Annotated in this window: 54 protein-coding genes, 1 tRNA gene and 1 pseudogene (2 of these 56 only partly in view); 30 read left to right on the forward strand and 26 right to left on the reverse strand. The window is 63.2% G+C overall.

Features of this window, described 5'->3' with window-relative positions; genetic code table 11:
- The 9 genes from flgL to flgF form a co-directional block, all read right to left on the reverse strand.
- Nucleotides 1–1,031, reverse strand: the 5' portion of a protein-coding gene (flgL, locus tag DAES_RS10755) for a flagellar hook-associated protein FlgL (RefSeq protein ID WP_013515051.1). The gene continues 634 nt to the left of window position 1, outside the view; the window shows 1,031 of its 1,665 coding nt (coding positions 1–1,031); its start codon is at nt 1,029–1,031; its stop codon lies beyond the left edge, outside the window.
- Between the two features lie 14 nt (nt 1,032–1,045).
- Complete coding sequence (flgK, locus tag DAES_RS10760; RefSeq protein ID WP_013515052.1) at nt 1,046–3,181, reverse strand: flagellar hook-associated protein FlgK; 2,136 nt, start codon at nt 3,179–3,181, stop codon at nt 1,046–1,048.
- Entirely contained in the window at nt 3,182–3,661 is a 480-nt protein-coding gene (gene flgN, locus DAES_RS10765) for a flagellar export chaperone FlgN (protein WP_013515053.1), read from the reverse strand.
- 76 nt (nt 3,662–3,737) lie between these two features.
- Nucleotides 3,738–4,475 (reverse strand): rod-binding protein, encoded by a 738-nt coding sequence (locus DAES_RS10770; protein ID WP_013515054.1) that lies wholly within the window; start codon nt 4,473–4,475, stop codon nt 3,738–3,740.
- 1 nt (nt 4,476) lies between these two features.
- Complete coding sequence (locus DAES_RS10775) at nt 4,477–5,628, reverse strand: flagellar basal body P-ring protein FlgI (RefSeq protein WP_013515055.1); 1,152 nt, start codon at nt 5,626–5,628, stop codon at nt 4,477–4,479.
- 52 nt (nt 5,629–5,680) lie between these two features.
- A complete protein-coding gene (locus tag DAES_RS10780) occupies nt 5,681–6,391 on the reverse strand; it encodes a flagellar basal body L-ring protein FlgH (protein ID WP_013515056.1) in 711 nt (236 codons plus the stop codon).
- 14 nt (nt 6,392–6,405) lie between these two features.
- The gene (gene flgA, locus DAES_RS10785) at nt 6,406–7,422 is read right to left on the reverse strand and encodes a flagellar basal body P-ring formation chaperone FlgA (protein WP_013515057.1); all 1,017 of its coding nucleotides are present in this window, start codon (nt 7,420–7,422) and stop codon (nt 6,406–6,408) included.
- A 35-nt stretch (nt 7,423–7,457) separates the two neighbouring features.
- Nucleotides 7,458–8,240: a flagellar basal-body rod protein FlgG gene (gene flgG, locus DAES_RS10790; RefSeq protein ID WP_013515058.1), complete on the reverse strand. Its 783-nt coding sequence runs from the start codon at nt 8,238–8,240 to the stop codon at nt 7,458–7,460.
- Nucleotides 8,241–8,260: 20 nt separating this feature from the next.
- Nucleotides 8,261–9,034, reverse strand: a complete 774-nt coding sequence (gene flgF, locus DAES_RS10795; protein WP_013515059.1) for a flagellar basal-body rod protein FlgF — start codon at nt 9,032–9,034, stop codon at nt 8,261–8,263.
- Between the two features lie 136 nt (nt 9,035–9,170).
- On the opposite strand from flgF, the gene DAES_RS10800 reads away from it, so the two are divergent.
- The 11 genes from DAES_RS10800 (at nt 9,171) to pnp (ending at nt 19,974) form a co-directional block, all read left to right on the forward strand.
- A tRNA-Gly gene (locus tag DAES_RS10800) sits at nt 9,171–9,246 on the forward strand.
- A 92-nt stretch (nt 9,247–9,338) separates the two neighbouring features.
- A complete protein-coding gene (locus DAES_RS10805) occupies nt 9,339–9,809 on the forward strand; it encodes a ribosome maturation factor RimP (protein WP_013515060.1) in 471 nt (156 codons plus the stop codon).
- 88 nt (nt 9,810–9,897) lie between these two features.
- A complete protein-coding gene (gene nusA, locus DAES_RS10810; protein ID WP_013515061.1) occupies nt 9,898–11,298 on the forward strand; it encodes a transcription termination factor NusA in 1,401 nt (466 codons plus the stop codon).
- Between the two features lie 26 nt (nt 11,299–11,324).
- A complete protein-coding gene (locus DAES_RS10815; RefSeq protein ID WP_013515062.1) occupies nt 11,325–11,573 on the forward strand; it encodes a YlxR family protein in 249 nt (82 codons plus the stop codon).
- Nucleotides 11,570–14,524 (forward strand): translation initiation factor IF-2, encoded by a 2,955-nt coding sequence (gene infB, locus DAES_RS10820; protein ID WP_013515063.1) that lies wholly within the window; start codon nt 11,570–11,572, stop codon nt 14,522–14,524. Before DAES_RS10815 ends, infB begins: the two co-directional genes overlap by 4 nt.
- 71 nt (nt 14,525–14,595) lie before the next feature.
- Complete coding sequence (locus tag DAES_RS10825; RefSeq protein ID WP_041271416.1) at nt 14,596–14,889, forward strand: DUF503 domain-containing protein; 294 nt, start codon at nt 14,596–14,598, stop codon at nt 14,887–14,889.
- Between the two features lie 10 nt (nt 14,890–14,899).
- Nucleotides 14,900–15,241, forward strand: a complete 342-nt coding sequence (gene rbfA / locus DAES_RS10830) for a 30S ribosome-binding factor RbfA (RefSeq protein ID WP_013515065.1) — start codon at nt 14,900–14,902, stop codon at nt 15,239–15,241.
- The gene (locus tag DAES_RS10835) at nt 15,216–16,184 is read left to right on the forward strand and encodes a DHH family phosphoesterase (RefSeq protein WP_013515066.1); all 969 of its coding nucleotides are present in this window, start codon (nt 15,216–15,218) and stop codon (nt 16,182–16,184) included. The genes rbfA and DAES_RS10835 overlap by 26 nt, the downstream gene beginning before the upstream one ends.
- Nucleotides 16,184–17,125 carry a tRNA pseudouridine(55) synthase TruB gene (gene truB / locus DAES_RS10840; RefSeq protein WP_013515067.1) on the forward strand — a complete coding sequence of 314 codons (942 nt, stop codon included), beginning with the start codon at nt 16,184–16,186 and terminating at the stop codon, nt 17,123–17,125. The genes DAES_RS10835 and truB overlap by 1 nt, the downstream gene beginning before the upstream one ends.
- Before the next feature lie 61 nt (nt 17,126–17,186).
- Entirely contained in the window at nt 17,187–17,456 is a 270-nt protein-coding gene (gene rpsO, locus DAES_RS10845) for a 30S ribosomal protein S15 (protein ID WP_013515068.1), read from the forward strand.
- 253 nt (nt 17,457–17,709) lie between these two features.
- On the forward strand, nt 17,710–19,974 hold the full coding sequence (gene pnp / locus DAES_RS10850; protein WP_013515069.1) for a polyribonucleotide nucleotidyltransferase: 2,265 nt from the start codon (nt 17,710–17,712) through the stop codon (nt 19,972–19,974).
- A 104-nt stretch (nt 19,975–20,078) separates the two neighbouring features.
- On the opposite strand, the gene amrB is transcribed toward pnp, so the two are convergent.
- The 10 genes from amrB to DAES_RS10900 form a co-directional block, all read right to left on the reverse strand.
- Nucleotides 20,079–20,885 (reverse strand): AmmeMemoRadiSam system protein B, encoded by an 807-nt coding sequence (gene amrB, locus DAES_RS10855; RefSeq protein WP_013515070.1) that lies wholly within the window; start codon nt 20,883–20,885, stop codon nt 20,079–20,081.
- Nucleotides 20,886–20,904: 19 nt separating this feature from the next.
- Nucleotides 20,905–23,961 (reverse strand): tetratricopeptide repeat protein, encoded by a 3,057-nt coding sequence (locus DAES_RS10860; RefSeq protein WP_236608403.1) that lies wholly within the window; start codon nt 23,959–23,961, stop codon nt 20,905–20,907.
- A gap of 233 nt (nt 23,962–24,194) precedes the next feature.
- Nucleotides 24,195–25,211 (reverse strand): sigma-54 interaction domain-containing protein, encoded by a 1,017-nt coding sequence (locus DAES_RS10865; RefSeq protein WP_013515072.1) that lies wholly within the window; start codon nt 25,209–25,211, stop codon nt 24,195–24,197.
- A 207-nt stretch (nt 25,212–25,418) separates the two neighbouring features.
- Nucleotides 25,419–26,189 carry a substrate-binding periplasmic protein gene (locus DAES_RS10870; protein WP_041271418.1) on the reverse strand — a complete coding sequence of 257 codons (771 nt, stop codon included), beginning with the start codon at nt 26,187–26,189 and terminating at the stop codon, nt 25,419–25,421.
- 119 nt (nt 26,190–26,308) lie between these two features.
- Nucleotides 26,309–27,703 (reverse strand): NAD(P)/FAD-dependent oxidoreductase, encoded by a 1,395-nt coding sequence (locus tag DAES_RS10875; RefSeq protein WP_013515074.1) that lies wholly within the window; start codon nt 27,701–27,703, stop codon nt 26,309–26,311.
- A gap of 122 nt (nt 27,704–27,825) precedes the next feature.
- On the reverse strand, nt 27,826–28,152 hold the full coding sequence (locus DAES_RS10880) for a flagellar basal body rod C-terminal domain-containing protein (RefSeq protein ID WP_013515075.1): 327 nt from the start codon (nt 28,150–28,152) through the stop codon (nt 27,826–27,828).
- 74 nt (nt 28,153–28,226) lie between these two features.
- Complete coding sequence (locus tag DAES_RS16970) at nt 28,227–28,607, reverse strand: hypothetical protein (RefSeq protein WP_013515076.1); 381 nt, start codon at nt 28,605–28,607, stop codon at nt 28,227–28,229.
- Nucleotides 28,608–28,654: 47 nt separating this feature from the next.
- Nucleotides 28,655–29,425, reverse strand: coding sequence for a GTP cyclohydrolase FolE2 (gene folE2, locus DAES_RS10890; RefSeq protein ID WP_013515077.1), 771 nt, complete (start codon nt 29,423–29,425; stop codon nt 28,655–28,657).
- Nucleotides 29,426–29,537: 112 nt separating this feature from the next.
- Complete coding sequence (gene nikR, locus DAES_RS10895; RefSeq protein WP_013515078.1) at nt 29,538–29,957, reverse strand: nickel-responsive transcriptional regulator NikR; 420 nt, start codon at nt 29,955–29,957, stop codon at nt 29,538–29,540.
- Nucleotides 29,958–29,980: 23 nt separating this feature from the next.
- Nucleotides 29,981–30,667, reverse strand: a complete 687-nt coding sequence (locus DAES_RS10900; protein WP_013515079.1) for a class I SAM-dependent methyltransferase — start codon at nt 30,665–30,667, stop codon at nt 29,981–29,983.
- A 284-nt stretch (nt 30,668–30,951) separates the two neighbouring features.
- Here DAES_RS10900 and gcvH point away from each other — a divergent pair, with 284 nt between their 5' ends.
- From gcvH to DAES_RS10920, 4 genes are all read left to right on the forward strand, one after another.
- Nucleotides 30,952–31,332: a glycine cleavage system protein GcvH gene (gcvH, locus tag DAES_RS10905; RefSeq protein ID WP_013515080.1), complete on the forward strand. Its 381-nt coding sequence runs from the start codon at nt 30,952–30,954 to the stop codon at nt 31,330–31,332.
- Between the two features lie 76 nt (nt 31,333–31,408).
- Nucleotides 31,409–32,743, forward strand: a complete 1,335-nt coding sequence (gene gcvPA, locus DAES_RS10910) for an aminomethyl-transferring glycine dehydrogenase subunit GcvPA (protein WP_013515081.1) — start codon at nt 31,409–31,411, stop codon at nt 32,741–32,743.
- Nucleotides 32,740–34,182, forward strand: coding sequence for an aminomethyl-transferring glycine dehydrogenase subunit GcvPB (gene gcvPB, locus DAES_RS10915; protein WP_013515082.1), 1,443 nt, complete (start codon nt 32,740–32,742; stop codon nt 34,180–34,182). The genes gcvPA and gcvPB overlap by 4 nt, the downstream gene beginning before the upstream one ends.
- Entirely contained in the window at nt 34,172–35,533 is a 1,362-nt protein-coding gene (locus DAES_RS10920; protein WP_013515083.1) for a dihydrolipoyl dehydrogenase family protein, read from the forward strand. Before gcvPB ends, DAES_RS10920 begins: the two co-directional genes overlap by 11 nt.
- A gap of 78 nt (nt 35,534–35,611) precedes the next feature.
- Here DAES_RS10920 and DAES_RS10925 read toward each other — a convergent pair whose 3' ends face one another.
- Nucleotides 35,612–36,313 (reverse strand): SDR family NAD(P)-dependent oxidoreductase, encoded by a 702-nt coding sequence (locus DAES_RS10925; RefSeq protein WP_013515084.1) that lies wholly within the window; start codon nt 36,311–36,313, stop codon nt 35,612–35,614.
- Between the two features lie 192 nt (nt 36,314–36,505).
- Here DAES_RS10925 and DAES_RS10930 point away from each other — a divergent pair, with 192 nt between their 5' ends.
- Nucleotides 36,506–36,952, forward strand: coding sequence for a YhcH/YjgK/YiaL family protein (locus tag DAES_RS10930; RefSeq protein ID WP_013515085.1), 447 nt, complete (start codon nt 36,506–36,508; stop codon nt 36,950–36,952).
- Between the two features lie 119 nt (nt 36,953–37,071).
- Here the strand turns inward: DAES_RS10930 and DAES_RS10935 are convergent, their stop codons facing one another.
- On the reverse strand, nt 37,072–37,590 hold the full coding sequence (locus tag DAES_RS10935) for a hypothetical protein (RefSeq protein WP_013515086.1): 519 nt from the start codon (nt 37,588–37,590) through the stop codon (nt 37,072–37,074).
- Between the two features lie 215 nt (nt 37,591–37,805).
- On the opposite strand from DAES_RS10935, the gene DAES_RS10940 reads away from it, so the two are divergent.
- Together DAES_RS10940 and DAES_RS10945 are read left to right on the forward strand one after the other, a co-directional pair.
- Complete coding sequence (locus DAES_RS10940; protein ID WP_013515087.1) at nt 37,806–38,330, forward strand: hypothetical protein; 525 nt, start codon at nt 37,806–37,808, stop codon at nt 38,328–38,330.
- Between the two features lies 1 nt (nt 38,331).
- On the forward strand, nt 38,332–39,648 hold the full coding sequence (locus DAES_RS10945) for an L-cysteine desulfidase family protein (protein ID WP_013515088.1): 1,317 nt from the start codon (nt 38,332–38,334) through the stop codon (nt 39,646–39,648).
- 70 nt (nt 39,649–39,718) lie between these two features.
- Here DAES_RS10945 and DAES_RS10950 read toward each other — a convergent pair whose 3' ends face one another.
- The 5 genes from DAES_RS10950 to DAES_RS10970 form a co-directional block, all read right to left on the reverse strand.
- Nucleotides 39,719–40,186 carry a hypothetical protein gene (locus DAES_RS10950; RefSeq protein WP_013515089.1) on the reverse strand — a complete coding sequence of 156 codons (468 nt, stop codon included), beginning with the start codon at nt 40,184–40,186 and terminating at the stop codon, nt 39,719–39,721.
- A 91-nt stretch (nt 40,187–40,277) separates the two neighbouring features.
- Nucleotides 40,278–40,754, reverse strand: a complete 477-nt coding sequence (locus tag DAES_RS10955; RefSeq protein WP_236608404.1) for an outer membrane protein assembly factor BamD — start codon at nt 40,752–40,754, stop codon at nt 40,278–40,280.
- Between the two features lie 126 nt (nt 40,755–40,880).
- Nucleotides 40,881–42,539 carry a ribonuclease J gene (locus DAES_RS10960; RefSeq protein ID WP_013515091.1) on the reverse strand — a complete coding sequence of 553 codons (1,659 nt, stop codon included), beginning with the start codon at nt 42,537–42,539 and terminating at the stop codon, nt 40,881–40,883.
- Nucleotides 42,540–43,265: a lysophospholipid acyltransferase family protein gene (locus DAES_RS10965; RefSeq protein ID WP_013515092.1), complete on the reverse strand. Its 726-nt coding sequence runs from the start codon at nt 43,263–43,265 to the stop codon at nt 42,540–42,542.
- A gap of 164 nt (nt 43,266–43,429) precedes the next feature.
- Nucleotides 43,430–45,493, reverse strand: coding sequence for an elongation factor G (locus DAES_RS10970; RefSeq protein WP_013515093.1), 2,064 nt, complete (start codon nt 45,491–45,493; stop codon nt 43,430–43,432).
- Nucleotides 45,494–45,748: 255 nt separating this feature from the next.
- Here DAES_RS10970 and DAES_RS10975 point away from each other — a divergent pair, with 255 nt between their 5' ends.
- The 12 genes and pseudogenes from DAES_RS10975 to dxr form a co-directional block, all read left to right on the forward strand.
- On the forward strand, nt 45,749–46,711 hold the full coding sequence (locus tag DAES_RS10975; RefSeq protein ID WP_013515094.1) for a ParB N-terminal domain-containing protein: 963 nt from the start codon (nt 45,749–45,751) through the stop codon (nt 46,709–46,711).
- Nucleotides 46,704–47,822, forward strand: coding sequence for an SPL family radical SAM protein (locus DAES_RS10980; protein WP_013515095.1), 1,119 nt, complete (start codon nt 46,704–46,706; stop codon nt 47,820–47,822). Before DAES_RS10975 ends, DAES_RS10980 begins: the two co-directional genes overlap by 8 nt.
- A 212-nt stretch (nt 47,823–48,034) precedes the next feature.
- A pseudogene (locus tag DAES_RS17975) lies at nt 48,035–48,469 on the forward strand (IS110 family transposase); the annotation flags it as partial.
- A gap of 311 nt (nt 48,470–48,780) precedes the next feature.
- Nucleotides 48,781–49,101 (forward strand): IS110 family transposase, encoded by a 321-nt coding sequence (locus DAES_RS17980; RefSeq protein ID WP_236608499.1) that lies wholly within the window; start codon nt 48,781–48,783, stop codon nt 49,099–49,101.
- A gap of 748 nt (nt 49,102–49,849) precedes the next feature.
- Nucleotides 49,850–51,520, forward strand: a complete 1,671-nt coding sequence (locus DAES_RS10995) for a glycosyltransferase family 2 protein (RefSeq protein WP_013515097.1) — start codon at nt 49,850–49,852, stop codon at nt 51,518–51,520.
- Nucleotides 51,521–51,671: 151 nt separating this feature from the next.
- Nucleotides 51,672–52,463, forward strand: coding sequence for a 30S ribosomal protein S2 (gene rpsB / locus DAES_RS11000; RefSeq protein WP_013515098.1), 792 nt, complete (start codon nt 51,672–51,674; stop codon nt 52,461–52,463).
- A 2-nt stretch (nt 52,464–52,465) separates the two neighbouring features.
- Entirely contained in the window at nt 52,466–53,296 is an 831-nt protein-coding gene (gene tsf, locus DAES_RS11005; RefSeq protein ID WP_013515099.1) for a translation elongation factor Ts, read from the forward strand.
- 102 nt (nt 53,297–53,398) lie between these two features.
- The gene (gene pyrH / locus DAES_RS11010) at nt 53,399–54,121 is read left to right on the forward strand and encodes a UMP kinase (RefSeq protein ID WP_013515100.1); all 723 of its coding nucleotides are present in this window, start codon (nt 53,399–53,401) and stop codon (nt 54,119–54,121) included.
- Nucleotide 54,122: 1 nt separating this feature from the next.
- Nucleotides 54,123–54,677, forward strand: a complete 555-nt coding sequence (frr, locus tag DAES_RS11015) for a ribosome recycling factor (RefSeq protein WP_013515101.1) — start codon at nt 54,123–54,125, stop codon at nt 54,675–54,677.
- Between the two features lie 12 nt (nt 54,678–54,689).
- Nucleotides 54,690–55,400: a polyprenyl diphosphate synthase gene (uppS, locus tag DAES_RS11020; protein WP_013515102.1), complete on the forward strand. Its 711-nt coding sequence runs from the start codon at nt 54,690–54,692 to the stop codon at nt 55,398–55,400.
- 106 nt (nt 55,401–55,506) lie between these two features.
- Nucleotides 55,507–56,307 carry a phosphatidate cytidylyltransferase gene (locus tag DAES_RS11025; RefSeq protein ID WP_013515103.1) on the forward strand — a complete coding sequence of 267 codons (801 nt, stop codon included), beginning with the start codon at nt 55,507–55,509 and terminating at the stop codon, nt 56,305–56,307.
- Between the two features lie 18 nt (nt 56,308–56,325).
- Nucleotides 56,326–57,091, forward strand: the 5' portion of a protein-coding gene (gene dxr / locus DAES_RS11030) for a 1-deoxy-D-xylulose-5-phosphate reductoisomerase (protein WP_013515104.1). The gene runs 479 nt beyond the window's last position; only the first 766 of its 1,245 coding nucleotides appear in the window; the start codon lies at nt 56,326–56,328; its stop codon lies beyond the right edge, outside the window.

Consider the following 57,091-nt stretch of genomic DNA (forward strand, 5'->3'; position numbering starts at 1 on the left):
AGGACCGAGGCGTTGCTTGAAGTGTCTGCCTGGGCCACGTTGCCCGTCACCCAGCTGACGCCGCCGTTGAGGCTGTACGAGTACTGGATGTCGCCGTTCATGGCCACCGCAGCCTCGTTGTCGATGCGCACCACGACGTTGGTGCTCAGGAACGAACCCGAGGCCGAGGCCAAGGTCGTAGAGCTGCCCACGCCGATCTTGTCCACCTTGGGCGGGGCGTCCTTGTCGTCGCCGATGTATCTGGCCGAGGGGCGCACCCACAGCCAGGTGCCGTCGGCCACCGAGGGATCGTCCGGGTCGTTGACCTTGACCGTGGCGTCGGAGTGAAAGATCACGCTCGTGCCGCTTGAGGGCAGACTCAGGTTGGCCTGCCCGCCCGCAAAGCTCACGGCCCCGTCAGACTGCCAGGAACGGCCGCCGTCGATGCTGTAGCGCACGCCGAGGTTGGGGTCGGAAAGGTCCATGTTGCCGCCCACCGCCGTCGCGCCCGTGGTGTCGTAGAACTGGACCAGCACGGTGGTGTCCGACGAGCCCAGCACGGTGAAATCCGTATTGCCGAAACTCGTGTCGTTGGTGGTCAGCCACATGATCTGCTCATAGGCGTTGCCGTCCACCTTCTGGCCCGCGTACAGGCTCTTGCCCTCGAACTCGCTGTTGGCCAACCCGACCATCTGCTCGAAGATGCTGCGCAGTTCGTAGCTGACCTGCTCACGGTTGTCGCCGCTCACCGTGCCCGTGGCAGCCTGTCCGGCCAGCTCCTTGGCGCGGGTGATGAGGGTCGATATCTGCCGCAACGCTTCGTCGGACGCGCCGAGCCACCCCTTGGCCGTGGAGATGTTCTCGGAGTACTGCTCCAGCGAGCGCAAGGTGTCGCGATGATCGAGAATCCGAGTCATGCCTGTGGGATCGTCGCTCGGCTTGTTGATCTTCTTCTGCGTCTGGGCCTGGGTATTCAAATCCAGGAGCGAGGTCAGCGAGGTGTTGAGATTGTGGATGTACCTGCTGAAAAGCATCTGCTGCGATACGCGCATGGTCCCACCTTTTCCTAGGACTTCAGTGACAGGATGGTCTGAAGCATCTGGTCCGCCGTGGTGATGAGCTTGGCCGCCGCGGTGTACGACGCCTGATACCTGATCAGGTTGCTCATCTCCTCGTCGAGGTTGACGCCGGCCACCTGCTGCTGCCGCTCATTGAGATCGGTGGCCAATGTGTTGTAGAAATTGAAATTGAATTTCGCCCGGTTCGTGTCCGTGCCGACATTGCCCACCAGCCCGTTGTAGTAATCGAGCAGGCTCGTCTTGGTCGTGCCCTCGACCACGGACGAGATGGTCACCTGGGCCTCGCGCAGGGCGTACATGGACAGGGCCGTGGTGTTGTCGCCCGCGTTCATCTCACCCGCGCCGTTGACATGCCCGGTGGCAAGATAGTCGAGATCGCCCGACAGTTTCGCGTTGATCTGGATGTCCATGGGCGTTGATCCCTGGAAAAACGTGTTGATGCCCAGGGCGGCCATGAGCCCGGAGCTGTCGGTGCCAAAGGCAAAGGTGCGTCCCTCCTCGGCTTCGAGGATCAGCTTGTTATTGACGATGCTGGCGGAAATGGACCCGGCAAAGGTGGTGTTGATGGCAGCCTGCACGTCTTCAAGCGAATGGATTTCAGGGTTGAAGGTCGCCCCACCGCCGAAATCCAGGGAGGCCGAGGAGGCGAGAAGCCCGGTGCTGGTATTATAGACGTACATGAAGGCCGTGCCTGACTGCAGACGGCTGCCAAAGACCAGACCCGTGGAATCCGAGCCGAGCGCCTTGGTCGGATCAGACACGCCGTAGGTGCCCTCGACCACGGAAAAGGCCTGGAGGCCCGCGCCCTGGCTGTGCCTGCGGTTGGTTTCCCAGACCAGCGTCTCGGTCAGGTTTTCGAGCTTCTCCCGGTACTTGCCGATGTAGTTGTCGCGGAAGGTGAGCAGCGCGGCCAGACTGCCGCCGGTCAGGCGGCTGGTGTTCTCTTCGCCGTTGAAATGCGTCTGGGGGGTGATCTCCTGCTTGCTCGACGTGTTCTCGACCCAGTAGAGCCCCTGATGCGGGCTGATGATGAAACGATCGCCCACGGCGAACTGGCCGATCGGATCTCCCTTCGAGTCGGTGGTCGAACCGAACCAGAGCTGGAGCCCCTCGACATTGACACGCGAGTCGTAGTCGCGGGCGTAGAACAGCTTCTCATTGCCGTCTTCATCGGCGACCCACGTCTTGCCGCCGTCCAGGGAAACGCGGTACTGCGCCGCAGAGGAGTCCGAACCCACTTCACCGGCCACGGCAGAACCGCCGCCCGGCGACACGAACTCGATGGTGTATTCAAAGTCGTCATTACCGTCGAAGTAGATGTTCCCGGCAAAGGTGGAGGTGTTCTGCAGATCCGCGCTCTTCTGCGGGGCGAGAAATTCGAGGCTGTAGTGGTTCGCGCCGTCCACCAGCGTATGCCCGGCCTTGGTCAGGACAGTGAACTTGCCGCCACCGCTGTCGATGGTGGTGATGTCCAGCAGCTCCGACAACTCGCGGATCTTGCGCGCCCGCTCGTCGAACAGGGCGTTGGCGTTGTTCGAGCCTTCGATGTTGTGGACCTGGATCTCCTTGTTCAGATCCGCGATCTCCTCCATCAGGGTGTTGGCTTCGGTCACCTGCGCGGCAACGGTGGTGTTGATGCGCTGCTGCATGAGCGAGAGATCCTGGTCCACCTGGGCCAGGGTCGAGATCAGCGTGGCCGCGTCGTTGAGCACGCCCTGGCGCGCGCCGTAGTTGTTAGGGCGCTGGCTGACTTCGTTCCAGGAGTTGAAATACTGGGACAATGAATTGCTGATGCCGGTGCCGGTCGATTCGTTGAGCAGGTTCTCAACACCCTTGAGCTGCTCCCAGAGGGCGCCCCACTTGTCGCGCATGGACGCCTGCCCGACATACATGGACTCGACCATCTCGTCGAAGTTGCGCACCACTTCCTTGGCCTTGACCCCGGTGCCGAGCTGGCCCGGCGAATAGTCGATGTACGGACCTTCCTCCAGAATGGCGGACCGGCGCGAATATCCCTCTGTGTTGACATTGGCGATGTTCTCACCGGTGACCTGGAGCTGCACCTGCGATGCGAACAGGGCCCAGCGGCCCATGTCGAGAATGGAATTGGCGCCAAAAGACATCTAGAGTCTCCCAGTCAGCAGCCGGGCCGAGTTCGGGGCCCGGGCCAGTCGTCCCGAAGAGGCGTAGGCTCCGGTATTCTTGGGCTTGATCTGGTTGTGCATGAAGGTCAGCAGCTTGCTGCTCTGGTCAAAGAGGGCCATGGCCATCTCGTTGTTCTTGGCCGCCTGCACGCCGCACTTCTGCTCGGTGACGTCAAGCATTTCGAGCATCCGGTCAAAGGCACCCCTGGTCTCCTGGTCAAGGGTCGGGTACAGCTCGCGCACCCGGACCGCGCCCGGCATCAGGGTGCCGATCATGGCGCGCAGCGACCGCCGCTCGGCAGCCACCTGACGCATCAGCTCCTGAATGGACAACTCCACCTGGGAAACCCCCTGGGGATTGCCCTGGTTGAGGCGGGAAAATTCTTCCTCCAACAGGACATAGAGGAGCATCATTGCCTTGTTCTGCCGGACCAAGTTTTCCTCTATCAGACGAATCATGCTCGCCACCTATCTTTTTATACCGCTAAGAATGTTAACAAAATGTTAATCTCCCCAGACACGCGAACGCTTTTGCTCAGCCGTTCCTTGCAAAACCCCGGCCAACTTGGTCCTGGTTCCCGGCTTCGGATTCGCGGCCATAGTCACGGGCCTTGCCCTGGGCGCTGGCACCCAGGAGACCCTCGCGGATGCGCTCGGCATCCAGGCGTCTGGTCAGGGTTTCGAGCCGCGCCTTGACATCCACATCCGTCATGGGCGCGTAGCCCACGGCCTGGCTCCCCTGCGCCTGGGCCCCCTGCTCTTCAGTGGCAGACGCGTCCAGGACCGACTGCGCCCCGCCCCAGTCCTCCAGGGTCTTGCCGACGCTCCTGCCCGGCAGGGCGATGGCCTCCGGCGAGTTCAGGGCGATGGGCTGCCCGGCCAGGGGCTTGATCTCCACGGAACCGTGGAGCGCGTCGCGGCTGGTTTCCTTGAGCTTCTCACTGAGCTGCTCGAAGATCATGTCGGCCAGTCCGATGCCGCCGGACTGCGCCATCTTCTCGGCGAAGTCCTTGTCGAACATGGACATGTACATGTCTTCCTGCTTGTTGTTGGTATAGCCGCCCTTGGGCACGGTGTTCTTCATCTCCTGCCAGAGCTTGCTGATGAACACGGCCTCGAAGTTCTCGCACGCCTTGCGCAGCTGCTTGGACTGGTCGGTCGCGTCGCCGGCCATGCGCTCCTTGAGCCCGTCCATCTCCTGCTTGAAGCGGACCAGGTCCGAGGTGTCGGCCTGCTTGGCCAGAAGTTGCGGATCAATCCCTGAACCCAGCATGTTAGATGACCTCCACGTCCGCGTGCAGCGAGCCCGCGGCCTTGAGTGCGCGAATGATGGATATCAGGTCGCGCGGGGTGGCTCCGATGGAGTTGAGACCGTCCACCAGTTCATGCAGAGTCGCGCCCTCCATGAGCATGAGCGGGTTGTTCTGCTCCTCGATGGCCATGTCCGTTCTGGGCGTGACCACGGTTTGGCCGTCGGAGAAGGGACCGGGCTGGCTCACGTCCTGGGATTCGGAAATGACGATCTGCAGGTTGCCGTGGGCCACGGCCACACGGCTCAGGCGCACGTCGTGGCCCAGGACCACGGTGCCGGTCTTTTCGTCCACCACCACGCGGGCCCTGCCATCCGGCGAGATGTCGAGATTCTCCAGCGAGGCCATGAGCGGGACCATGTTGCCAAGGTATCTTTCGGGCAGGGCCAGCTCCACAGTGGAGATGTCCCTGGCCGAGGCAAAGCTGCCGCCCATGGTGGCGTTGATCTTGTTGACCACCTGCATGGTGGTGCTGAAATCATGCACCGAGAGGTTGAGGGTCATGGAGTCCTGGTTGTTGAACTTGAAGGGCACGTCGCGCTCCACCACCGCGCCGTTGGGAATCCGGCCCACGGTGGGGATGTTCTTCTGGGCCGTGGCCGCCTCGCCCGCCACGGTGAAACCGCCGATGGTCAGCGGCCCCTGCGACACGGCATAGACCTGACCATCAAGCCCCTTGAGAGGCGTGAGGAGCAGAACGCCGCCCAGCAGGCTCTTGGCGTCGCCCAGGGAGGAGACCGTGACATCGATGGTCGAGCCGGGCTTGGCCGAAACGGGCAGCCGCGCCGTGACCATGGCCGCCGCCACATTCTTGGGCTTGAGCTTGCTGGGGTCGGCCTCGACACCCATCTTCTGCAGCATGTTGGACATGGACTGGAGGGTGAAGGTCGAGGAGGTGCCGTCGCCGGTCCCGGAGAGGCCGACCACAAGGCCGTAGCCCACCAGGTCGTTGGTGCGCACGCCGCTGAAGCTGGCGATGTCCTTGAGCCGGGCCGCCGAAGCCTCGCCCGGCGCGGCCACCAGGGAAACCGCCAGGACGAACGCGACGACGAGGGTGAGCGCCGTCGTCCTGACTGCGAAGCACATCGTGTGTGAATGCCGGATTCTCGTTGCCATGGTTCCCGCCCTCGTGCTGTTGGTATGCATTGTCATGGTCCGGAAGTACGCCCTAGAAGGGATAAATGTTGTCAATGATGCGCGACAGCCAGCCCGGACGCTGCTTGTCGGCCAGGACGCCCTGCCCGAAGATTTCGATCTGCGCCTCTGCCAGACTGGTGGAGGGGATGGTGTTGCTCGACGAGATGTCGCGCTGCCTGATCAGGCCGCGCACCACCAGGAACTGGGTCTCGTTGTTGACCCGGATGCGCCGCGCGCCTTCCACCTGCAGGAGATTGCCAGGGAGCTTGCGCACGATGCGCGTGGCCACGATGGCCTCGAATTCCGACTCCTGCTTGGTCTCGCCGTTGGACTTGAGGTCACTCACGGTGGAGGTGTCGAGAGACGTGCCCACCTTGGCACCCAGGGTGCCCGCCAGCGGGAGGTTGCCGATGAGGCCGGTCTCGGGCATGGCCGACACGGACAGGGTGTTGGAGTTGTCCCTCTTGGCCTTGGTCTCGGACTTGATGCGCGAGTTGGATTCCTCGGCCACCTGGACGAGCACGATGTCGCCCACCCGGCTGGCCCTGTTGTCGTCATAGAGGAACTCGGACCTGTTGGAATCGAACAGCGAGCCGGGGTTGGCGGCGGGGTTCTGCTCCTCATAGACAGGCGGCGTCAGGACGGGCATGGGCATCTCCTCGTATTTGTTCGCACATCCTGCGGTCAGTACGAGCGAGGCCAGCATGACAGCCGCCACCGCGATCAAAAAATACCGTCTCATGACTTTCTCCTTGGCTACCTGACCATGACCGTGTTGTTGCCCACGACAGTCGCCAGAATCACCTTGTTGCTTTGCAAGTTGCGCACCGACACCTGCTGGCCCATGTCAGCCTCTCCCAGCGCCTCGGCCTTCATGGAGAGTTGCACCCTCTGGCTCTGAAAAACCAGGTTGACCCGGTCGCCCTTCTCGATCAGCGGCACCCGCTCCAGGTGCGACATGGAGAACGGCTGGTTGCGGCCCAGGGTGCGGGCCATGCGCCACGGGCCGCCGACCCCGTCCCACAGGTCCGGATTGTAGGCCAGATTCATCCGCATGAAGGTCACGTTGTCGGTGGTCACCCGCTCAAAACGGTTGAGCGGCTTTGCGGCCACGGGCACGGCCTTCCAGATATCGACAAAGACCGTACCCGCCTTGGTCGACAGGGCCCGCCCGTCGGGCGAGACGCCCTTGAGCCGGATCACGTTGCTGCCGGGCTTGATGTCGCCGTCGATCTCCACCGCCAGGGTGTCGTAGGCGTTGGGGAAAAAATAGTGCATGGGCAGCCTGAGATTCCTGAACTCGAAATCCTCGCTCAGATCCCTGGCCCTGGGCGTCAAAAAGGCGACGACAGCACCCTCCAGCTCCTCGCCCGTGACCACCCGGCCCCCGGTCTGCACCGTGAGCTGGCTGGGCAGCACCAGATTGCGCACCTTGTCGCCCATGTAGTAGCGCAGCACGCTGAGCAGCTTGTCGCGATCTATGGTCACCGGGCGTCCGCGCCGGTCCGAGGCCTTCCACAATTTGACCCCCTTGAGGGCCTGCAAGGTGCGCGGGTCCACAGAGCCTACAGGGTCGGCGATCTCGCCCAGCAGAACGTCCGGCCCCTGCACGCAGGCCGCGCTCCTGACGAGCATTTTCCAGTTGCCGTCCTGAACCGGACCCGTGCCCGCGCCGGGCATGGTGGCCGCACCTGCGACCAGAGCAACCGCCAGCGCCAGTGCGCGGACGATTCGTCCGAAGCGATTGATCCATGTCCGTGTCGTGCCTGCCATGATTCCTTCCTTTCCTGCCGGGAGCCGCACCCAGGTTAGCGCTTGATATTGATGGCCGTCTGAAGCATGCCGTCCGAGGTGGTGATGGCCTTGGAGTTGATCTCGTAGGCGCGCTGGCCCACGATGAGGCCGACCATCTCGTCCACCATCTCGACGTTGGACCCTTCCAGGAATGCCTGGGCCAGGGTGCCGAAGTTCTCGTCGCCCGGCGTGCCTGCCACCGCGTCACCAGACGCCTCGCTTCCGCGGTAGAAGTTGCGCCCGATGGCGGTCAGGCCAGCCGGGTTCTGAAAGCGGTAGATATCAATATCCGTCTCGGCCAGGGCCGCGCCGTCCTTGTCCAGGGCGGATATGTGCCCGGTCTCGGTGATCACGACGCTGACGGTCTCGGGCGGGATCGTGAACTCGGGCTGGAGCACATGGCCCCCGGCGGTGACCACCCGGCCCTCGTTGTCGAGCTTGAACGAGCCGTCGCGGGTGTAGACATCCTCGCCGTTCATATCCACGAGAAAGAACCCCTCGCCCTCAATGGCAATGTCGAGCGGGTTGCCCGTGTTCTTGAAGTCGCCCTGGGTGAAGAACTTGTGGACCGAAACCGGACGGACGCCCATGCCGACCTGCATGCCCACCGGCAGCCTGCCGCCGGATTGGGTCTCTGTCCCGGCGATCTGGAGCGTCTGGTACATGAGATCCTCGAACTCGGCGCGGCTTTTCTTGAAACCCGTGGTGTTCACGTTGGCCAGGTTGTTGGAGAGGGTGTCTATATGTGTCTGCATGGCGACCATGCCGGTCGCGGCAGTCCAAAGGGAGCGCATCATTGGCTATAACCTCCTGGTTGTCATGAAATTTTTCCGACCTTGGTGATCATGTTCCTGTCAAGACTGTCCGTGCCCTGCAAGACCTTGGCGTACATGTCGAAAGCCCGCTGGGTCTCGATCATCTGCACCATTTCCGTGACCACCTCGACATTGCCCTTCTCAAGGAATCCCTGCTGCACGGTCAGGTCTTCTGGCTCGGCCTCGGCGGCATCGCCGGGAGCGCGGTAGAAGTTGCTGCCCACCCGCTCCATGCCTCCGAGATCCTCGAAGGTAACAAGGTCGAACGCCCCGGCAGGCTCGCCGTTAATGGAGATCATGCCGTCGCTCTCCACAGTCATGACAGCTCCGGGCGGCACTGACAGCGGCCCGCCCTCCACCATGACAGGATGGCCGTCCTGGGTGACCAGGGTGCCGTCAACGTCCACCAGGAAGTTGCCCGCCCTCGTGTACAGTTCGTCGCCGCCCACCTGGGCCTTGAAGAACCCCTCCCCGGACAGGGCAAAATCGAGCTGGTTGCCCGTCTGATGCATCCCCCCCTGGGAGAAGTCCACGGTCTGGTCCGAGAGGCGCGCCTTGGCCATGATCTTGGGGTCCGGGAACAGGTCCTGGTCGCGAAGAAAGGATTTCGTGGTCACCACGTAATCGTGGGCAAAACGCGTGAACACGTCGTGGAACGCCATGTGGTCCTTCTTGAAGGCCGTGGTGTTCACGTTAGCCAAATTATTGGCGATGGATGACATCCTCATTTCATTGGACAAAGCCCCGAACAAGGCGCTCAAACTACTGTCTCGCATGCTGCGATCCTCCTGTCTGCCGGGTCGGTTGCACTATGCATGCCAACGATTGGGCTCGGCGCGCGGCCAATTTTCACGCCCTGCTCGCCCCCTGTTGACATTCGCATGTGTTGTGTATAAATAGGCTCGTTTCCAAGCGGGTGTAGCTCAGTTGGTAGAGTACAAGCTTCCCAAGCTTGGTGTCGCGGGTTCGACCCCCGTCACCCGCTCCAACGCCTTTCGCAGGGTCCATTGCCGGACCCTGCGGGGTTCGCACAACTGGGTGAGCTCGGGCTCACCTTTTTTATTGGCAGCAGGAGAGACCATGCGTCCGACGTTCGAGGATACGCTCGCGGATATTATCCGCCCCGAGGTGGAAGGCCTCGGCTGCACCCTGTGGGGACTCGCCTCCCCGTCCAAGGGGGAGCGCCGTATCATAAGGATATACATCGACGGCCCGGACGGCGTGACCATCGACCAATGCGCCAAGGTCAGCCGCCAGGTGAGCCTGCTGCTCGAAGTGGAGGACACCATTCCGGGCGCCTACATCCTTGAGGTCTCGTCGCCCGGCCTGGACCGGAGGTTCTTCTCCACCGCCCAGATGGCCGACTTTGTGGGCAAGCAGGTCACCGCCCTGCTCTACGAGGCGCGTGACGGCAGGCGCAAGGTGACGGGCGTGCTCAAGAGCATCGGCGCGGACGCGGGCCAGGAGTCGTTCACCCTCGACGAGGGCGGACAGGATGTCACCCTGGCCTGGAACGACCTGAAAGAAGTCAGGCTCGTGCACGAATTTTAAGGTCTGTCAGACGACAGACCATGACCATAGCAGCAATCTTCACCGGGACGGCAACGGGCCTGAATCCGGACGAAGCGGAGGTTTCATCATGTCGGAGCTGAAAAAAGCCATCGACCAGATAAGCAAGGACAGGGGCATCGACCGCGACCTGCTTATCGACACCCTTGAAGAGGCCGTGCGCTCCGCCGTTGCGCGCAAGCACGGCGAGACCATGGACATCGAGGTCGCCTTCAACGAGGACAGCGGAGAAATCGAGGTCTTCGAGTTCAAGGTTGTCGTGGCCGAAGTCCATGACCCCATCAGCGAGATATCCCTGGAAAACGCGCGCGAGCACGACCCCAACGCCCAGCTTGACGACGAGATGGGATTTCCCGTCAGGATCGAGGACCTGGGCCGCATCGCCGCCCAGTCCGCCAAGCAGGTCATCATCCAGCGCATGCGCGACGCCGAGCAGGAGATCATTTTCGAGGAATACAAGGACCGCTTGGGCGAGATCACCAGCGGCATCGTCCAGCGGCGCGACCGCACCGGCTGGATCATCAACCTTGGCCGCACCGAGGCGCTCCTGCCCAAGGATGAGCAGATCCCCCGCGAGCGCTATAAGCGCGGCGATCGCGTCCAGGCCTACATCATCGACGTGCTCAAGGAATCCCGCGGCCCGCAGGTGGTCGTGTCGCGCTCCCACCCGGACTACATGATCGAGCTCTTCAAGCGCGAAGTGCCCGAGGTGGCCGACGGCACGGTCAAGATCATGGGCGTCGCCCGTGATCCAGGCCTGCGCGCCAAGGTGGCCGTCATGTCCCGCGATCGCGATGTGGATCCGGTGGGCGCCTGCGTCGGCATCCGCGGCTCGCGCATCCAGAACGTGGTCCAGGAGATGAAGGGCGAGCGCATCGACATCGTGGTCTGGAGCCCGGACATCGCCATGTATGCCCAGCACGCCCTCTCCCCTGCCGTCATCACCCGGATCACCGTGGACGACGAGGAAGAGGCACTCGAAGTGGTCTGCCCCGACGACCAGCTCACCCTGGCCATCGGGCGCAAGGGACAGAACGTCAAGCTGGCCGCCAAGCTTCTGGGCTGGAAGATAGACATCTTCACGGAATCCCGCTACGGCGAACTCAACGCCTCGCGCAAGGGCATGGACCAAGTTGCCAGCGTGGCCGAAATCCCCATGGAGAGCTTCTTCAACGCGGGCTTTGAATCCCTGGAATCCATCGTCCGGGCCACCAACGAGGAACTGCTGGCCATCAACGGCCTGACCAAGAGCAAGATCGGGGACATCCGCTTCGCCATCAACATGATCTCTCCGGAGATCGCAGCGGCAGCCGCTGCGATCATGGAAGAAGAGGCCAATGCGCTTGAAGACGCGGCGACCGCAGCGGCAGCCGACGCCAAGGCTGTCGAGGCAACGGACGGCGAGGACATCGGCGAGGCCGATGCAGACGACGACACCAAGACTCCCGCCAACGGCGAGGAGTTGCAATAGAGACCGGGCGGCACGGACGCGCAGGCATGATGGTGACCGACATGGAACCCATCCGCATGTGCGTCGTGTGCCGTGAGCGGTTCCCCAAGGGGGAGCTGGCACGGTACATCTGCCCGGACACCATGCTGGAACTGGAAACGGACGGTCCGGTTCCGGACCCGGAGAAGATCAAGCCGGGACGTGGTTTTTACGTATGCGTCCAGGCCCGGTGCAGGGAAGTTTTCCCAAAAATGATCAGGGGCCTGATGAAGAAACGCAAGGGGGAAAGTAGATGACGGCACAGGTTCGGGTAGAAGACTTGGCTGCGGAGCTTGGACTCAGCACCAAGGAGACCATACAACACCTCCGCGAGATCGGCGTCCAGGCCAAAAGCCAGATGACCGCTGTCGATGCCGAGGATGTGGACCGCCTCAAGGCGGCACTGAAGAAAAGCGGGACCGCGCGCGAGGAAATGCGCCGCGTGACCGACTCCGGCGTCATCGTCCGGCGCAGGCGCACCAAGGCCTCGGATGCCGACGCCGAACCTCCTTCCGTCGAGATGGCCGACGACACGATCAATGCCGCGGGCATCCTGGCCGCCGAGGCGACTGGAGAGGCTTCCGCCACGCCGGTCGAGTCCAAAGTGACCCCCCCTGCCGACGCAGCCGCGAAGTCCGCCGAGGAACCGGTCGAAAAGCCTGCCAGAAAGCCCAAGAAGGCCGAACCGCAGGTCAGGATCATCCGGCCCGCGACTGAGGCGACTCCCGCCCCGAAAGCGGAACCGGAAATCACGACCGTTCCCGACGTGAAAACCGTGGCAGAAGAGGCCGCCCCCGAACCCGCGCCCAAAGAAGCCGCGACCGTTGCGACCGCATCCGAGAAAGCCGTGTCCGAAAGCGCCAAGTCTGAGACGCCCTCCCCCGCGCAGACGACCGAGCCGAAGCCGTCCGAGGATGCCGAAGCCGACGACGAGGCACAGGCCGATTCCGACGAGCCGAAAAAGAAGAAAAAGAAGAAAAAGAAGGAGCCTGAAGCTCCCAGGGTCAAGATTATTTCCATGCCCGACCCGGTCGAGGTCAGGGCTCGCGAGGCGGCCAAGGTCGCTGCCGAGAACGCGCCGCGCCCCGCAAGGCCGTTTTCTCCCGGCGGTCCTGGCGGTCCTGGCGGTCCTGGCGCGCCGCGCCCTGCCGGCCCGCGCCCGACCAGCCCACGTCCGACCAGCCCGCGTCCGGCCAGCCCCAGGCCCGGCGGCTTTGCCGCTCCTCCTGCCCGCGACGATTCGCCGCTGCCCGATCCGTCCATGGCCGATGGCCGCAGCAAGAAGAAAAAGGGCAAGAAGGACCGCCGCGTGGTCGAGTTTGCTGCCAGCGGCAAGACGGACCGCGGCGGCCAGTTCAACGACGGATTCCCCCAGGGACGCAAAGGGCGCAAGGGACGCAAGGGCCAAAAGCCCCTGCTTCCCGACCAGAAGCAGGCCCAGCCCATGAAGGCCGCCAAGCGCAAGATCCGCTTCGACGAAGCCATCCGGCTGGCCGACATGGCCCACCAGATGGGCGTCAAGGCCCAGGACCTGATCAAGACCCTGTTCGGCATGGGCGTCATGGCCACCATCAACCAGGCGCTCGACCTCGACACCGCCTCGCTGCTGGCCACCGAGTTCGACTACGAGGTGGAGAACATCTCCTTTGACGAACAGGAGTTCCTCGTTCCCACCGAGGCCGACAAGGCCGAGGATCTCGTGCCGCGTCCGCCCGTGGTCACCATCATGGGCCACGTCGATCACGGCAAGACCTCGCTGCTCGACGCCATCCGCCTGTCCAACGTGACCGACGGCGAGGCTGGCGGCATCACGCAGCACATCGGCGCGTACCACGTCAACACCAATCGCGGCGAGATCGTGTTCCTGGACACTCCGGGCCACGAAGCCTTCACCACCATGCGCATGCGCGGTGCCCAGGTGACGGACATCGTCATCCTCGTGGTGGCAGCCGACGACGGCGTCATGGACCAGACCCGCGAGGCCATCAGCCACTCCAGGGCCGCAGGCGTGCCCATCGTGGTGGCGGTCAACAAGATAGACAAAGAGGGAGCCAATCCCGACAACGTCAAACGCGAACTGGCCGACCTGGGCCTGCTTGCCGAGGAATGGGGCGGCGAGACCATCTTCGCCCACGTTTCGGCCAAGATGAAGACCGGCCTGGACGAACTGCTCGAAATGATCCTGCTCCAGGCCGAAGTGCTGGAGCTCAAGGCCAATCCGAACAAACACGCCCGCGGCCACATCGTCGAGGCCAAACTCGACAAGGGACGCGGCCCGGTGGGCACCATGCTCATCGCCGAAGGCACCATCAACCAGGGCGACAGCTTTGTCTCCGGCATCCACTTTGGCAAGGTCCGGGCCATGTTCGACGACCAGGGCAAGAAGATCAAGACCGCCGGACCGGCCATACCCGTGGAAATCCAGGGCTTTGACGGCGTGCCAGAAGCGGGCGACGAGTTCTTTGTGGTGGACGACGAAAAGGTCGCCCGCCGCATCGCCCAGTCGCGCGCCATGAAGCAGCGCGAGAAGGTCCTCTCCTCCAAGACCAAGGTCACCCTGGAGTCCTTCCTGGCCAGCCGTCCCGACTCCGAGGCCCAGACCCTCAACCTGGTGCTCAAGGCAGACGTGCAGGGTTCCCTCGAAGCCGTCACCGAAGCGCTCAACAAGCTCTCCACCGACGAGGTCAAGATCAATGTCGTGCACGGCGGCGCAGGCGCCATCACCGAGTCCGACATCCTCCTGGCCAGCGCGTCCGAGGCCATCGCCATCGGCTTCAACGTGCGCCCCAACCTGAAGGTCAAGGAGATCGCCGAGCGTGAGGGCGTGGAAGTCCGCTTCTACGACATCATCTACAAGCTGGTGAACGAGGTGAAGGACGCCATGAGCGGCATGCTCGCCCCGGACATCGAAGAGGTCTACCTCGGACAGGCCGAGGTGCGCGACACCTTCAGCGTACCCAAGGTCGGCACCGTGGCTGGCTCCTTCGTGGCCGACGGCAAGATCACCCGCAACTGCAAGGTCCGCCTGCTGCGCGGCGGCGTGGTCATCTACACCGGCTCGGTCTCCTCCCTGCGGCGCATCAAGGACGACGTCAAGGAAGTGGCCAAGGGCTTCGAGTGCGGCATGGGGCTTGACAAGTTCAACGACATCAAGGTCGGCGACGTGATCGAAGCCTTCGAGACCAAGGAAGTCGCCCGCACCATCTAGCGATATGCCATATCCGGCGGGCGACCCATTGCATTATGGGTCGCCCGCCTTATTCTCTTCACGGGCCGCGCATGATCATAGGCGTCATGACACTTGAGTTCAGACTCCACGGAAACCGCTCCCTCAAGGAGAAGCGCCGGGTCGCCCAGAGCCTGAAGCAGAAACTGCGCAACACCTTCAACGTGGCCGTGGCCGAGGTGGAAGCCATGGACGCGCATGACAGGCTGGTGCTGGGGGTCGTGACCACGGCCAACCGGACCGACAGGGTCGAGAGCCGCCTGGCCAAGGCCCTGGCAATGACAGAGGCCATCACCCCCGTGGAACTGACGCAGTGCGGCACGGAAATTTTCAGCGACAGCGAATGAGGACACATTCATGAAGGCATCAAGTTCCCGCCGGGCCGTCCGCATGGGCGACCAGATCATGCGCGAAGTCGCCACCCTGCTGGTGGAAGAGGTCCAGGACCCCAGGCTTCAGCTGGTCACCCTTTCGGGCGTACGCATGAATGCCAACCTGCGCATAGCCGAGATGTTCTACACCGTCTCCGGCGATATCGAGCACCGCCGCGAGGTCCAGCAGGGGCTTGAGAAGGCCACAGGCTTCCTGCGCTCCAACCTGGGCAAACGGCTCAAGCTCCAGTTCACCCCGGAGCTGCGCTTCACTTTCGACGATTTCCTTGAGGATGTGGTCTATGCCAAACCCGATGCGTCGCGTTAGCGACATCATCCGGGAGGGCGACGACTTTCTGGTCGCGGCCCACTTCAATCCGGACGGGGACGCCATCGGCTCCACCTGCGCCATGGGCCACATCCTGGCCCGGCTGGGCAAGCGGTTCGCCCTCTACAACCCCTCCGGGCTGCCCGAAACCTATAATTTCGTCCCCCTGCCCGCGCCCATCATGACCACCCTGCCCGACACCCTGCCACTGTGGACCATCGTCCTCGACTGCGGCGCAGCAGAGCGCATGGGCCATGACCTGCTCGCGCGCACGGGCGAAACCAGGGTCGTCAACATCGACCACCACCTGGGCAACGGCGACTACGGCAGCGTCAACTGGGTGGCCGTGGACCAGCCCGCAGTGGGCACAATGGTCGCGCTGCTGGCCAAGGATCTCGGCCTGAGCCTCGACGGCCCGCTGGCGGAGTGCATCTACCTGGCCGTGTCCACGGACACCGGCTTTTTCACCTACGGCTCCACCACCCCGGAGTCGTTGGAACTGACAGCCGAGATGCTGCGCGCCGGGCTTGATCTGGCCAACCTGAACATGCGCATCAACAAGCAGTGGACCGAGGAGCGACTGCGACTGTGGACCGAGGTCATGGGCAGCGTCACCCTCTTTGCCGACAAACAGGTGGCGGTCGGCACCATCACCAGGGCCATGTTCGAACGCACCGGCACCGACTCCCAGGACACCGAGAACCTGATCAACACCATCCGCCGCCTCAAGTCCGTGCGCGTGGCCATGGTCCTGCGCGAGGAAGCGCCGGACACCTACAAGTTCAGCCTGCGCTCCTACGGCGACGACAATGTCCAGGCCATTGCCGCACTCTTTGGCGGCGGCGGACACAAAAACGCTGCGGGCGGCTCCATCAACGCCCCCCTTGACGAGGCGCGCGACAAGCTGGTGCGGACCATCACCCAATCCCTGGAGCTTGCCTGATGGGACGCAGGAAAAAAAAGCGCAGCCAGGAGCAGATCGACGGCCTGCTGGTGCTCAACAAACCCTCCGGCCCGACCTCTGCCGCCTGCCTGAACGACATCAAATACCAGCTCAAGCAGTTCAAGATAGGCCACGCTGGAACACTGGACCCTCTGGCCCAGGGGGTCTTGCTGGTCCTGCTCGGCCATGGTACAAAGCTGGCAACGTACCTGAGCGGCGCGACAAAAACCTATCGCGGAACGCTCAAGCTTGGCATTGCGACGGATACCTACGACATTCAAGGAGAAATCACGTCGCAAGCGGACGTGACGGCCAGCGTCGAAGATGTCGAAAAAGAGATTTTGCACTGGAATCAGTTGACAGAGCAGGAAGTTCCTGCCTATTCGGCTGCCAAACATGAGGGCAAGCCGCTGTACGCCATGGCCCGCGAGGGTCTGGCCACACCGGTCAAAACCAAGCCCATTGTTGTTTCCCATGTGGAAGTGCTGGACGTGCGAATGCCCGAAGCGGCGTTCAGGGTCAGCTGTTCCGCAGGCACCTACATACGCTCCCTGGTCCACAGCTTGGGGTCGCGAATGGGGTGCGGAGCGGTGCTGACCAGCCTGATCCGTGAACGCAGCGAGCCTTTCGGGTTCGAAGCGGCTCACGATCTTGCGGATGTCCTGGAGAATCCGGACTCGTTTCCGGACAAGGTGATCCCCCTTCGGGACACCCTGCCCCACTGGCCCCGGTTCATGTTGACCAAACCGCTGACCAGCCTCGTGAAGAACGGGGCCTGGCTGCCGGTCAACGACCAACCGGGCGAACCGCTGGGCGGCAATCCTGGTGATCGGGCGTTTCTGCTCGATGACCAGGGAGTCCCCCTGGCCCTGGTGGAAGTGCAGCTCCAGGATGACAAGCCCAAATGGGCCATCCTCCGAGGTCTCTGGGATCAGGACTGAGCCGCGAACCGGACGCGCCGAAGGCTTTGAATACGAAACACTCAATTAGGAGGATACCGCTGTGGTCATGACTGCCGAAGACAAACAGAAGATCGTTGAAGACTACAAGACCTGCGAGGGAGACACCGGGTCCCCCGAGGTCCAGGTTGCGCTGCTGACCGCCCGCATCCTGTACCTGACCGACCACTTCAAGACCCACAAGAAGGATTTCCACTCCCGCACCGGCCTGCTGAAAATGGTCGGCCAGCGCAGGAAGCTTCTGAAATACCTTCAGAGCAAGGATGTCCAGCGCTACCGCGATCTGATCGGTCGCCTTGGCCTGCGCAAGTAGTTCTTTGAAAAGCTGATGTCGGGGGAGGCGCTTGCCTCCCCCGGTTCTTTATCACTTTCTGCGGCGGAGCCGACTTTCTCGCGCTTCGCTCCCGTCCCTCAAGCAGCGTTTAGTTGGCTGCGGAAGGCGTTTTTGGACACAAATTTCTTGTCCAGACTCTCCAAAAGCTCCTCCCCAAGCCGGCTAACCCAAGAGAGGGTCAATCGCAGGAAGTGGTCCGCCTTATCACCTTCAAACCAAGGTAGGATTCACTATGCTGAAACCATTTGACGTCACAAGCCTGACCACACAGGTCGGCGGTATCGACATCACCATCGAGTCCGGCAAATATGCCAGACAGGCCAGCGGAGCCGTGACCATCAAGTCCGGCGGCACCGTCATCCTGGTCACATCCACCACCCAGCCCATCGAGGTGGACCGCGGCTTCTTCCCCCTGACCTGCAACTATCAGGAGATGGCCTACGCCGCAGGCCGCGTGCCGGGCAACTACTTCCGCCGCGAAGGCCGCCCGTCCGAGCGCGAGACCCTGATCTCCCGGCTCATCGACCGGCCCATCCGGCCCCTGTTCGCCAAGGGCTTTGCCGACGAGGTCCAGATCATTGCCACGGTCCTGTCAGCTGACAAGCACGTCAACCCCGACGTGCTGGCCCTGACCGGCGCGTCCGCCGCGACCCACATCTCCAAGATGCCCTTCCTCGGCCCCATCGTGGGCGCGCGAGTCGGATACGTGGACAACCAGTTCGTACTTTTCCCGTCCTACAAGGGCATGGAAGAGCTCTCCAGCCTCAACCTGATCTTCGCCGCCACGCGCGAGGCCATGGTCATGGTCGAGGGCGGTGCCAACTTCGTCAGCGAAGACCTGGTGGCCGACGCCCTGGCCTGGGGCCATGAGCAGGTCAAGCCGCTCTTTGACATCCAGGACGAGCTGCGCTCCCTGGTGGGCGTTCCCAAAATGGAGATCACTGCGCCCATTCAGGATGCGGAACTGGTCTCCTTCCTGGGCGAGTTCATCTCCGACGACCTGCGCGCCGCCGTGACCACGCCAGAAAAGATGGTCCGCTACGCGGCCAAGGACGCCGCCAAGCAGAAGGCCAAGCAGGCCGTGGCCGAAAAGTTCCCCGAGGACGCGGCCAAGCTCAAGGCTGTCAGCGACATCGTGGGCGACCTGACCAAGAAGATCGTGCGCGAGCGCATCGTCAAGGAAGGGCTGCGCATCGACGGTCGCGACACCACCACGGTCCGCGCCCTGTCCATCGAGACCGGCGTGCTGCCCATGACCCACGGCTCCTGCCTGTTCCGCCGCGGCGAGACCAGCGCCCTGGCCGTGGCCACCCTGGGCTCCACCCGCGACGAGCAGCGCTACGACTCCCTGCTGGGCGACGCCACCAAGCGGTTCATGCTCCACTACAACTTCCCGCCCTATTGCGTGGGCGAGGCCCGCATGCTGCGCGGCACCAGCCGCCGCGAAGTGGGCCACGGAGCCCTGGCCGAACGCGCCATCGCCCCGGTCCTGCCCAATCAGGACGAGTTCCCGTTCACCATCCGCGTGGTCTCGGAGATCATGGAGTCCAACGGCTCCTCCTCCATGGCCTCGGTCTGCGGCGCAACCCTGTCCCTGATGGATGCGGGCGTGCCCATCTCCGCCCCGGTGGCGGGCATCGCCATGGGCCTGTGCAAGGAGAACGAGCAGTTCTTCGTGCTCACCGACATCCTCGGTGACGAGGACGCCCTGGGCGACATGGACTTCAAGGTGGCGGGCACCCGCGACGGCATCACCTCCATCCAGATGGACATCAAGATCTCCGGCATCCCGTCCGATGTCCTGAGAAAGGCCCTGTATCAGGCCAAGGACGCACGCGTTCACATCCTCGACCACATGGCCGAGGTGCTGGCCGAACCCCGCGCCGAACTGTCCGATCTGGCCCCGCAGATGGCCATTGTGCACATCGACCCGGAGAAGATCCGCTCGGTCATCGGACCCGGCGGCAAGAACATCAAGGCGATCACCGCCGAGACCGAGGCCGACATCGACATCGAGGATTCCGGCAAGATCTCCATCTTCGCCCCGACCCTCGCCTCCATGGAAAAGGCCAAGGCCATGGTCCTCTACTACGACCAGAAGCCCGAACCGGGCAAGGACTACCTCGGCACAGTCCGCAAGGTGCTCGAAGTGGGCGCCTTGGTCGAAATCCTGCCCGGCCAGGAAGGCATGCTCCACGTCTCCCAGCTCGACATCGAGCGCGTGGAACGCGTGGAAGACGTGGTCCAGCTCGGCCAGGAAGTCTGGGTCACGTGCATCGCACTCGAGCCCGGCGGACGCATCCGCCTCTCCCGCAAGGCGTGGCTCATGAAACAGGCGGGCCAGGAAGTGGACATCGACGAGTTCAAGCGCCCTGCCCCGCGCAGCGGTGACCGGGACGGCGCACGCCGCGACGATCGCGGACGCGGACCGCGCCGCGATGACCGCGGTGGCCGTGACGACCGTGGCGGCGACCGCGGAGGCCGTGGCCGCCGCTAGGCCACGCCATACCTGAAAAATGTGAGCGACCGCCCTTGGGCGGTCGCTCTTTTTTTGCATCGGCAGGCCTCAGGTGGCAGCCGTGGAAAAAGACGGCCTGGGCCTCAGTCCACCAGCACGCCCGCGTAGCCGACCACCTGATCGAAATCGCCGGACACCTCGCCTGAGGTGGCATAGGCAGCCAGTTCGCCCCTGGTGGCACCCATCTCCAGGGCCGCGTACAGCCCGGCGGTCATGGGCAGCACCCCGCACATGGAGATGGAGTGGGCGCGCACGGCGTCGAAGAGCCCGCGCGGGTCAAGGGATACCGCCGCCTCAAGGGCCAGGGCATCGAGCCGCCTGGCCTGATCGTGGGAAATATAGTGGCTCATGTCCGAGCTGACCACGATGGACACGGGGTGCCCAAAGGCTTTGATCGCCCGACCGATGGCCCGGCCAACGCCCGCCACATCCTCGAAGACGTGCGAGGCAATGGCCAGGGGGACGATGGAAACCAACGGATCGAGCCGGTACAGGAACGGCAGCACCACCTCCAGCGAATGCTCGCGCAGGTGGGCGGCGGTGTCCGGGGCGATACGCGGGTCGGCTCCCAACAGGGCCGTTGCAAGCTCGACATCCACAGGCACGGAACCACCCGGAATGTGCCATGCGCCGTCCGGCCACAGGGCAAAGGGCTGACCCAGCCCGGTGTGGTTGGGGCCGAGCAGGAGCACGGTCCGGGCCAGGGAGGCCTGGGCCAGCGTCTGGCCGCAGACCGCGCCGGAATAGACATATCCGGCATGGGGCACCATGGCCAGGAGGGTCTGCCCGCCCCTGGGCGCGCCCTGCGAAAGAAATCCGTCCACCTGGCCGAAAAGACGCGCGGGATCAACATCGTAGAAACGTCCGGCCACCACTGGCTGCCTGTCCATGCTCTCCCCCCTTGCCCGGCTACTGCGGGGCGGGTGCGTACTGCTGGGCCTTCTGCTCCAGATCGTAGGTGTCCAGGGCCGACTTGGCAAGCTGGGCCTGAAGGCTGTCGGGCTTCTTCTCGATGATGTCGCCGAGCAGCTGCTTCCATTCCTCAATGGCCCCGGCCTTGCGGTAGATGCGCGCCAGCTTGAACCGGGTCGAGGCCCATTCCGGGTTGTCCACGTCGATGTAGCGGTCATACTCCCTGGCCCATTTGAGGGCTTCCTCATAACGGCCAGAACGCTCGGTGGCGTAGATGGACATGAGCACCGCGTCCTTGATCTTCTCCGGGTCGCCCTTGGTCTGCAGGAGCAGGGACAACGCCTCCTGAGCGTAGACAAACACCCGGCGCAGGTCCTGCTGGTCCATGGCCGACTTGGCCATGTAGTACATGGCATAGGCCCGGAAGGCGGGGTCCACCTTCACGTCCTTGGCCAGATCGGCCCACATGGCCAGCGCCTTGTCGGCATTGCCGAGATTCTGCAGCGACATGGCCTGGGCGTATTCGAACTGGCGCAGCCGCTCGGGCGGCAGGGTCCAGTTGGCCCTGGCCATGGCCACCAGATCCGCGATCTCCTTCCACGCCAATTGGTCGAGGTAGATGTTCACGGCCAACCCCAGGGCCTCGTCCGAGACGCCGGGGATCTGGGTCTTTCCGAGGTACGGCTTGATGAGTTCCAGCGCCTTTTCCGGCTTGCCCACCTTCCAGTAGCTCAGCGCCACCTGGGTAATGATGGCATCGTCAACCTTGGTGTCTTCCTTGCCGATGAAGTCGTAGGTCTCCCAGTAGCGGACGACCCGGCCAAAGCGCTCCTCGGCCACCATGCCGGGCACGGCAAGGGCAAAGACCGAGTCGCCCAGGGTCCGGGCCGTGCGCACCAGCGGACTGTCGGGATACTTCTCGATGAGGTCCTGGGCCGCGCCCAGGGCTTCGGGATACTGCTTGTTGAAGGCGTGCCACATGGCCAGCTTGAGCTGGGCGATGGGGGCCAGCGGGCTGTCCGGATACCGCTCGACAATCTCCTGATAGATCATTTCCGGGCGCAGGTTGTAGGGGCGGTCAAAGACGCTGACCATGTCGCCCATGGTCGGGTCGTCGTAGATGCCCTCCTCGGCCAGCCGCATCCTGGCGATGAGGCCGCCCTCCTTGTCCGGGTAGTCCAGCACCGCCCGCTCGTATATCTGCTTGGCCGCACCCTTCTCCCCCTGGCGGACGTAGATGTCGCCGATCCGGGCCAGGACCACGTCCGCGCCCTCGCTGTCCGGATTGAGGTTGTAGTAGGTGAAATAGTGGTTCTTGGCCTCCTGCAGCTTGTCGAGGGCCATCTCCACCCCGCCGGCCAGACGCAGGAACTCGGCATTTTCCATATAGTAGTCGGGCCACCGCTTGTCGATGTAGTCCACGATCTGATACGCCTGCTCCACAAACCCGGTCCGGTTCAGGGAGTCGGCCAGATAGTAGGCCGCCTCCTTGACCAGTTGGTGCTCCGGATAGGTCTGAATGAGATACTGGAACTGGTCGGCTGCCTTCAGGTAGTCGCCCATCTTGTAATAGTATTCGCCCCAGTAGTAGCTGATGGACGGGATGTTATCGTCGTCAGGATAGTTGTCCTGGAGCACCTTGAAATACGCCTTGGCCTCCGGGAAGTTGTTCACCTGGAGGTTGAGCAGGCCGAGATTGAGCAGCGCGCTGGGCACACGGTTGGAGCGCAGGTTGATGTTCATGGCCTCAATGAACGCCTGGGAAATATCGCGGAAGTTCCCGGCCAGATCGTTGCCGTACTTCTGCTTCTTGATGTCCGCCACCGCGTAGAGGGTTTCCTCCCGGATGTGAAGAGGCACTTCGGGCATCCTGAGGATGTCCTCGAACAGCGGCAGGGCCTCGTCCAGCTTGCCGTTGAACATCAGGGACTGAGCCTCGTAGACCTTGTCGGCCAGCTCCTGCTCCTTGGCCTTGGCAACCACGGCGGGATCAAGGGGATCTTCGACCCCATCCTGCCCGGTCCCGTTCTGCCCGGTCCCGTTCTGGCCGGTTTCGGGTTGCTCAAAGGGCGGCACTTCCGCAGGGACGGGGTCGGCCTGGGGAGTCGGCTCGACCTGGACCATCGGCGGGACCTGGGCCGCCTCCTCCGGGCTCAGCCTGGGCGGCGGCGCGCCCTGGACCACCGAAGGCGGAGCCACGCTCCCGCCCACCTGCCCGTCGGACGGCGGAACAGGCAAAGCCTCCCCGTCCTGAACAGGGACATCAACCGGTGGGCCTTGCCCATCCATGGGCGGCGGGGCAACGCTCCCGCCCACAGCCGAACCGTCGCCAACAGACACGGGAACAGCCTCCACCACCTCAGCCCCGCCGGCCTGGGGGCCGGCCAGTTCGGCAAACTTGACCTCTTCAGCGGTCTTGTTGACCGCCCTGAAACGCAGCTCGCTCGATGCCGGGTACTGGCCATCCTGGGGGGGGGGCGCAGGCTGTGGCAAAGCCGCCGCGCCCTGCGCCTGGGGATCGGACACGGCAGCCGCGGGCTGGGCCTCGACCGCCTGGGGCAGGGCCTGTTCACCCCCTGGCTGGGCGCCTCCGTCTCCGGGCGGGGCCACTTCGGTACGAACGGTATAGGGAACAGCGAAAAACGGCTTGCGGTCGCCACCATCTGCCGATTCGGGCGGCAGGTCGGTTTCGGTTTCGGATGCTTCCGGACCTCTTGGCTGGGCCGCCTGCGGAATTGCCGCTGGCGCTGGCAGCGAAGCCGTGGGCGCGGCAGGCGCAGGGACCGCAGCCGCAGCGGGTTTGCTCCCGTTCGGTTTCCAGCGCGCCCCGATGGGATCACGAAAAACTTGCAGGACAAACTCGGCCTTGCCCGGCGTGGGCAGCCTGATGAAGCCGATGGCGTCTGTCTGGGTGGTGATCACAACGGTATCGCCGTCCACGGCGATGGATTTGACCAGCTTGCCGGGAAAATCCTTGCTCCCTGGCTTGGGCTCGGCGTCCCAAACGGACGCTGGCAGGGAAACGCGCAGCTCACGAGCACCGGTCCGGCGCACGGAATTCTCTGGCAATGTGCTGGAATCAAAAGAAAACGTCATCCGATCAGAGTCGCCCTGGGAGGCAAAATTCACACGCAGGGCAGCAGCCGGATCGACCAGGCACAACCAGACAGACAGGGCCAGCACAACGGGCCAGAGTGTGGATTTGGCACTTTTCACAGTCACGCCGAGCAGTTATGCAATTGTCGTGCTACCGGCAGCCAGAGCACCCGGTCATCCTCCGCCGCAGGTTACAGCAACTCGCGCTTCTTCAGCTTCTCGATAAGGGTGGTCCGCTTGATGCCGACCATTTCCGCAGCCTTGTTCTTGACCCCGTCGGACTGCTCCAGCGCCTCTTCCAAGAGCCGCCCCTCGATGGTCTCCAGGAAATCCTTGAGCTTGAGCCCCTTGTCCTCCATGTCCTTGAGGGTGGGCCAGACAAACCCGGCCGGACGCGGCGGCACGACATCGGCCTCCCGGCGCAGCGGTTTCTCGCCTATGTCGTGGAATATCTTCTCGGGCAGATCTTCGGGCATCGCCTCGACGCTGTCGCACAGGATGGCCAGCCGCTCCATGAAATTCTCAAGCTCGCGGACATTGCCCGGCCAGGAATAGGTCAACAGCATCTCCCTGGCCCGCTCCGAGAGGGTCAGGGGCTTGCGGCTCTTGGTCCGGCAGTGGCAGGAGAGAAAATGATCGGCCAGCATGAGAACGTCGCTGCCGCGCTCGCGCAGGGGGGGCAGATGCAGGGGGATGACGTTGAGCCGGTAGAACAGATCCTCGCGGAACCGCCCGGCCTTGACCTCAACCTCCAGATCGCGGTTGGTGGCGGCCACCACGCGGACATCGACCTTCTTGATGCAGATGCCGCCCACGCGCTCAATCTCTTTCTCCTGCAGGGCGCGCAGGATCTTGACCTGGAGACTCAGGTCCATCTCGCCGATCTCGTCGAGGAAGATGGTGCCGCCGTCTGCCAGCTCGAACCGGCCCGGACGGGTGCGGATGGCGTGGGTGAAGGCACCCTTCTCGTGGCCGAAAAGCTCGGATTCCAGCAGTTCCCTCGGGATGGCCCCGCAGTTGATGGGGACAAAGGCGTTGTCGCGCCGGGGGCTGTTGCGGTGCAAAGCGCGCACCAGCAGTTCCTTGCCTGTCCCGGATTCGCCGGTCACGAGCACGGTGCTGTCTGTGGGCGCGACCTTTGCGAGAACTCTGAAGACTTCGGCCAGGACCGGGCTGCCCCCGATGATGCCGTCCAGGTTGAGCGCCATTTCTCCTCCGTAATCACATGGAAATGCAGCCAAAGGAAGGGGACTCACACAGGGTGTCTGCGTGAACCTGCATAATCCCTGTCAACAAAATGACGGCGTGTCAACGGGTCATGAGCATATTTATGAAAAACTCTAGAAAAATGCGGGGATAGCCTGGGGAGACGCGAAACGGCCAACACCGACGCGGAGTCAGGCAACATGTCGGCATCACTGATTTTCGTCCATCGCGGCAAGCAATTCGTCAATGCGGGCGACAATCCGGTCGGGCACGCCCATGCTGTACATCAGGTGGCGGGCGTTGCCAGTCGGAACATCGACCAGCCCCTTGCATGTGAAGAGATCTCTGTCCAGTCGGGTCATCTGGAGCAGGGACTCCACCTCCTCGGGGGCCACGAGGATGCAGGTGAAACGCTCCATGGCCAGCATGCGCACCAGTTGGGGATAATCGCCATTGACCCGCTTCATGCCCGGCCTGGCCCTGGCGATGAGATCGTCCACGTCCGCGCCCAGTGAGTACCCCTCCAGCACGCCCAAAACAATGGTTTCGTCGGCCAGGATCTGAGCCAGGGAATCCCTGCCCTCCAGCTTGAACACGTTCTCCTTGAGCGCGAGCGCACACAACGGCTGATTTCTGTATATAGGCTTGGAAAACTTGGCAAAAGACTCACGATGCGGGGTCTTGAACCAGCCGATGGAGCAGACCGGATCCTTGGAGTGGAGGAGCTCCAGTATCCGTTTGGCGGGCATGGATTGGTAGACCGGCTCAATGCCTGCCGCGCGCAGGACGGCATCGGTCTTGCGCAGCAGGAAACCGTCCGGCTCACCGAGGCTGTTGGTGAAATAATAGGGCGGAAACTCCAGATGGCAGACCAGAAGCCTGACCTGCCCGCCGTCGCCTGCGCCGATGTCTGCCACTGGCGCAAGCGTCAGGCACAGACACAAAAACAGACCCAGCATCAGGCGGAAGGACATCGGCATGTGTTCCCCGTGGACAGAATTACTCTCAAGGATAAAACGATACCGCAAACAAAATAAAATGGAAAGCCCGGACAAAGCCGGGCTGAATCATTGTGGCACTTATCCCGGAAATAATACCATCATCGGCGGCGCAGGATCTCCTTGGCCGGGACCAGGGCCGTGGCCGCCGCGCCCACGATGTTGCCCGCCACGCCGGGGCCGTCACCGGCCACGAACAGGCCGTCCACGGCGGTTTCCAGGTGCGCACGCGTCTCCACCTGGGTGGCGAAGAACTTGATCTCTGGCGCATAGAGCAGGGTCTCGTCGTTGGATACGCCGGGCACCACGTTGTTGAGTTTTTCCAGACCGTCCATGAGGTTGGTCAGGATGCGCTCGGGCAGGGCCATGGCGATGTCGCCAGGGATGGCGTTCTTCATGGTCGGCTCGATGTAGCTGTGGCGGATGCGATCCCAGGTGGAGCGGCGGCCCCGGCGCAGATCGCCGTACCGTTGCAGGATGGGCTTGCCCCCGCCGATCAGGGTGGCCAGCCGCCCGATGGCCTCGCCGTAGGCCTGGTTGTCCTCCACCGGGTCGTTGAGCACCACCTTGGAGAGAAAGGCGAAGTTGGTGTTGTCGGACTTGGTGTTCATGAGCGCGTGCCCGTTGACGCAGACGAAATCCTGGTAGTTCTCCAGGGCCACGAACCCGCCGTAGTTGGTGCAGAAGGTACGCGTCAGATCATCGTACTTGGTGGTGCGTACAAAGAATGTCGGGTCGTAGATGATGGAGCAGATGTCCTGCATGATCTCGTTGTGGACCTCCACGCGCACACCCACCTCGATGCCGCGCTGCGAGACCTCGATGCCGTGCTTGCGGACCAGACTCCCCACCCACTCGGCCCCGACCCGGCCCGGAGCCAGGATGACGTTTTTGGCCGTGTACTCCTGCCGGTTGGTGACCACGCCAGTGACGCGCCCCTTGTCCACCACCACGTCCTTGACGGTCTCGGAGGTATGGAAGGCGACGCCCTTGTCCTGGATGTAGTCGGCCATGGCCGTGATATGGCCGGGCAGATTGTCGCTGCCCAGGTGCTTCTGCTTGATGACCAGCAGGTCGATGCCCACCCTGCGGGCCTGCTTTCGGATATCCTCGGCCTTGGCCATGTCGGTGGGGAACACCTTGCCGTCCATGCCGAAGCGGTTGAAGATGGCCTCGGTCTCGTCGATGAGCGCCCTGGCCTCGGACACGCCCATGAACTGGGTCAGGTCGGTCTTGCCCAGGGTGTGAATGAAGTTGAGCTTGCCGTCGGAAAAGAGCCCGGCCCCGCCAATGCCGCTCAGGATGTTGCAGGGGCGGCACTTGATGCACTCCTGGTCCCCGGAGATGGGACAGTTGCGGGCCAGCGAGCGCTTGCCCTTCTCGATGACGAGCACGTCGAGGTCGCCATGCTCGCCCAGGTAATAGGCGGCGAAAAGCCCTGCCGGGCCGCCGCCGACGATGATGACATCATACTCGGTCTTCACGGTCTTGTTCATGTCCCTCCTCTCGTGTTGCGCGCAAACATGGCCCGTGCCGCGCCACCACAAAAATCAGGGCGCGCGCAGACGGGCCATTATCGACCGTAAGTTGCGAATGGCGGAGCTGTCAAGCCGACGAATCAGGCGATCATGTTCAGCAGGTGGCCGGTCATGTCCTCGGAGGCGCGCACCGCCGCCACATTGGCCGAAAAGGCGTGGCCGGTGCGGATCATGCCCACCATCTCGGTGCCGATGTCGGTATTGGACCCCTCCACCCCGCCTATGTTCGGGCCGGGCACAGAGCTTTCGCGGATGGAACCCACGCGCACACCCTGGTCCGCCGGGCCGGATTCGAGCGTCACCGAGCTGGCGCTGAAGCCGTCGGTGTTCACATTGGCGATGTTGTTGGCCGAGACCTGCTGGACCGTGGACAGCGCGGAAAGTGCGGATAGATTCGTGTCGGACATAATTCGAGACCCCTCCCGGTTTCGGGGGAAGCAGCACAATAATCATACCCTGTCCCTATATGGGACGCAAGCCGCTAAAAAGTGACTGTACCGGGCCAGACGAGGATGAAGACATTTGTCTCGCCGAAAAGCCGGAGGGTCAACGCCTTGAGTTCCGCGCTCAGATCCTTGTCCGCGCCGATGAGAAAGGCGATGTTGTTGCTCTGGTGCATGCCGTCCGGGCGCAGGGAGCCGCCGTGCGAGGGGCCAAGCTCGGTGAAGCCCCCGGCCAGCTTGATGACCTCGGCCTTGAACTGCTCCAGGGCGGGACCGGCGTCCGAGCCGTCGGGCATGGTGGCCGGGACCACGGTGAAGTGAACCTGAAAGGGCTTGGCCGAATCGGCCCGGGCATCTGTCGCTCCCAGGGCAAGGACGCAGGTCAAGAGAACCAGGGCAAGCAGCGCACAACGTTTCATGGTCGTCTCCTTCATTGCAGGGTTTGTTCTACAGCCCATACACCGGGTCACTCCCGGCTTTCAATGACCGCGAAGGCGGAGTGGTTGTGGATGGATTCGAAGCTCTCCACCTCGACGCGATACCAGTGGATCTTGGGGTGCTTGTCCAGGCCGTGGGCCGCGGCGCGGACCACGTCCTCCACAAAGGCGGGATTGGCAAAGGCGCGCTCGGTGACGTATTTCTCGTCCTCGCGCTTGAGCAGCGAATAGACCTGGCACGACCCGGCCTGCTCGCCGATCTCGATGAGATCCTCAAGCCAGAGGAAGCCGGTGAACCGGGTGCGGATGCGGACCTCGGCCCGCTGCGAATGCGCGCCCTCGTCCGAGATGGCCTTGGAGCAGGGACACACGGTCATGACCGGCACGTCCGCGCCCAGGGTGAAGGTCAGGGTGCCATCCCTGAACTCGCCGTCCACCCGGCAGGTGTAGTCCATCATCCCGTTGGCCCCGCTCACGGGCGAATTGCGCCGCAGGAAGAACGGGAACACGAAGCGCACGTGCGCGCTCCTGGCCTGGAGCCGGACCACGATATCCTCAAGCAAGGTCAGAAAGGTGTTGTAGTCGAGCTCGCCCGACCAGTGCTCCAGGGCCTCAACAAAACGGCTCATGTGGGTGCCCTTGAACTCGGCGGGCAGGTCCACGGACAGCGAGACCTCGGCCACCGTGTGCTGGATGCCCGACTCCCGGTCGCGGACGATGATGGGCAGCCGCAGCCCCTTGACGCCCACGCGGTCGATGGGCATGGCGATGTCCGCCTGTTGTTTTTGTACGTCTTCCATGTCGCTTTCCGTTGTCTCCCAGGGCCGTGGACGCCAAACGCGCCCGGACCGCACGGCGCGCCGGGAGGGGGTGAAGCCGGGTCCGCCTGGGCGGGCCGGGCCGGATCAGGTTCTAGATCAGGTCCTTGCCCGTGGTGGTCAGGGCCAGATTGCCGTGCTTGACACCCTTGGTCGAGATGAGCTGCTGCCCCAGGGCCTTGATGGCCTCGGCGTCACCCTTGAGGATGATCACCTCAAGGCAGTTGTGGTGGTCCAGGTGCACATGCAGGGACGATTGGATGACGTCGTGGTGGTCGTGCTGGATCTCGGTCAATTTCTGCGACAGGCCTGACTTGTGGTGGTCGTAGACCAGGGTCAGCGTCCCGGCCAGATCGCCCGCGGCCTGCTCCCACTCGCGCTGCACCAGGGTGTTGCGGATCAGGTCGCGGATGGCCTCTGAGCGGGTCTGGTAGCTGCGCTCCTCGCAATGCTGGTCGAATTTCTCAAGCAGTTCCGAGTCGAGAGACACTCCGAAACGAATGGTCTTGCCCATGGCTCCCTCCGGTCATGTTGCGTTCAGGGAATGGTGATTTCCCACAAATTCACCGTGGCGTTCTGGCCGCACAGGGCCACCTTCTCCACCGTCAGCTTCTCCGGCGCAAACCCCTCGACGCGGAGTTCGTCCCAAACAGGCCGGGAGACCGTGCGCACCGGCTCGCCGATCCAGATTTTTCCACCCGGCGCAAGGGCGTGGCGGAACAAACGGATCAGCGGATCGAAAAACCGTTTTTCATAGAGCACGTCGCCGCCCCAGATGAAGTCGAAGGCCTGGGCGCGCAGGGCCGGATATCGCCAGTCCATGAGCGCCCACAGGGGCTGGGGAACGTTGTTGAGCGCCGCGTTGTGCCGGGCGAACCGGACAGCGGGCCACTCGTAGTCAAAGGCGACCACCCGCGCCCCGGCGTGGCTGGCGATGATCCCGGTCAGCCCCAGGCCGCAGCCCAGATCAAGGCACGGCCTGCCGCGAACCATGTCGGCATTGCGCAGGATGTGCCGCCCCAGCAGGACGCTGGCGGGCCAGACCTCGGCCCAGTAGGGCAGCCGCTCGTCCTCGCCCAGGTCGCCCTCGCCCATGCTCTCCCAGAGCGCCTCCATGTCGGCCTCGCGGTCGAGGAGCCAGGTGCGCCCGCCGACAGCCACACTGACCTGCGAGCCGGTCGGCCCGGCCCCTCCGGGCTGGGGTGAAATCGTCTTGCTGATCATACGTATTGGTCAGCCTACACGCGCATCGTGCCATGGTCAACGAGGTTGGTACCACCATCCGCAGCAACAATGGGTCATGAGTATGCCAACACCCGGACAAGACGCCCTTTCCGTTCCGGCCACGTCAGGTTTTTGGCGATCGGTGACAATACTTCGGCCATTGCCCCCAACTGCTGGAAAACCGTCAATTTTTTTACTGTTTTCAACGCAATTGTACCGTGATATGTTGCCGTGATCGCATGTGTTGCATTGAAATTTTCCCCCATCAAAGGAGACGAACCGATATGATTCCTGATGATCTTCTCTACGCCAAATCCCACGAATGGTGCCTGATCAAGGGCGACATCGCCACGGTCGGCATCACCCAGTTCGCCCAGGAGCAGCTGGGAGACCTCACCTTTGTCGAGCTGCCCGAAGTGGGCGACACCTTCGAGGCCGGAGCCGAGATGGGCTCGGTCGAATCCGTCAAGGCGGCGAGCGAGATATACTCCCCGGTTTCCGGCGAGGTCATTGAGGTCAACGAGGCTTTGGCCGACGCCCCTGAAAAGGTCAACGAGGAGCCCTACGGCGGCGGTTGGATGCTCAAGTTCCGCATCAAGGGCGCGCCCGAAGGGCTGCTCGACGCCGACGGCTACGCCGCAGTGGTCGAAGCCGAGAGCCACTAGCACGGTTTTTTCCGGGGCCGGGGCGGTTGCGTCCCGGCCCGTTTTTCTTCCACAACTACCCAGCAGCAGGTGTTTTATGCCTTATGTTCCCCATACCGATGCCGAGGTCCGGGAAATGCTCGCCACCATCGGGGTGGCCTCCATCGGCGATCTCTTTGCCGAGATCACGGACGAGATGCGCCCCAGGAGCTTCAACATTCCAGAAGGATTGAGCGAAATGGAAGTGCTCTCCCGGCTCGAAGCCATGGCCGGAAAGAACGCCATTGACCGGACGAGCTTCCTGGGAGCGGGCTTCTACGACCACTACATCCCGGCTGCGGTGGACGCCCTGACCATGCGCGGCGAGTTCTACACCGCCTACACGCCCTACCAGCCCGAAGCCTCCCAGGGCACGCTCCAGGCCATCTTCGAGTACCAGACAGCCGTGACCCGGCTGCTGGGCATGGAGTGCGCCAACGCCTCGGTCTACGACGGCGGCACAGCCCTCTACGAGGCGCTGATGATGGCCGTGCGCAAGACCCGGCGGCGCAAGATCATCGTCTCCGAGGCCCTCAACCCCATCTACCGGGTCATGCTCGGCTCCTACACCTCGAACCTGGATCTCCAGTTCGTCACCGTGCCCCACAAGGACGGCCAGACAGACGTGGACGGCCTCAGAAACGCCATCGACGACGACACCGCCGCCGTGCTGGTCCAGAACCCCAATTTCTTCGGCTCCATCAACGACTTCACCGACCTCTTCGCCGCGGCCAGGGCCAAGAAGGCCGTGTCGGTCATCTCGGCCTACCCGGTGCTCCAGACCCTGCTCAAGACCCCCGGTGCCATGGGCGCGGACGTGGCCGTGGCCGAGGGCCAGTCCCTGGGCCTGCCCCTCTCCTTCGGCGGGCCGTACCTCGGCATCATGACCTGCACCAAGGACATGATCCGCCAGATGCCGGGCCGCATCGTGGGCCGCACCGTGGACAGCCAGGGCCGCACCGGCTACGTGCTGACCCTGCAAGCCCGCGAGCAGCACATCCGCCGCCAGAAGGCGACCTCCAACATCTGCTCCAACCAGTCCCTGTGCGCCCTGCGCGCCCTGGTCCACATGTGCGCCCTGGGCGAGCTGGGCCTCAAGCGCGCGGCCCGGCTCTCGGTGGAGCGCGCCCACCTCTGCGCCGAGCGGCTGACCGCCATCCCCGGCGTGAAGATGCTGACCAAGGGACCGTTTGGCAACGAGTTCGCCGTGACCCTGCCGGTCAACGCCTTTGAAATCATCGCGGTGCTCACGGGCCGGGGGTTTGTGCCCGGCTTCCCGCTGGGCCGGTACTACGAAGGGCTTGAGAACGGCCTGCTCGTGGCCTGCACCGAAAAGACCAGCGAGGAGCAGATCGGCATCTTCGCGGAGATGCTCAAGGGGGCGCTGAGATGAAGACCATATTCGAAAAATCCGTGGCCGGACGCGAAGGATGCTGGCCCTGCGAAGGCATGGCCGAGGAGGCCTACATCCCGTCCGAACTGCTGCGCCAGGGCGACATAGGGCTGCCCTCTGCCTCGGAGCTTGACGTGGTGCGCCACTTCACCAAGCTCTCCCAGCGCAACTACGGCGTGGACGGCAATTTCTACCCGCTGGGGTCGTGCACCATGAAGTACAACCCCAAGTTCACCGAGATCGTGGCCGCCATGCCCGGCTTCACCCGGCTGCACCCGGTCCTGCCACAGCTCCAGGGCGCGGGCGGCCTGTGCCAGGGCGCCCTTGAGGTCATGTACGAGACCGAGAACCTGCTCTGCGAAATCACCGGCATGCACGCCTTCACCCTGCACCCCATGGCCGGAGCGCACGGCGAGCTGACCGGCGTCATGCTCATGGCCGCCTATCACAGGGACCGTGGCAACAAAAAGACCAAGATCATCGTGCCCGACTCGGCCCACGGCACCAACCCGGCATCCGCGGCCATCGCGGGCTACACCGTGATCTCGGTCGCGTCCGTGGACGGCATCGTGGACCCGGCGGCCCTGGCCGAGGTGCTGGACGACGAGGTGGCGGGCATGATGATGACCTGCCCCAACACCCTGGGACTGTTCGAAAAGAATCTGCCAGAGATCGTCCGGCTGCTGCGCAAGGTGGACGCCCTGCTCTACTACGACGGCGCCAACCTCAATGCGGTCATGGGCAAGATGCGCGTGGGCGACGTGGGTTTCGACATCGTCCACCTCAACCTGCACAAGACCTTTGCCACCCCGCATGGCGGCGGCGGCCCCGGCTCCGGCCCGGTGGGCGTGAGCGAGAAGCTTGAGCCCTTCCTGCCCATCTCCCGCGTGGCCAAGCTTGAGGACGGCCAGTTCTTCCTCGGCTACGACCACCCCAAATCCATTGGCTACGTGGCCCCGTTTTACGGCAACTTCGGCGTGGTGCTCAAGGCGTATGCCTACATCCTGCGCCTGGGCCGCGCCGGGCTTATCCGGGCCACGGAGAACGCTGTGCTGAGCGCCAACTACATGCGCAAGCGGCTGGAAAACCACTTTGAAATCCCCTTCAACCGGATCTGCATGCACGAATTCGTGGCCAGCGCGGCGGAGCAGGCCAAAAACGGCGTCCACGCCCTGGATTTCGCCAAGGCGCTGCTGGACAAGGGCTACCACGCGCCCACGGTCTACTTCCCGCTCATCGTGCCGGAATCGATCATGATCGAACCCACCGAGACCGAGAACAAGGAGACCCTGGACCAGTTCATCGACGATCTCATCGAGATCGCGGAGCTGGCCATCACCGATCCCGCTGCCGTGCAGGCCGCCCCGCTCACCCTGCCCGTGACCCGGCTGGACGAGACCAGGGCCGCCCGCGCCATGGAGCTGACCGATGACCTATGATCTCATAGTCCTGGGCGCTGGCCCCGGCGGATTCGACGCCGCGACCGCGGCAGCCGGATACGGCCTCAAGGTCGCCCTGGTGGAAAAACGCTCCCTGGGCGGCACCTGCCTCAACCGGGGCTGCATCCCCACCAAGCTGTGGCTGGGCGCGACATCGGCCATCGACGAGCTGCACAACCAGTCGAAACTGAAGATCGCCTCGGGCGAGGTGGTCGTGGACTTTGCCGCGCTCCAGGCCCGAGTGGCCAAGCATCTGGCAGGCACCCGCAAGGCCATGGCCATGCAGCTTGAAAAGCTCGGCGTGGACCTGTTCGAGGGGTTCGGCAGACTGGCCGGCGAGGGCACAGTGGAGGTCGAGGCCGCAGACGGCATCAAGACCCTGAAATACGCCAACCTCGTCATTGCCACCGGGTCCAAACCGATCTACTTCCCCGGTCTGGAGCCGGACGGCGACTGCGTGCTCGACTCGGACATGTTCCTGGCCATGGAGACCATGCCCGCCTCGCTCATCGTGGTCGGTGCGGGCTTCATCGGCCTGGAGATGGCCCAGGTGGCCCACCGTTTCGGCGCGCAGGTCACGGTTGTTGACGCCATGGACCGGGTGGCCCCGCTGGAGGACCCCGAAGTGTCCAAGGCGCTCCTGTCCATCTTCAAGCGGTGGAAATGGGACGTGCAGCTCGCCAAGCGCGTTGCGGGCCTCAGGACCGTGGACGGCAAGGGCGTATTGACCATGGACAGCGGCGAAAAGCTCACGGCGGACAAGATCCTGGTGGCCGTGGGACGCGGCCCGGTGACCGAGGGCCTCGGCCTGGACACGGTCGGCATCGAGGTGGCCATGCGCCGCATCGAGGTGGACGAAAACCTCCAGGCCGCGCCCAACATCTATGCCGTGGGCGATGTCAACGGCCTCATCCAACTGGCCCATGCCGCGGCGCACCAGGGCCATCACCTGGCCGCCGCCGTGGCCGGGAAAACGGACGGCCCCTACGAGTCCGGCCCGGTGCCCAGCGTGCTCTACGGCGCGCCCGAGGTCATGCGCGTGGGCCGCATGGAGAATGAGATATTCCTGTCCCCAGAGCGGTGCGAGGTCTCCCGCGCCCAGCTGGCGGCCAACCCCATGGCCCAGGCCCACGCCTCCACCCAGGGATTCGTCAAGGTCGTCTGGGCCGATGGCCGCGTGGCGGGCGTCACCGCCGTGGGCCATGATGTCTCGCGCCTGACCACCCCGGCCACCATGATCGTGGCCCAGGGCTGGACCGGCCACGACCTGCACTCGGTCATGTTCCCCCATCCTTCCCTGGACGAATCGCTGCTCGCGGCGCTCCGGGCCGAGCGGACCCCGGTGGAATAGCGGCCTACACCTGGCATTGAAACAACAAAAAGGGGAAGGCCGATGCGGCCTTCCCCTTTCTCGTGCGCCAGGGTTCCGTTATCTGGGGAACGCCCCGTTGTTGATGTCGATGCAGGTGCCGTTGATATATTCCGGGCAGTCCGCGCCCAGCCAGAGGATGGCCTCGGCCACCTCGCGGGCGCGGGCGAAGCGGCTCGTGTACACGGCCTGGAGGATCGCCTTTTTCCGGGCATCCGGGATGACGTGGAGCATGTCGGTCTCAGCCGGGCCGGGGGCCACGGCATTGACCACCACGCCGCTTGGGCCCAGCAGCTTGGCAAAGCTCTTGGTCAGGTTGATCAGCCCGGCCTTGGTCACGCCGTACCAGACATCGGGATGGCCGATCTGCCCGGCTATGGAGGCGTTGTTGACAATGCGCCCGCTCCCCTGGGCCACCATGTGCATGGAGACCTCGCGGATAAGGGCCACCGGAGCCTGGAGGTTGAGGCGCAGGATGGCGTCCACCTTGTTGGCGGGATAGTTGTCGTAGGGCAGCGCGTACATGACGCCCGCGTTGTTGACCAGCACGTCCACCGGGCCGAGCCCGGCCACCAGAGCCGGGATGCCTTCCAGGTCGGTCAGGTCGTACTTCACGGCGGTGACAGAATCCGATCCGGCCAGCTCGAAACCGGAAAAATCCCGGGCCACGGCATAGACATGATATCCGCGTTCGATGAACAGTCGGCTCGCCTCAAGGCCTATGCCCTTGTTGCCGCCGGTGATCAAGACGTTCTTCTTCATTCAAACATTTCTCCTGTGTCGTTTCGGTTCAACCTAGAGACAAAATACGGTGGTGCGGGCCGAAGGTCCAGCCTTCTTTGCCTCGCGGTCATGGATCGGCAGGGGTGGATCGGCACACGCAAAACTGTTCCCATCAGGACCGGGATATGGTTGAATCGGCCAACGCCAAACCCCAATCAATAGAGGCTCCCCATGATCCTGGACAGACTGGACAACGCCGACCGCTACGCCGACCTGAACACCCGCTTACGGGCCGCCTTCGCCTTTCTGCGCCGCAACGGCCTGGACGATCTGCCCGTGGGACGGGTCGAGATCGACGGCCCCCTCTATGCCATAGTGGCCAAAGGTCCGGGCCGCGCCCCCATGGGCGCGCTCATCGAGACCCATGACCGCTACATCGACATTCACTATATCCTGAGCGGCAGCGAGACCATCGGCTGGAAGGCGCGCGCCGACCTCGGCCCGGCCACCGAGGCCCCGGACCCGTGCGCTGACGTGACCTTCTACCCCGACAAGCCCGTGGCCTGGACCACGCTCTCGCCCGGCATGATCGCCGTCCACTTTCCCGAGGACGCGCACATGCCCATGCTCTCGGGCGGCGACATCCACAAGGTGGTGGTCAAGGTTCCGATGGATTGAGACGAAGCCTGACTGAGCGTCGAAGGCAACCGGAACGACCGAGTGACAAAGGTTTCTTGCCACGCGAATTCAATCAGGCCTGGAATGCGGGTCGTAAGGACAGCGGGCAGCCGGTCGCCCTAGTGGACCACCTGCTCGTCGGAATCGGAAGAATAGAAACCGCCGTGCCTGGGCATCTCCAGGGCCATGAGCCCCTCGACGGAAAGGTCAGGGCCGACCCAGAGGGAGCCGGTGACGGTAAAGCCGCGCATCAGCCGCTTGGCGTGATCAAGGGCCATGGCGATCTGCTGGACATACTGCTCGCTTGAGAAAGTGAACTCCGCCTCGTGCGCCCACTCCGGAGCGGGATCGTCCGGCGGCCAGGAGATGGGGTTGCGCAGCCGCCACTTGACCGTGTCCGGGGTGTGGGCAACCATGACCCCGTCGTCGATGCCAAGACAGGATGGGTCGCCGCAATCGCAGGTAAAGATGAAGAACTCGCCAGACATGGTCGAGGACGTGACCAGATCCACCGGGTCCACATACACGTTCGAATCATGCAAGAACTGACCGTCCACCGACAGGTTGAAGTCGATATACGCCTCTTCGGGGTTGATCTCGTCCAGAGACAACGTGACTGATATCCTGATCTCGTTCATGGGCTTGTTCCTTGACTTCTTTAGGCGCAGGCGCGACCGCCGTGAGGCATGTAGCACATTACCGTCCCCACCACAACGCCGGGGAACAGCCCAACGCTCCTGCCACGACGGGGCAGGCGACACAATGAAGGCAAGCGGCTCGCAACACTTGAGGCCCATGCGGAAAACAGGTATCCACAGATTCCTTTGGACACCACTTTCAGGAGAGACCATCCATGCCCAGGTACGATATCACCCCGCTGACACCCCAGCCCGAATTCGACATCATGTATTTCATGGAAATCGCAGGCGAAACCCGCGTGGACCACGACCTGATGCAGGAATTCCAGCCCTTCTGGGACACTTGGGCCGCCGAAAGCCTCAAGGCCTACAAGCTCGCCAACACCGGGGGCGAGGGGAGTTTTCTGCTCATCTACCTCGACCAGGCGGCAGAGGACACCATCGAAGGCATCTGGCAGGACTCGCCCACCCACGGCCTGCTCTTCCACGCCCTGGCCATCACCATGGTCATGAGCGCGACGCAGGGTTTCGTGCCCGAGCTCGCCGACGGCAAGTGCGCCCCCCTGCCCAGACCGGGCGAGGGTGTGCTCGGCGTCTTTGAGGAGCTTGGACTGACCTGGAACCAGGAAGGGACCATCAACCGGAAATACGCGGTGCTCACCCCGCTCCCCTATACGGGCGGCTGCGAGGTGTGCTATCTGAGCGACAACTGTCCCAAAAGCACTGCCAGGAGCAATTAGCATGTCGTTCACGGTCAAGGAGATCCTCACGTTGCAGGTGGCCCCGGCCCTGGGCTGCACCGAGCCGGTTGCCATCGCTCTGGGCGCGGCGGCGGCCATGTCCGCACTGCCCGGAGACGGATACGATTCCATCGAGCTTTTTCTTGATCCCAACGTCTACAAAAACGGCCTGGCCGTCTCCATCCCCGGCACAGGCGGGCTGTCCGGCCTGGACATGGCCGCAGCTCTGGGCGCGGCAGGCGGCGATCCCTCCCTGCGGCTTGAAGTGCTACGCCCCATCGCCGAACCCCATGTGGCTGCGGCCAAAGCGGCCCTGGCCGCAGGCAGGATCACGGTATCGCTGCTCAAGGACAGGCACGGCCTCTACGTCAGGAACGTCATCCGGCGCGGCGACGACGTGGCCGAGAGCATCATCGAGGGGTTGCACGACAACATCACCACCCTGACCCTCAACGGCCAGACCGTGGTCAGCCCGCTGCTCAAGGAGCACGGCGAGGACAGCCACGCCAAGCTCATGGAGATGGAGGAATGGCTCAAGGGGCTCTCGCTGAACGAGATCATGGCCCTGACCGACGGCCTGGACGAGGCGGATTTCGCCTTCCTGCGCGAAGGCGTGGACGTGAACATGCGGCTCGCCGAACAGGGGCTCAAGTTCGGCCTGGGGCTTGGCGTGGGCAAGACCCTGGAGCGGCTGGTGCGCCAGCGGCTGATCAAGAAGGACATGATCCTGGCCGCCCGCATCCTCGCCTCCAGCGCGGCGGATGCCCGCATGTCCGGGGTTCCGCTCCCGGCCATGAGCTCCGCCGGGTCCGGCAACCACGGACTGACCGCCATCCTGCCCATCTGGGCGGTCAAGGATTTCATCGACGACGCGGACGAGAAGACCGTGCTCGAAGCCATCGCCCTGTCGCACATGGTCACCGCCTTTGTGAAGGCGCACACGGGCAGGCTCTCGGCCATCTGCGGCTGCTCGGTGGCGGCGGGCGCCGGGGCCACGGCGGGCATCACCTATCTGCTGGGCGGCGACGCCACCCACATCGCCGGGGCCATCAAGAACCTGCTCGAAGACCTGGCGGGCATCATCTGTGACGGGGCCAAGGCCGGGTGCGCCCTCAAGCTCTCCACAGCGGCGGGCACTGCGGTTCAGGCCGCCCTCTTTGCCCTGCACGGAGTCAATGTCCACGCCACCGACGGCATCATCGGCGACTCTTCCGAGGACACCATGCGCAACATCGGCACCCTGGCCGTGGACGGCATGATCCAGACCGACCGGACCATCCTCGACATCATGCTGCGCAAACGGCTGGTTGAGGCGTAGCTAAACAGACACCATGAAAAAGCCCTGTGCGCATCGAGCGCACAGGGCTTTTTCATGGTCCAGCGTTTGTCTAGTAATACGCCAGACCCTGGGGCGGGGTCTTGTCCGCAAAAAACGCTTCCACGCGCTCCCGGTCGGCAGAACTGATCCTGAGGTCGGAAAGATTGAGCGGCGTCGAAAGGTTGCCGTAGGTCTTGACCGCCCTGTCGATGAAGTCCGCGTCCACAAAGGCCGCCCGGATGGTCACGGGCCGACCGCCCCAGCTCACGGTCAGGGGCATGGCCGGCTGACGGTCCGGCCCCTTGGTGATGAAATTGCCGGTCCGGATCAGGCTCTCGATGACCTGATCGGGAAACATCCCGGCCAGCCGCCCCAACTGCTCGGCAAAGGCGGGCATGACTGCCAGGTAATGCAGGTGGTCGATCTTGCAGGCAATGGACCGGCCCGGCATGTTCAGAATCCAGGGCTCCTCGGCAAATCCCCTGCCCAAGGCCCTCTGCACCCTCTCCACGTTCTCCGTGTAGTCCTTAAGCGGCATGACTCCCCCTCCCCACAGGCTGAGATTCCGGCTTGCGCCCCACCGGGCAGCGGCCAAAAAAAGACGCCCCGACAGGCGGGGCGTCCACGGGTCACTTGGCTTCGCTGGCGAACTGTTGCATGTAGCGGTCGTGCAGTTCGGCGTTGACCTTGGCCTTGATGGCCTCGACCTTGGCCTCGCCCACATCCGGAGCCAGCGTGTTCAGCGTATCCGGAAGGATGCGCTCGCAGTACTCGCTACGGGCATACGTGTTCAGGTTCTCGTGCTCGGTACTGACGGACACCGCGTAGCAGACCACGATCTTGGCGGCGTAGTAATTCTCATACGCTGCTGCGGCGTCGCCCGCCTTTTCAGCGCATTTGGCCTTGAGGAAATAGGCGTAGGCGATATCCATGGTCTCGCCAGGGTGGGCAATGGTTTCGTCGAAATACGGCTGCGCCGCGGCGCAGTCCCCCTGCTTGTAGAGGGCAGCCCCGACATCAAGCGGAGTTTTCTGCCCGCCGCAAGCAACCAGCGCAGCAGCCATGACAATCATGACGCAAACCATCAGCATCTTCTTCATCATCATCGTATCCTCGCAGACAGCGTTAGAATTCACAGCGTGTCGAAATTATTACCCCATTCCCAACGCGAAGTCCAGCCGCCCGAAACATGACGCACCACCTCCGCCCGCTGGCCCTGCCCCGGAACGCACTCAAATGGTGATGACCAGCGGCACCACCACGGGGTCGCGGCCCAGCACCTTGCGGAAAAACCGCCTGAGCGCGGAGCGGATGCGCTCCTTGAGCTTGGCCGTATCTCCGGGCGCGATGTTCTCATGCACGTCGAGCACGATGCATTTGGCGTCGTCGAGCAGGTGCATGTACTGCTGCTCGAAGATGAACCCCTTGGACATGATGTCCGGGCCCATGCTGATCTCGCCGGTGGCCTCGTCCACCACCAGGACCACGATGACCATGCCCTCGCCCGCCAGGAGCTGGCGTTCGCGCAGCACGCTCTGGCCCACGTCGCCCACGCCCTTGCCGTCCACCAGGATCTTCTCGGCCCTGAAGGGTTGCCCCATGCGCATGGAGCCGTCCGCCTCGAAGATCACCGGCTGCCCGTCCTCGACCACCAGGGCGCACGACTCCTCCACCCCGCAGTCCACGGCCAGCCGGCTGTGCTTGACCAGATGCCGATATTCGCCATGCACCGGGATGAAGTACCGGGGCCGCACGGTTTCCAGCATGAGCGTCAGCTCGCCCGCATGGGCGTGGCCCGAGGCGTGGACCCCGTGCATCTTCTCGTAGAGCACCTCGGCACCGAGCCGGTAGAGGTTGTTGATGACCCGCGTGATGGCCCGGACGTTGCCCGGTATGAACCGGGACGAAAGAATGTAGAGATCTTCGGGCTTGACCGTGATCTGCCGATGCTCGCCCAAGGCCATGCGCGAGAGGGCGGCCAGCGGCTCGCCCTGGGAGCCGGTGATCAGCAGGACCAGGTCCGAATCGCCGAACTCGTCCAGCCGGTCCAGCTCTATATAGATGCCTTTGGGTATCTTCAGGTACCCCAGGTCGCGCGCCAGCTCGATGTTGCGCACCAGCGACTTGCCCGACACCGCCACCTTGCGGCCCTCGGCGTCGGCCAGGTCAAAGACCTCCTGGATGCGCTGGATGTGGCTCGAAAAGAGCGAGACGAGAATCCGCCCCTTGGCCGTGGAAAAAATCTCGCGCAGACTGACCTTGATCTCGCGCTCGGTCAGGGCGAACCCCTCCCGGCCCACGTTGGTGGAGTCCGAGAGCATGAGCCGCACGCCCGGCTCGGAAAACCTGCGGAACGCGGCCAGATCCGTGGCGTGTCCGCCCATGGGGTTGCGGTCGATCTTGAAGTCGCCGGTGTGGACCACCCGGCCCACCGGGGTCTCGATGCCAAGCCCGAACCCTTCGATGATGGAGTGACAGACCGGAAAGAAATTGAAGGTGAAGTCGCCGAGCAGCACCCGGTCATAGGGACGCACGGTCCGAAGATCCGCCCATCTTGCGAGGTCGTGCTCGCGCAGCTTGTTCTCGACCAGCCCCAGGGTGAACTGGCTGCCGTAGACCGGCACATCGAGGTTCTGGAGCAGCCAGGGCAGCGCGCCGATGTGGTCCTCGTGGCCGTGGGTCAGAACAATGCCGTTCAGGATGGCCTTGTTCTTGAGCACGAAATCGAAGCAAGGAATGACCACGTCCACGCCGAAGTGGTAATCCTCGGGGAACATCAGCCCGCAATCCACGAGGACCATGGACCGCTCGGTCTTGAAGGCCATGCAGTTCATGCCGATCTCGCCGAGACCGCCCAGGGGATAAAAAGTGAGTGACGTCGTGTCTGCCATCTAACTGTCCCTGGCGAGGAGTTCCCGGTACGCCGAGCTCATCATCGCCCGCAGATCGTCCTTGAAGGCCTCGCGGTCCTTGATGGAATACTTGGCCGGATCAATGACCGGCAGGGCCTTGAACCGGACCACATGGCGGTTGTCTATGACCTTTGCGCCCTTGGGCATGACCTTTCCGGTCCCGGTCATGACAAACGGCACCACGGGCAGGCCGCACTTGAGGGCCAGGATCATGCCGCCGATCTTGAAGTCCATGAGGTCGTCGAGCTGGGTATTGCGAGTGCCTTCGGGAAACACCAGCGGCGAGATGCCGGCTTGGGCTGTCGCCACGGCGGCATTCAGGCTCTCCATGGCCGCGCGGCGATTGTCACGATCTATGGAAATATGGCCCGAATGGGCCAGGGCCTTGCCGTAGATGGGGATGTCAAAAAGGCTCTTCTTGGCCACGAACCGGATGCGGTTGCCCTTAAGCAGCGTGAACAGCACCGGGATGTCGAGGTTGCTCTGGTGGTTGCCGATGAAGACGTAATGCCCCTTGGGGTCGATATCGCCCATGTCGGCCTCGATCCTGATACCAGAAAGCCAGACTGCGGCGGCACCCCACCTGAGTCCCCAGCGGTCATACTCCTCCGGCGTGCAGTTGGCCGGGTCCACCAGGAGCATTCGGATGCTGTAGTAGATGGTTACGGGTATCAGGAACAGGATGAAGAAAAGGCGTCGAAACATCGGGTATCCTCATTGAGTTGGCTCACGACTCAGTAAACCATATTCGGGCGCGAAACAAGTGCGCAACCGGCCAAAGAAACAGGCGCAAGGCACCACAGCCCCTGCCGGACAAAAAAAGCGGCGGGAAAACCCGCCGCCCTTGGTTGATCGCACGGGGGATGCAGCTATTCGTCCTCTGCACCCTTTTTGTGGGCCGCGATGACCTTTTCCGCTTCCTGGGGCGGGCATTCCTCGTAGGAGGCGAACTCCATGAAGAAGGTGCCCTGGCCGCCGGTCATGGAATTGAGATCGGGCGCGTACTTGAGCATCTCGGCCATGGGCACATGGGCCTTGACCTCGGTGATGCCCGCCTGGGAGTCCGAGCCGAGCACCTTGCCGCGCCGCGAGGACAGATCACCGATGACATCGCCCATGAAGGCGTCGGGCACGGCCACGGTGACAAGCATGATCGGTTCAAGCAGGGCCATCTTGGCCTTTTCGCACGCCTTCTTGAAGGCCAGCGACCCGGCCACCTTGAAGGCCATTTCCGAAGAGTCCACCGAGTGAAAGCTGCCGTCGTACAGGGCGACCTGAAAGTCGATGACCGGATACCCGGCCAGCACGCCGCGCGCCGCCGACTCCTGAACGCCCTTGTCCACCGCGGGGATGAACTGGCGCGGGATGGAGCCGCCAACCACTTGGTCCGCAAACTCGTATCCCTCGCCGGAACCCCGTGGGGTCACATGAATCCAGCAGTCGCCAAACTGACCGCGTCCGCCGGACTGCTTCTTGTGACGACCCTGGATTTCGCGTGCGCCGGTCTTGAAGGTCTCTCGGTAGGGCACCTTGGGAGTCTTGAGGAGGATCTCGGTCTTGTAGCGGCGCTTGGCCTTGTCCACCGAGACCTCGATATGGTTCTGGCCCATGCCCGAAAGCAGAATGTCGCCGGACTCGCCGTCACGGGTCAGGACCAGGGTGATGTCTTCATCAAGCAACTTGGCCACGGCGGCGTAGACCTTGTCCTCCTCGCCCTTCTCGGCCGGAGCCAGGGCAAAGGTGATCAGCTGCGGTGCCATGTCCGGCCTCTTCAGCACAAAGCCACCCTTCTCGGCCACCAGCGTGTCGCCGGTGGAAGTGTTCTTGAGCTTGGCCAGGGTGGCGATGGAACCGGGGCCCATGGGTGTCTTGGAGGGGCTCTGCTCCTTGCCGCTCATGAGCAGCAGCTGGCCCACGCGCTCCTTCTCGCCGTTGCTCGCATTGAGCAGCGCAGAGTCGGACTTGAGCTCGCCGGAGAGGACGCGGACCACGGTCAGCTGCCCGGCAAAGGGATCGGCCAGGGTCTTGAACACGAAGCAGGCAAGCGGCTCGTCCGGGGAACTGACACGCTCGCCCTCTTCACCTACCCACGGCTTGTGGGCAAGGGGATCGGGCAGCAGATTCTGGATCGTGTCGAGAATCATCTGGCCGCCCTGGTTGTTCAGGGCCGAAGCCACCACCACGGGCACCAGCTCGCCTGCGGCAACGCCAGCCGCCAGCCCCTTGGTGATTTCCTCCTGGGAGAGCTGGCCCTCTTCCAGATATTTCTCCATCAATTCCTCATCGCTCTCGGCGATGTTCTCGACCATGGCCTCGCGCAGGGCCTCCACCTCATCGGCGATGTCGTCGGGAACAGCGGCCTCGGACACTGCCCCGTCCGCGCCGAACAGCAGGGCCTTGCCGGACATCATGTCCACCACGCCCCTGAATTCCTCCTTGCTGCCGATGGGATAATAGAGCAGGGCCGGACGCGCGCCCAGCGCTTCGGAAATGCCTGCAAAGGCGGTGTCGAACTCGGCGCGGTCGCGGTCCATCTTGTTGACCACGATCATGGCGGGCAGCCCCATGCCCTTGATCTGCGACCAGACCTTGCGGGTCTGCGGCTTGACACCGTCCACGGCGTCGATGACCAGCACCGCACCGTCCGCCGCCGTCATCGCATAGGAAAGATCGCCAGAAAAATTGGAGTCGCCGGGAGTGTCTATGAGAAAATGGTCGTTCTTCTTCCACTTGAAGGTCGCGAAACCGGGCTGCGTGGAGCCGCGGCGCTTGATCTCCTCAGGCTCGTAATCGAGTACGGTGGTGCCGTCCTCGACCTTGCCCAGACGATTTATCACGCCGGCGTTGAAAAGCAGCATTTCGGCAACAGTGGTCTTCCCGCTGCCGCCGTGACCGACGAGTGCGTACGTTCTCTGTGTTTTCAGGTCAGGCATTCTCTACTCCGCTGGTATTTATTGGTTTTTCCTATGATCAGGGGAACCTCCGACCCCGTGGCATCACTGGCACTTGGTTTTTCACAGGTTTAGTCCTATAGGAAGAGCAACGCGAGATTGTCAAGGGGGGTTGCTGGAAAAGGCTGGCCCCATGGTGTTGAAATTCTAGGAATTTTGCCATATTTTTACGGTGCTGGACAACAATACGCCGTCTTTTCAAACAGTTATCTCGCCACACCCCATCAGGAGCGCAGCGTGCACCTTTCAAACGAGATCGTGACCGCCCCGGCGGACAGCATCCGCGACAGCGGTTCCCATCTTTTCTGGGCCGGTGAGCCCTTGCCCTGGCTGGCCCGATCCATCGGCCAGTTGGGGCAGGCCCAGCCCGTGCTTGTCCATGAGACGCACAGCGGCCTCGCCCTCATCGCCGGGCATGCCCGGCTCACTGTCCTGCGCTCCCTCGGCCTGCCGGTCCTGGCCCGGCTCGTGGTCGATCCCGGCCCCGTTGACCTCGGACTCATCTATCTGGCCGACAACGCCCTGCGCCCGCTTGACGACGCCATGCGACTGGCCGCCCTGCAATACTTCGCCCCGCTGCTCGACCGCCCAGCCCTGGCTGCCGACATCCTCCCCAGGCTGGGCGTCAACCCGGAGAGCAAGGACGCCAGACTCCTCCTGGCCTGGCTCGACCTGCCCGCCATCTGGCAGGCCCACCTCGCCGCCGGGCGCGCGCCGCTGGCCGCAGCCACTGTCCTGGCCCGCATGACCGAGGCTGACCGCGACGCAGTGGCCCCGCTCTTCACTGACCATTCCTGGTCGCGGTCCAACGCAGTCAACCTGCTGACATGGCTCTTCGAAGCGTCCAAAATGACCGGCAAACCCGTGGCCCAGGTCATGCTCGACGCCAACATGGCCGATCCGGCCATCCGGAACCTCTCCCCGAAAGACGCCATGGCCCGGCTCGTGGCCCAGGCCAAAAACGGTCGCTACCCATCCCTGTCCGCCCTGGAAGCGCGCTTCGAGTCCACCGCGCGCGAGATGACCGCGGGCACGAGCTGGCGCATCGCCCAGCCGGACAATTTCGAGACCAATGGGGTCGAACTCTCCATCCGCATCAAAGACCCGGACCAGCTCGCCAAGGCCGTGCGCGACCTCAAGGCCATGGCCAACCGGCCCCAGTGGCCCAGGCTCTGGAACCCGGAAGCCAACCATGAGTGATCTCAAGCCACTGCCGCACCACCTGCGCCGCATCGCCCGCGTCTTCGTGGACGAGTCCATGCAGGATTCGCCCCTGGCCCGCCGTGTCCGCGACCGGCTGGCCGCCACCACCCACGCCGACATCCCCTGGACCGTGGTCCCGCCCGATGCCGAGCGCGTCGCCTTTTCCCAGGGCGATGCCCAGGCCCTGTACCTCAAGGAATACAAGGGCAGATTCCTGCGCTTCTGCCCCGGCACCCGAGCCTACCACTGCTGCGCCTACCGAATCATCCACATCGGCGAAAACTGCCCCATGGCCTGCTCCTACTGCATCCTCCAGGCCTACTTCCAGGACCGGCTGCTCAAGATCTGGGCCAATCAGGACGACCTCTTCTCCCAACTGGGCGAGGCATTCTCCGCCGACCCCGCCGCCCGGTTCCGCGTCGGCACCGGCGAATTCACCGACTCCCTGGCCCTCGAACATTTGACCGGCTACAGCCGCGATCTCGTGGCCTTCCTCAACGACCACGACAACGTGGTCCTCGAACTCAAATCCAAGGTCGTGGACCTCTCCTGGATGGACGGGGCCAAACGCACCGACCGCGTCCTGCCCGCCTGGTCGCTCAACGCCCCTTTCATCAACGAACACGAAGAGTTCCACGTCTCCACCCTGGCTGAGCGCCTCGACGCCGCCCGCACCTGCGCCCAGGCCGGTTTCCGCGTCTGCCTCCACTTCGATCCCATCATCCACTATCCCGGATGGCGCGAAGGCTACAGCCAGATCATCGACATGATCTTCGACTACCTCACCCCAAACCAGATCGCCTACATGAGCCTCGGCTCCTTCCGCTGCATGCCCCAGCTCACGCCCATCATCGCCGACAATTTCCCCCAAGCCACCTACATCTACAACGAATTCGTCCCCGGCCTGGACGGCAAGGCCCGCCTGCTCCGCCCCCTGCGCCTCGAACAGTTCTCCTTCATGGTCAACCGGTTGCGCAAACACGGCATGGACAAACAACTCTACTTCTGCATGGAATCCTCCGAAGTCTGGCAACACGTCTTCGGCCATACCCCCAAACACCTCGGCGGACTCGCCAACCACCTGATGTCCCAAGCCTTCGGAGAATAGAATGCCTTCGGCGGCAAGAGCCGCCTCTTGGGCGAAACCCGGCGGAAGCGGATGACAAAGAGCCGTCGCTGGCGCTCCTCCAAGTTTTAAGAGCCCTCCCGGCGGGGTTACTTTCTTTTGCAAGGCCCAAAAGAAAGTAACCAAATACCATGCTGGCCTTACCTGAGGTAGTCTGAGTTTGAACGACAACTTAGAACCGCAGGAGGCACAGCATGGCAAAGTATTCAGTATCACGAATCAGCGATTTTCTGGAAGCGTTTGAAGGCCGGGAGATTCACGTCGGCGTGGACGTTCACAAACTCAGTTATCATGTGGCGGTGCGTCGCGAGGATGGGGCTTGTGAGACATGGGTAGCGCCTGCCAAGCCATATGATTTGGTCCTGGCGTTGCTCGAATTGGGGCAGCCAATAGCACAGGTCACTTATGAATCCGGCCCAACGGGTTTTGGGCTATGTCGGGCCATGGAAGAGGCTGGCATAGATTGCTGCGTGGTTGCCCCGAGCAAGGTTCCCCGTGCTGTGGTTGCGGGGTCAAAGACAGATCGGTTGGACTGTATCAAACTGGCCGACTATGCCGCCAAGGGCATGCTTAAGGGGATCGCCGTGCCTACTCCTGCCGAGGAAGGAGAGCGCAGCCTGATTCGCCGCAGGTCGCAGATTGTCGACAACATCCGCCGCGCCAAGTTACGGATCAAGTCGTTGCTGCTTTACGTCGGCGCGGAGGAGCCGCCAGGGCTATCGCAGTGGTCCGGGCAAGCCGTTGGGAGACTGTCGACTCTTCAAATCGAGCCTGCCGCCAAGTTGACGCTGGACAGCCTGTTGCGCGAGTTGTCTTGGCAGAAGGTGGAGCTAAAAGAGATCGAGGCGACTCTGTCCATGATCATGGTAAAACGGCATGAAGAGGCTATGAAGCGGCTGCGGACGGTCCCCGGCGTCGGCCGACGGTCGCCACCACGTTTTTGCTGGAGGTCTTTCGTCCGGAGCGTTTTCAGTGTCATGAACAGGTCGTGTCGTATCTCGGTCTTGCGCCGACGGTTCGCCAAAGTGGTGAGCGATCATCACGCGGCCGACTTGTTCCTGTCGGACAAAAACGATTGCGAAGCCTCCTGGTCGAATCCGCTTGGATATGGCAGGCAAAAGTTCCTAAAATCAAAGAACGTTACAACCAGCTTGTCGCAAAAACAGGAGTGCCGCAAAAAGCCATTGCAGCCATAGCTCGCCTCCTGGCAATCGTTTTATGGCGTTTGAGTCTTTCGGGCCGTTGTTATCAAAGTTCATAACCTGAATCACCAATCTGCGCGGGCGTTTTTCGGCTGTTTAGACAGCGTGAACCAAATGGCGCAATAATGATTTTGTACCGAACGAATGGTACTTGGTGCCAGAGAGCACGAATAGGAAAAGGCTATACACAGATTCCCTTGACGGTGGGCCACATAGGAAAAACGCGGCTTTTTAGCTTGGCCGCCTGCACTCCACGGCCAAGAAGCTGATCAAATCGCGCTGCTCCCGAATCAAGTCCTCCGCTTCGCTCCGTCCGTGATTCGAAAGAGCCGCAGCTTGCGATTTGTCAGCTTCTAGGCCTTAGGAGGCTTAATGGCTGGGGCTTACGGAGGCCGGAAAAGCTGTGGTCGCTGTAGGCGGATGGGCCTGCAATCTTGTCAGACCTTCTTTGTTTCCATGCTGGTCACACCATCATGGGTTTCACTCACGACAGCCCCGCAATGGGCGAGAGCGTCGTGGCACCAGTTGCATCGGCCTGCGGCCCGGCGAAACCCGGCGGGAGCGGAGTCTTCGACCGCTCCCAACTGTTTCGCCAGCAGGTCGATGTTACTGGTGTCCGACGCGGGAGACCCGATCACAGATTCTTAAAAAGCGGTTTTTGCTTACTTTTGGCCGCTTTGGCCCAAAAGTAAGTCGCGACGGAGGAGCGAAATCCTCACCCTACTCTTCATTCCGCCGCAGGCGGCTTCCTTATGCCTCTTCCTCTTCTCTTCCTCCTTCCTCCTCCCCCCACCCCAGCAAATCCTAATGCAATCCCCCCCACTTTCCGATACAACCCCCAGAACCACCCACACAAAACCCAACACCATCATGCCCGACACCCCCTACACCCCCACCGACCGCTTCGAGGAACTCGACCGCATCGACCTCGCCGGGGTGTTCGACCTGCTCGACATCTATTGCCGCAACCTTCTCCCCGACATGGAGGCCTGCCTCGTCTTCCTCTCCCGAATCCTGCGCGACCCCGCCGCCCAATCTCACCCCAGAACGCGGGATGAGGCGACCAGACTGCTGCGCAAGACCCTTACCTTTGGCCCGTTCCACATCCAGGGGCTCGAACTCGCCCATGGTCTGACCCATGATCCGGCCCTGGCCGAGCGCATCCGCAGACTGCGCGGTTTTGCCCTGGACCCGGCCTTGGCCGATCCGCGCTCGACCATGAGCGACGAGCGGGTGTTCGAGCGCAGGCGGACGCGTCTGCTGGAACTGCTGGAGCAGAAGCCGGGCCATGTACTGGCCGCCTCCCACCTGCTGCACCTGGACGCCTGCCGGGGGCTCAAGAGCGACTGGCTGGCGCGGTTCACGGTGCCGCAATTCGCCCGCGCCCAGTGGAACCAGCGACTGTTCATGCACCATGCGGCCACGGGCGACACGGCCTGCGCCCTGGCCCTGTGGCCTGCCGTGGCCAAGGAAGCTGTCTGCGAGGTCCAGCTCAATTTCGCGGCAGAGCTGTTCGCCGCCATGGGCGACACGGCCCGGGCAATGGAGTGCTACACGCGCTCGCTGGCCCTGGACCCGGCCCAGACCCCGGCGCGGCTGCGCCTGGCCGAGATGGCGAACCCGACCAAGGCCGACGCCACACTGCCCGACAGGCGCGACGTGACCATCTGCATCTATACATGGAACAAGGGCGATCACCTGGAGCGGACACTGGCCAGCCTGGCCCGGACGAACATGGGGCGGGCGAAAATCCGCATCCTGCTCAACGGGTGCACGGACCACAGCGCAACGGTGGCCGAGGCCGCCCGCGCCCTTTTCACGGGCCGGGATTTCGGGGTGATCACCCTACCGGTCAACGTGGGCGCGCCAGCGGCCCGCAACTGGCTGGGCGCACTGCCCGAGGTGCGCGCCAGCGAGTACGTGGCCTACATCGACGACGACGTGGAGATGCCCGAGGACTGGCTGGCCCATTTCCTGACGGTGATGGAGCGGCATCCGAGGACAGCGGTGGTGGGCTGCAAGGTGGTCTTCGGATCGGACCCGAGAATGATCCAGTACCTCTACCGCGCCCTGGCCCTGGCCCGCCCCGACATCATCAAGCTGACCGACCCCTGCCAGATCGCGCAGATGGACTGCGGCCACTATGATTTCGTGCGCGAGACCGACACGGTCATGGGCTGCTGCCACCTGCTGCGCACCGCGAGCATGCCCGAAGGCCCACAGTTCGACCTGCGCTATTCCCCGTCCCAGATCGACGACATCGCCCACGACCTCTCTCTGCGGCTCAAGGGTCATGAAGTGCGCTATTGCGGGCTGGTCAAATGCCTCCACCACCAGAACACGGGCGGCGGGTTCAAACGCCGGATGACCGACGCCCAGCTTGGGCAGGTGCTGGGGAACGACATGAAGTTTTTTTATTTTTTCCGGGACCGGCTCGACCGGATTCAAACGGTGATGGCCGGAAGCCTGCCCGGATAAAATAACCACCCCACCCCTTGCCATCCGTGGAAATATGGGTTAATCACCCCGGACTTCAAATTCACACATCCCGCCCATAACTCCGGGTGGTCCGTGATGTCACGGGCTCCTTCACAGGCTGCGGGATGGACGAAAAACCCAGGAGATCATCATGGCTTACGTTACTATGAAGCAGATGCTGGAGACCGGCGTCCACTTCGGCCACCAGACCCGCCGTTGGAACCCCAAAATGCGCCCGTTCATCTTCGGCGCACGCAACGGCATCCACATCATGGACCTGCAGCAGACCGTCAAGATGTTTGCCACGGCCCACGATTTCATCGTCAACACCGCTGCCAAGGGCGGCAAGGTGCTGTTCATCGGCACCAAGCGCCAGGCCCAGGAGGCAGTCACCCAGGAAGCCCAGCGCGCAGGGATGTTCTACGTCACCCACCGCTGGATGGGCGGCACCCTGACCAACTTCCAGACCATCAAGAAGTCCATCGACCGCCTCAAGACCCTTGAGCAGATGTTTGAGGACGGTTCCATCTCCCGCTACACCAAGAAGGAAGCCGTGGGCATGAACCGCGAGGTCAAGAAGCTCAACCTCGCCCTGGGCGGCATCAAGGACATGAACGACGCGCCCAAGGCCGCCTTTGTCATTGATCCCAAGCGCGAGCACATCGCCATCATGGAATGCCGCAAGCTCGGCATCCCGGTTGTGGCCGTAGTCGACTCCAACTGCGATCCCGACATGGTCGACTACATCATCCCCGGCAACGACGACGCCATCCGCGCCATCAAGCTGTTCGCCGCCCACATGGCCGATGCCTGCCTCGAAGGCGCCGCCATGCAGAAGGATTTTTCCAAGGGCCCGGACGAGTCCAAGCCCGCTCCCAAAGCTGAAACCGCAACCGAAGAAAAAGCCGAGGCTTTTGCCGAGGCCGCTGCCGAGGAGAAGTAAGCATGGGTATTACCGCATCCCAGGTCAAGGAACTGCGCGAGAAGACCGGCGCAGGCATGATGGACTGCAAGAAGGCGCTGGTCGAATCCGGCGGCGACGAGGAAAAGGCCGTCATGTACCTGCGCGAGAAGGGCTTGTCCAAGGCTGCCAAAAAGGCCGGACGCGCCACCTCCGAGGGTCTGGTCACTCCCTACGTCTCTGCCGACGGCAAGACCGTGGTCCTCTCCGAGCTCATGTGCGAGACCGACTTCGTGGCCAAGAACGAGGACTTCCAGTCCTTTGCCCAGGCCCTGTCCAAGAAGATCGCCGGGCTTGGCGTGACCACCGGCACGGCGGCAGATCTGCCCGCCGAGGTGGCCGACGTGACCGACCTCATCGCCAAGCTGGGCGAGAACATGGGCGTGGGCCGTTTCGCCAAGGTCGCCACCGACGGCGTGATCGGCGTCTACATCCACTCCAACAACAAGCTCGGCACCATGGTCGAGCTCAAGGGTTCTGCCGACGAGGCGCTGGCCAAGGACATAGCCATGCATGTCGCGGCCATGAACCCCGCCTGCATCAGCCCCAAGGAATTGTCCCAGGACACCCTGGACAAGGAAAAGGAACTGTACACCAAGCAGGCCCTGGACGAGGGCAAGCCCGCCGCCATCGCCGAGAAGATCGTCATGGGCCGCCTGACCAAGTTCTACAAGGAAGTGTGTCTGCTTGAGCAGGTCTTCATCAAGGACGACAAGAAAGCCATCAAGGACCTGCTCGGCAAGGCCGAGATCGCAAGCTTCCACCGATTGGCGCTAGGCGAAGGCGCAGCCAAAAACGCCGACAGCGACGACTAAAAAAATGAAAACGGGCCGCACGGCCCGTTTTTTTTGATCGCAAAACATGGTATCGCCTGTGGGCGAGTGCATCTAAGATCACGCAAAGACCTTGAGGTGAAAATGGACAACGTGCGGTATTCGCGGATATTGCTGAAACTCAGCGGCGAGGCCCTGGCCGGGGAACAGAAATTCGGCATCGAACCCGAGGCCATCGGCCAGTTCGCCAAAGAGATCGCCGAGGTGGCGGCCACCGGGCTTCAGGTGGCCCTGGTCATCGGCGGCGGCAACATCTTCCGGGGCATGGCCGCCAGCGCCAAGGGCATGGAACGGGCGCAGGCCGACTACATGGGCATGCTGGCCACGGTCATGAACGCCCTGGCCGTGCAGGACGCCCTGGAAAAGAACGGTTGCAGCACCCGCGTCATGACCGCCTTCAGCATGGCCGAGGTGGCCGAGCCCTATATCCGCAGGCGCGCCATCAGGCATCTGGAAAAGGGCCGCGTGGTCATCTGCGCGGCAGGCACCGGCAACCCCTACTTCACCACCGACAGCGCGGCTGCCCTGCGGGCGCTGGAACTCAAGTGCGACGCCATCTTCAAGGCCACCAAGGTGGACGGCGTGTACGACAAGGACCCCGCCAAATTCCCCGATGCCGTCAGATACGAAACCGTCACCTATCTGGAAACCCTGGAAAAGCGGCTGGGGGTCATGGACTCCACGGCCATCTCCATGGCACGTGACAACAACCTGCCGATCATCGTCTTCAACCTGTACAAGGAAGGCAACATCCGCAAGGCTGCCAACGGCGAAACCATAGGAACGACCGTCCAAGGAGGAAACTGATATGCAATCCGTGCTCAATGATGGCAAGAAACGCATGGCCGGAGCCATAAGCGCCCTGGAGAAAGACTTCTCCAAGCTGCGCACCGGGCGCGCCACCACGGCCCTGGTCGACACCATAGTGGTCGATTACTACGGCACGCCGACGCCCATCAACCAGCTGTCCTCGGTCTCCGTGCCCGATGCCAAGAGCATCACCATCCAGCCCTGGGACAGGGGCGCCTTCGGCGCGGTGGAAAAAGCCATCCAGACCTCGGACCTGGGACTCAACCCGGTCAACGACGGCAAGATCATCCGCATCTCCATCCCGCCCCTGACCGAGGAGCGGCGCAAAGAGCTGGTCAAGGTCGCCAAGAAATACACCGAGGAATGCAAGATCGCCATCCGCAACGTCCGCCGCGACCTGAACGACAGCCTGAAAAAGCTGGAAAAGGACAAGGCGATCAGCGAGGATGAGCTCAAGAAGGGCGAGGCCGACGTGCAGAAGCTGACCGACGACTTCGTCAAGCAGAGCGAAGGCGTGCTGGTGGCCAAGGAAAAAGAAATCCTGGAAATCTAAGGACATCCTCTTTTGCAAAGTATCACGGCACCCACCCATGTCGCCATCATAATGGACGGCAACGGCAGGTGGGCCAAACAGCGCGGGTTGCCTCGGACCGAGGGCCACAAGGCCGGCACCGAGGCGGCCCGCGCCGTTGTCACCCGCTGTCGCGAGCTGGGCGTGAAGCACCTGACGCTCTACACCTTTTCCAAGGAGAACTGGGCGCGGCCCAAGGACGAGGTGCGCACCCTCTTCGACCTGCTGACGACCTTTCTGACCCGCGAGGAATCGAGCCTCAAAAAGCAGTCCATCCGGCTCAGGGTGCTGGGCGAGATCGACGACATGCCCATGGCCGTGCGCCAGACATTGAAGCACGTCATGCGCCAGACCGCCAAATGCGAGGCCATGACCCTCAACCTCGCGCTCAACTATTCGGGCCGCGATGAGATCCTGCGGGCCGCCAGGGCCTTGGTCGCCAAAGGCACGGCCCCGGACGCCATCACCGAAGAAGCCTTTGCCGCCGAGCTGTGGACCGCGGGCCAGCCCGACCCGGACCTGATCATCCGCACCAGCGGCGAGATGCGCCTCTCCAACTACCTGCTTTTCCAGTGCGCGTACTCCGAGTTCTACTTCACCGACATCTACTGGCCGGATTTCACCCCCGACGAATTGGACAAGGCCTTGGTCGAGCTGGCCGGACGACGGCGCAGGTTCGGCATGACAGACGAGCAGCTTGCCTAGCCGCAGCGCAGCCCGTGTTGCGCATATTGCCCCCGCCCGGCAAATAGCGTACACAATTGGCACTCGCCACTACCGCGAAATCACATAGAAAGCGCTGAAATCACGTATGGACATCTCACTGCATCAAAAAAGGGTCGCCACCGCCGTGGGCCTCGCCGCCATCCCGGCCCTGGCCCTCGTCTTCCAGGGATGGGTCCTGTTCGTGGTCCTGGCCCTGTTCTGCACGTTCACCCTCTGGGAATTCTACGACATGTTCAGCCCGCTGCCAGGAGTCGGGACCGTCAAATCCCTGGGCGCGGTCTTCACCTTCCTGCTCCTTGGCGCCTATGCCGCCGATGCGCCGCAGCACATGCTCATGATCTTTGTCGCCGCCTTCTGGGCCGCGGCCATCCTGTTCCTCGTCCGTTTCACCAGGGATGCCACGGCCTCCTTCAAGCCGGGCATGGTTCTCCTGGCCGGGCTGGTCTACATCCCGCTCAATCTCCATTTCTTCCTCTCCTTCTCCCGCCACGAGATCCTGCTGGTCATCGGGGCCGCCGCCATCTCCGACACCGCCGCCTTTTACAGCGGCACCCTGTGGGGGAAAAAGAAAATCTGGCCCAAGGTCAGCCCCAAGAAATCCTGGGTCGGGAGCCTGGGCGGCCTGACCGCCTGCATGCTCGCCACCACCGGTTTTGGCATGGCCTTTGGCCTCGGCGCCCCCTGGCAGTGGCTGCTGCTTGGCGCGGCCCTCAACGTGGCCGCCCAGATGGGCGACTTTTTCGAGTCCGCCCTCAAACGCTCGTTGCACATCAAGGACTCCAGCTCCATCCTGCCCGGCCACGGCGGGCTGCTCGACCGCATCGACAGCCTGCTCCTGGTGGTGCCGACCTACGGCCTGATCCGCACCGTGCACGCCTTTTTCTAGCCGCAACCCCGGAACCTCGTGAAAACATACATCTCCCCATGGCCGCAAAGCGCATCCCTGCCGGACTTCCCGCGCCGGGTCGCGGTGCTCGGCGCCACAGGCTCCATCGGCGCCAGCGCCCTCAAGGTCATGGCCCGGCACCCGGACCTGTTCAGGGTCACGGCCCTGGCCGGCGGGCGCAACGGCACCCTGCTGGCCGAGCAGTGCGCCCGGCTCAAACCCCGCATCGTCGGCGTGCTTGACGAGCAGACCCGGCGCGACTTCCTGGCCCGACTGCCAGCCGGATACGCGCCCGAGGTGCTGGTCGGGCCGGAGGCGTTCACCGCCCTGGCCTCCCTTGACGACGTTGATGTCGTGCTCTCAAGCATTGTGGGCGCGGCAGGCTTTGCGCCGACCCTGGCCGCTGCCCGCGCGGGCAGGATGATCTGCCTGGCCAACAAGGAGTCCCTGGTCCTTGGCGGCCACATCATCCGCTCCGCCTGCCACGCCTCGGGCGCGGTGATCCTGCCCGTGGACTCCGAACACAACGCCCTGTTCCAGGGGCTCATGGGCCACGGCAGCGACGACGAGATCGCCCGGCTCATCCTGACCGCCTCGGGCGGCCCCTTCAGGGGGTGCGACGCCTCCGCTCTCAAGGGCGTCACCCGCGAGCAGGCCCTGGCCCATCCCAACTGGAGCATGGGCGCGAAAATTTCCATCGACTCGGCCACGCTCATGAACAAGGGGCTTGAGGTCATCGAGGCCTGCCACCTGTACGGCCTGCCTGTGAGCATGGTCCATGTGG

Origin of the sequence: Pseudodesulfovibrio aespoeensis Aspo-2 (assembly GCF_000176915.2) — a bacterium.
Taxonomy (GTDB): domain Bacteria; phylum Desulfobacterota; class Desulfovibrionia; order Desulfovibrionales; family Desulfovibrionaceae; genus Pseudodesulfovibrio; species Pseudodesulfovibrio aespoeensis.

Excerpts from the sequence above, each read along its gene's own strand:
- folE2 (WP_013515077.1), bottom strand. The coding sequence starts at position 29,425 with ATGGAAGACGTACAAAAACAACAGGCGGACATCGCCATGCCCATCGAC.
- DAES_RS10875 (WP_013515074.1), bottom strand. The coding sequence starts at position 27,703 with ATGAACAAGACCGTGAAGACCGAGTATGATGTCATCATCGTCGGCGGC.
- DAES_RS16970 (WP_013515076.1), bottom strand. The coding sequence starts at position 28,607 with ATGAAACGTTGTGCGCTGCTTGCCCTGGTTCTCTTGACCTGCGTCCTT.
- gcvPA (WP_013515081.1), top strand. The coding sequence starts at position 31,409 with ATGCCTTATGTTCCCCATACCGATGCCGAGGTCCGGGAAATGCTCGCC.
- DAES_RS10775 (WP_013515055.1), bottom strand. The coding sequence starts at position 5,628 with ATGGCAACGAGAATCCGGCATTCACACACGATGTGCTTCGCAGTCAGG.
- nikR (WP_013515078.1), bottom strand. The coding sequence starts at position 29,957 with ATGGGCAAGACCATTCGTTTCGGAGTGTCTCTCGACTCGGAACTGCTT.
- DAES_RS11025 (WP_013515103.1), top strand. The coding sequence starts at position 55,507 with ATGGACATCTCACTGCATCAAAAAAGGGTCGCCACCGCCGTGGGCCTC.
- DAES_RS10955 (WP_236608404.1), bottom strand. The coding sequence starts at position 40,754 with ATGATGATGAAGAAGATGCTGATGGTTTGCGTCATGATTGTCATGGCT.
- DAES_RS10815 (WP_013515062.1), top strand. The coding sequence starts at position 11,325 with ATGATGGTGACCGACATGGAACCCATCCGCATGTGCGTCGTGTGCCGT.
- DAES_RS10960 (WP_013515091.1), bottom strand. The coding sequence starts at position 42,539 with ATGGCAGACACGACGTCACTCACTTTTTATCCCCTGGGCGGTCTCGGC.
- frr (WP_013515101.1), top strand. The coding sequence starts at position 54,123 with ATGCAATCCGTGCTCAATGATGGCAAGAAACGCATGGCCGGAGCCATA.
- DAES_RS10930 (WP_013515085.1), top strand. The coding sequence starts at position 36,506 with ATGATCCTGGACAGACTGGACAACGCCGACCGCTACGCCGACCTGAAC.
- DAES_RS10970 (WP_013515093.1), bottom strand. The coding sequence starts at position 45,493 with ATGCCTGACCTGAAAACACAGAGAACGTACGCACTCGTCGGTCACGGC.
- DAES_RS10945 (WP_013515088.1), top strand. The coding sequence starts at position 38,332 with ATGTCGTTCACGGTCAAGGAGATCCTCACGTTGCAGGTGGCCCCGGCC.
- gcvPB (WP_013515082.1), top strand. The coding sequence starts at position 32,740 with ATGAAGACCATATTCGAAAAATCCGTGGCCGGACGCGAAGGATGCTGG.
- truB (WP_013515067.1), top strand. The coding sequence starts at position 16,184 with ATGGGACGCAGGAAAAAAAAGCGCAGCCAGGAGCAGATCGACGGCCTG.
- DAES_RS10825 (WP_041271416.1), top strand. The coding sequence starts at position 14,596 with ATGATCATAGGCGTCATGACACTTGAGTTCAGACTCCACGGAAACCGC.
- DAES_RS10935 (WP_013515086.1), bottom strand. The coding sequence starts at position 37,590 with ATGAACGAGATCAGGATATCAGTCACGTTGTCTCTGGACGAGATCAAC.
- DAES_RS10870 (WP_041271418.1), bottom strand. The coding sequence starts at position 26,189 with ATGCCGATGTCCTTCCGCCTGATGCTGGGTCTGTTTTTGTGTCTGTGC.
- nusA (WP_013515061.1), top strand. The coding sequence starts at position 9,898 with ATGTCGGAGCTGAAAAAAGCCATCGACCAGATAAGCAAGGACAGGGGC.
- DAES_RS10835 (WP_013515066.1), top strand. The coding sequence starts at position 15,216 with ATGCCAAACCCGATGCGTCGCGTTAGCGACATCATCCGGGAGGGCGAC.
- DAES_RS10995 (WP_013515097.1), top strand. The coding sequence starts at position 49,850 with ATGCAATCCCCCCCACTTTCCGATACAACCCCCAGAACCACCCACACA.
- DAES_RS10980 (WP_013515095.1), top strand. The coding sequence starts at position 46,704 with ATGAGTGATCTCAAGCCACTGCCGCACCACCTGCGCCGCATCGCCCGC.
- DAES_RS10950 (WP_013515089.1), bottom strand. The coding sequence starts at position 40,186 with ATGCCGCTTAAGGACTACACGGAGAACGTGGAGAGGGTGCAGAGGGCC.
- DAES_RS10940 (WP_013515087.1), top strand. The coding sequence starts at position 37,806 with ATGCCCAGGTACGATATCACCCCGCTGACACCCCAGCCCGAATTCGAC.
- DAES_RS10805 (WP_013515060.1), top strand. The coding sequence starts at position 9,339 with ATGCGTCCGACGTTCGAGGATACGCTCGCGGATATTATCCGCCCCGAG.
- tsf (WP_013515099.1), top strand. The coding sequence starts at position 52,466 with ATGGGTATTACCGCATCCCAGGTCAAGGAACTGCGCGAGAAGACCGGC.
- flgG (WP_013515058.1), bottom strand. The coding sequence starts at position 8,240 with ATGATGCGCTCCCTTTGGACTGCCGCGACCGGCATGGTCGCCATGCAG.
- DAES_RS10900 (WP_013515079.1), bottom strand. The coding sequence starts at position 30,667 with ATGATCAGCAAGACGATTTCACCCCAGCCCGGAGGGGCCGGGCCGACC.
- amrB (WP_013515070.1), bottom strand. The coding sequence starts at position 20,885 with ATGGACAGGCAGCCAGTGGTGGCCGGACGTTTCTACGATGTTGATCCC.
- DAES_RS10920 (WP_013515083.1), top strand. The coding sequence starts at position 34,172 with ATGACCTATGATCTCATAGTCCTGGGCGCTGGCCCCGGCGGATTCGAC.
- flgF (WP_013515059.1), bottom strand. The coding sequence starts at position 9,034 with ATGCGAGACAGTAGTTTGAGCGCCTTGTTCGGGGCTTTGTCCAATGAA.
- pnp (WP_013515069.1), top strand. The coding sequence starts at position 17,710 with ATGCTGAAACCATTTGACGTCACAAGCCTGACCACACAGGTCGGCGGT.
- DAES_RS10865 (WP_013515072.1), bottom strand. The coding sequence starts at position 25,211 with ATGGCGCTCAACCTGGACGGCATCATCGGGGGCAGCCCGGTCCTGGCC.
- rbfA (WP_013515065.1), top strand. The coding sequence starts at position 14,900 with ATGAAGGCATCAAGTTCCCGCCGGGCCGTCCGCATGGGCGACCAGATC.
- DAES_RS10780 (WP_013515056.1), bottom strand. The coding sequence starts at position 6,391 with ATGAGACGGTATTTTTTGATCGCGGTGGCGGCTGTCATGCTGGCCTCG.
- DAES_RS10880 (WP_013515075.1), bottom strand. The coding sequence starts at position 28,152 with ATGTCCGACACGAATCTATCCGCACTTTCCGCGCTGTCCACGGTCCAG.
- flgN (WP_013515053.1), bottom strand. The coding sequence starts at position 3,661 with ATGATTCGTCTGATAGAGGAAAACTTGGTCCGGCAGAACAAGGCAATG.
- rpsB (WP_013515098.1), top strand. The coding sequence starts at position 51,672 with ATGGCTTACGTTACTATGAAGCAGATGCTGGAGACCGGCGTCCACTTC.
- infB (WP_013515063.1), top strand. The coding sequence starts at position 11,570 with ATGACGGCACAGGTTCGGGTAGAAGACTTGGCTGCGGAGCTTGGACTC.
- DAES_RS10965 (WP_013515092.1), bottom strand. The coding sequence starts at position 43,265 with ATGTTTCGACGCCTTTTCTTCATCCTGTTCCTGATACCCGTAACCATC.
- flgK (WP_013515052.1), bottom strand. The coding sequence starts at position 3,181 with ATGTCTTTTGGCGCCAATTCCATTCTCGACATGGGCCGCTGGGCCCTG.
- DAES_RS10925 (WP_013515084.1), bottom strand. The coding sequence starts at position 36,313 with ATGAAGAAGAACGTCTTGATCACCGGCGGCAACAAGGGCATAGGCCTT.
- gcvH (WP_013515080.1), top strand. The coding sequence starts at position 30,952 with ATGATTCCTGATGATCTTCTCTACGCCAAATCCCACGAATGGTGCCTG.
- pyrH (WP_013515100.1), top strand. The coding sequence starts at position 53,399 with ATGGACAACGTGCGGTATTCGCGGATATTGCTGAAACTCAGCGGCGAG.
- DAES_RS10770 (WP_013515054.1), bottom strand. The coding sequence starts at position 4,475 with ATGCTGGGTTCAGGGATTGATCCGCAACTTCTGGCCAAGCAGGCCGAC.
- flgA (WP_013515057.1), bottom strand. The coding sequence starts at position 7,422 with ATGGCAGGCACGACACGGACATGGATCAATCGCTTCGGACGAATCGTC.